This is a genomic window from Calothrix sp. PCC 6303 (assembly GCF_000317435.1).
Classification (GTDB): Bacteria; Cyanobacteriota; Cyanobacteriia; order Cyanobacteriales; family Nostocaceae; genus PCC-6303.
In genome coordinates this window covers 2,076,174-2,133,844 of the sequence record NC_019751.1, presented here as the reverse complement: position 1 = coordinate 2,133,844, position 57,671 = coordinate 2,076,174, and the positions used below count along the sequence as shown (strand labels likewise).

Here is a 57,671-nt window from a genome sequence, read left to right as displayed (position 1 = left end):
CACCAATTCTAGACCTACGAGTTAGCCGTCAACAATGGCGCAACCGACCCGATCCTCAAGTCTGGGCAATCTATTATCGCAGTGCGCGATCGCTACTTTTCTTCAACCAAGAACCACCAACTCAAAAATAAACTCTCTCAACACTTTCGCTTTTTCCCCTTCCACTATCGCGGTAATGGCTTAGAATAAAAAGGTTGTCAAAAATTGCGATATCCGCTAACATGGCTGTTCCAAAGAAGAAAACCTCAAAATCTAAACGTGACTCCCGTCGGGCTACCTGGAGACATAAAGCTCAAGTGCAAGCACAGAAAGCAATGGCATTAGGTAAGTCAATTTTAAGTGGACGTTCCAACTTCGTTTATCCAACTGCTGAAGAAGACGAAGAAGAAGAGTAAATATCTAGTCATAACCCGAAAGTCTCAGGTCAAAAGTCAAGAGTAAAAACGATACCCTTGACTACTGACTATTAATTACTGATTACTAATGGCTGTTAATTATGCTAGGAAAATTTTTTCAGAAACCTGGTGTAGAAGATAGTGAAAGAGTCCCCCCAGGTCAACATCTAACTAAAGGTTTCCCTGTTTTAACCTATGGTGCTGCCCCACAAGTTAGTATAGACACCTGGGAATTCAAAGTATCAGGTTTAGCAACAGCCAAAACCTTTACTTGGGATGACATGATGGCATTACCTCAGCATGAATTTACTGCTGATTTCCACTGTGTGACTCGCTGGTCTAAACTTGATGTTAAATGGACAGGGATCAAAATTAGCGACTTGATGAAACTCATCGAAGTCGATCCCAAAGCCACCCATATTATGGAACATTGTTATGGTGGCTATACAACTAATCTCCCCCTAGTTGATTTTCTTAAAGAAGAAAACTTTTTAGCCTTCAAACTATTTAACGAACCATTACCCCCTGAACATGGTGGTCCCATGAGATCCATCATTCCTCACCTGTACGCTTGGAAAAGTGCCAAGTGGATTAATGGTTTGGAGTTTTTGGAGCGCGAAGAACTGGGTTTTTGGGAACGAAATGGTTATCATACCCGTGGGGAACCATGGGCAGAAGAGCGATACAGTTAATTACAAGACACTTCAGTAATAGTAACCAGATTTATCAACAAAACTATCCATTATTACTGCTATTACTGTTCATGAAAAAACTTCTAATCCGTTCTTGCTAACCAGGGACGGATTTATAGTAGACATTTAGAACAACAAATTGCAGCAGTAAGACCTGTAACCCCGTAGAATTCTATATTTTATTGATCTAACATTGTAGGTATAGTTTGCTTCAAAGCACGGATATCGGAAAAATTAATAGATTGAAATCTGGGAAGTATCATCGAAAACTTATATACCTCACACAAACTTTAGGAAAACATCACACTTTTACTGATGACGTTACCTAAAATACACGGATATGCTAGTAGTGTCTTATCTCCTACTGGTATGCTAGGGGTATATTCCAACTTGACTTTAGATCAAGCTTAGAAGGTAGGTTTTTATGCCAAGAAAAAGCCGGGATAGATTTAGATTTCTACTTGTAGGAATAGCCTTATCCGTAGCATTATTGGTGGGTACAGGTTGGTCAAATCCAACTATAGCCACAAAGGTCGCGTTCAAACTACCTGAAGATAAAATTGTTAGTAACTCATGGGGAAATCCCCTACAAGATGCTTCTGTTTGTGGTTTAGCAGAACCCACGAGTGGAAATAAGTCAGTTAAAGCAATTATACCAGCCACAAATATCGGCTTAACGGTTACGCCTCGTCCGAGTATTTTTGTTTATATCCCTCAAACCAAGGCTGAGAAAGGATTTTTCAGTATTCAAGAGGAAGAATCGAATTATTATTATCAAACTAGTATTAGTCTACCAAAGCAATCAGGCGTGATGGAAGTGTCTCTTCCCGGTGAAGTGCCAGCTTTGGAGGTTGGTAAAAATTATAAATGGTCATTAGCAATGATTTGTAGTCAGTACTTAGAACCAGATAGTCCATTTGTGACTGGTTGGATTCGCAGAGTCGAGGCGAACAAAAATATACCCAATATTTCTGAATCCAAAATTGCCTTAGATAGGGCTAGTAAGTTAGCTGCTAATGGTGTTTGGTATGATACTCTCGCAAGTGTGGCGAAATTACGGCAGCTAAACCCACATAATCGAAATTTAGAAGTTTCTTGGCAACGGTTACTTGAGTCTGCACAACTGAATGCGATCGCTCAAGAGCCTTTAGTATACTAAAACAGATAGGGAAGGTTTAATAGAGACGACCCAACGGATCGTCTCTAAAATGGTCATAGACTAAATTGTTAACAATATTGGGAAATATCTTCACCACATTCGTCTGCTAGGTAGCACAATGCCTTAAAGCGTAAACCTACTACCTCATCGTAGAAAGGATTAAGTTTACACATGGGTGGAATGTGAAATAATTTCTTACCAAATAAATTGACATCTCTTTCAAAGGGACATTGGGAAGGAATGACTTGACATAGGCGATGAGCTATTATGCGATCGCGTACTTCAATCTGCTCAATCCATTGTCGGAATGGTTGCAAAATACCAATACTCTGCTTTGGAGAAAGCCCTTGTTGCTGAGAGATACTGGAACTGTTGGGTTCTTCTGTGTGTTCTGGCACCCAACTCGCAAAAAAAATCTTTTGTTTGGTATTGGAAAATACCTTCATGGTTCACTCCTCTAGAAAGTTGAGGCTGCGGAACAGTTTAATCAATGTCTACGATGTAACAAAAACATCTCCCGGAAGAAGTTTATTAGGAGTTTCGATACAGTTAAATCTCATGAAACCCACTGTAATCAAAACTATAATTTGCTACTACGTCCAGTTAACTGTAATTTATCGACAATCGGTAGTGCGGCACGACTTTCTTGTTCATAACTTGACGAAGTTAAATGCTTCGTGAAGTCATCTAGCTTTGGACGCATACAAATCTAACATCTAAATCGGTAATCTAACGAGATGAATCATCTCAGTAATTGATAAAACTTATAGAATACATAGTTTTTGCTTATATATAAACAAAAAAGGTATTTGGTAGATTAGAAGTCTTATCTCGTTATGTAGAAATCCTGTGTTAATAAGAATTCTGGTGATGGGAGTATAAATACTCAAGGAACAAGCTTTTGCAAGTTTTAATTAATTATTTCCGCACCCACTATACCAATTTGATTTAGACTGGCAATCTATCCCAAATTCTTACCGAGAATACCTTACATAAATAAATAATTTGTGATTTTTCACCAGATATTAATCAATTGCCTATTAATTATCACTTACCTGGGTTTAGCCATAGGTTATATACCCTCCTTGAGGATGAATCGTGCCACCATTGCTTTGGTGAGTTCTGGTTTTTTAATTGCTTTGGGTGCTGTCACCTTGGAAGAAGCATGGCAAGCTATTGATGCTACCACCATCCTATTTTTGTTGAGTATGATGATAGTCAATGCTAACTTAAGTTATGCAGGCTTTTTCCCGTGGATTTTATCAGTTTTACTGGGTTTAACGCGCACCCTGTTGGGAATTTTGATAGCTTTAACTTTGAGTAGCGGTATCCTTTCTGCCATTTTTATCAATGACACAGTTGCTTTAATTTTGACACCACTTACTCTCAACCTGACTCAAGCTTTAAACCTGAATCCCATCCCCTATTTATTAGCATTAGTAGCAGCAACCAATATTGCTTCAGTGGCTACTATTAGCGGCAATCCTCAAAATATTTTAATTGGTTCTTTCTCTGGAATTACCTATATTGAGTTTCTCAAATAATTGACACCGATTGCTGTAGCGGGTATGGCAATTCAGATTATTTTATTGTGTCTACTTTATCCAGAAGTGCATTCTTGCAAACCATGTACAGATGTTTCTATTTGTAGTCAACGTATTTATCAACCATTATTTAATAAAACCTTAACTATTACAATTGGTTTGTTAGTGGCTTTTGGCTTGGGTTTTCCTTTAGCTAATTTTGCCTTGGTGGCTGCTAGCTTATTATTAATTACTCGCAGGCTAAAGCCACAGCGGATATTTAGGAAAATTGATTGGAATTTATTGGTGATTTTTTCGAGGCTATTTATACTAACTAAAGTTATTCAAAAGCTAAATATATTACACTTTTATTACTGGGGAAATAAATACATCTGAGGGTTTAATTAGTGTAACTGCTGTTTTATCTAATTTAATTTCTAATGTTCCGGATGTGTTGTTATTAAAGCCGCTGATTGTCCATAGTGATAGTAAATCATGGTTGTTGCTGGCAGCAGCTTCAACTTTGTTTGCTTCTGTAGCTAATTTAATTGTTGCAGAGGCTGCAATTTATTTGGAGTATAAGTTGACTTTTTGGCAGCATTTGCGGTTTGGTTTGCCGTTAACTGTATTAACGTTGATTTTTGCTTATTTATGGATTCATTAATATGCTAGTGAACATCTTGGTTAGGATATACTATTTGTGCAAAAAGGAATAGGTAATAGGCAACAAAATATCAAGATAGGGGTTGGGGATGTGGAATTACAAACCTGAAATGATTGATTGAATGCGTTTAACGCTTTCGCTATCGTTACGTTGGGTATAAATCTGGATTGCTTGGTTAAAAGTTAGTTTAGCTTCGGTATTTTTCTTGAGTTTCAGTAATGAGTTACCCTTGATTTCATAAGCTTCAGCATGTTGAGAATTGCGTTGAATTGCTCGATCACAATCTTTGATGGCATCTTCAAACTTATTGCGTTTAAATCTACTTAAACCACGTTGATAGTATCCATCAATATAATTATTATCTAAATCAATAACTCGGTCGAAATCTCTGGTAGCATCTTTATATTCCCCTATAGCAATTCGAGAAACACCGCGATTAAAAAATGCTTCTGTAAAGCCTTCAGAATTATCAATAGCTAAATTGTAATCTTTCACTGCTGCTGAATAGTTTTTTAATCCAGCTTGAGCAAAACCTCTGATATTGTAAGCAGATGCTAACTTAGAATTAATCCCAATTGCTGTAGATGCTTGGGTAATTGCTGCTTGATATTGTGTTTGTAAGTTAAAAATATTGGCTTTGCCGCTATAAGCTTCGGCATAATTAGAATTTAGACTAATTGCTTTGTCAAAGTCAGTTAAAGCATTTGGATAATCTTGTTGTCTAGTGCGGGTAATTGCGCGATAGTTATAAGTGATAGCAGAATTAGGGTTAATTTCCAAAGCTTTGTTGTAGTCAGCTAAAGCACCTTGGTAATCATCCAGGTAGGTTTTTACTAATCCCCGCTTGGCATAAGCGTCTGTGTATCTGTTACTATTTTCTATGGCTTTATCATAGTATGCGATCGCATTCCGGTAACTCTTCCTATTTAACTGATAATCTCCCCACCGAGTATAATCTTCAGCTTCGGCTACAATCCCGCTGGGTAATGAGGTAAAATTCAGGTTTGCACCCCGTAAATCGGCATTCTGCAAACTTGCACCATCCAAGTTCACTCCGATTAAGTCCGCATTTCGGAAATTTACACCACTCAAGTTAGCATTTCGCAAATCAGCGCTTTCCAATTTAGCGTTACTTAAATCGCTATTTCGTAAATCAGCATAACTTAAATTAGCGTTTCTTAAGTCTGTACCCCGGAAATCAAAGCCAATTAAATTGGCATGACTTAAGTTAATTCTAGTTAAGTTTATACCTCTGAGGTTGACATTTCGCAAATCAATACCACTCAAATCAGCACCACTGAGATTTACTCCACTCAAGTTAACTCTATCAAGTCGAGTACCGCGCATTTTGGCATTACTGAAATTGACTCCATACAAATCTAATCCGCTAAAATCAGCATTAGCCAAATCAGCATTGCTAAAATTGGCATTTCTTAAATCAGCATTCCGAAAGTTAGCACTATTTAAGTTAGCACCGCTGAAATCTGTATTTCGTAAATTAGCTTGATAGAAATCAGCGCGACTCAAATCAGCACTATTTAACTTTGCATCCGACAAATCTGTATTCCTCAAATCGGAACGTTGCAAGTTAGCATTATATAAATCTGCCCGTTTTAAATTTTTCCGACTCAAATCGGCACCACTTAAATCACATCTGGGACATTTATTGGTATCAATTAACTGTTTCACATGTTCCGGTTTTTCTGCATTTACAGGAATTGCTTCCAATAAGGGAGTCAAAATACTGAGAATCAAAAATAATCTGGGAAATATTTGTTTTGGGGTAGCCAGTAATTTCATCTTGCGATCGCATACGTACTTGTGAATAGATGGGGGTGTTGGGAAGTACTACAGTTACGGATGGATTATCGGGTGTTTTTGTTCCAGATGCTTTGAAGCCTAAGGGGAACATGGAGCAAATATATCCTTTGAGAAGGCTTGCATGGGGAGGATTCCAGATCTAAGTTCCCCCTGCCTCTTCTTTTACATTCCACCAGAAAAGTTAAATTAGTTGATGGAGATAGGAGACAGCAAAGCAATATCAGTTCCCACAGCTACTACTTACGCAAGTAACTTATCCAGTCAGTAGTAATATTGGCGACTAATGAATCAAGTTTGCTAAAGTTGACTGATTAACGACACATGTCAGTAATATTCAGTAGTATTTTAGCAATAACCATGACTCTTAAAACACTTAGTTATCCGGCATCTCTAATCAAAAATCCTCTAAAAAGCCTTTTATCATCGGTACTTACAACCACTATCATCCTCACTGGGTTTACAAGTGTTGCAGCCAAACCAGGCAACCAAATATCCACTGCAAAAGCAACTGTATCCCCAGCAGCATCAAAATGGAAGCTATTTACTGCCCCCGATGGTGGTTTTACCGTTTTGATGCCGGGAAATCCCAAAGTGACTAGCCAAACCCAAAAAACATTCATGGGGGAAATAAATCTACAAGTTTTTGTGGCTCAACCTCCCAAACAAGAGGTTGCCTATGTGGTTGCTTTTAATGACTTTCCTGATAGTTACGGGAAGATGGCTAATCCTGATGAAGTGCTAAAAAATGCTCAAGCTATGGCATTAAAAACAACCCAAAGTAATCTCATCAGCGAACGTAGTATTCGTAGTTCTAATGGGCAGCCAGGAAGGGAAATTGAGTATATAAATCGTGGTGGCAAGATTACTAAAAGTAGAATGTATTTTGCCGAGGGACGGTTATATCAGGTAATGGTAATTACAACTAAAAGACAGCAGAAATACTTGGTTAAAAGTATTGCCGGATATTTAAATTCTTTTAACGTTGTCTTAAGAAAATAACAATTTTTCTAACTTTAAGTTAGTATTTTTATTATTCGAGAGAAATTTATGATGCCACGTCTCAATCAATTGTTTGTTGCTGCGGGTATTAGTTTGTTAGCGCTAACTGGATGCAATGGTGCTGAACAATCTCCTACAACATCCACCACCAGCGCTAGTCCTGTTTCTAATGCTGCCTCTACAGATGGCAAATCAAGTTATGGAAGTTTACTGGCAGTTGTTTCCAAAACAAAGACAGCTGTAGATGCTGGTGATTTCCCAACTGCTAAGAAAGAATTTGATGAATTTGAAGAATCTTGGAGCACAGTTGAAGACGGGATCAAAGCAAAGTCATCTAAAAGCTACGATTTAATTGAAGAAAATGCAGATGAGGTGAATGATCTTCTTAAAGAACCAAAACCAGTGAAGGCAAAACTTACGACAGCTTTACAGTCTTTGGAAAGCAATATTAAAGCTGCTCCTCAGCCTTAATATTTGTGTTTGATTGCAATTTGAGATCGGTAATCAAAAATTTCCAATAGACAGAAATGGAGACGCGATATCATAAAGGTAGGTACCTATAGTGATCGCATCTCCATTTAAAGTATGTAAATAGAAATTTTTAACTATTCCACACCAATTAAAGGTGCATTCAAAGAAGCTGCTGGTGTAACTTGATGTTCAGCTAATGCGGGTACTGAATCGCGCAACCTTGCTGTTAGTTGTAAGGTTGTGGAGTCATACATTTGGGTTAATAGCTTGGGATATAAACCAATGCCGATGATTGGAATCAATAAACAAGCAACAATGAAGATTTCACGCGGTTCAGCATCAACTAATTTTTGGTGAGATACTAATTCTGCGTTTTCTTCACCGTAGAAAATTTCTCGTAACATTGACAGTAAATAAATTGGAGTTAAAATGACTCCAACTGCCATGAGAAACACGGTAATGACTTTAAATGTTGGGCTGTAAGCATCGCTAGTAGAGAAGCCAACAAATATCATTAACTCTGCCACAAAACCGCTCATCCCTGGCAATGCTAGTGATGCCATTGAACAGGTGGTAAACATGGCGAAAATTTTACTCATCTTTTTACCGACACCACCCATTTCATCTAACATGAGGGTATGTGTTCGGTCGTAGGTTGCCCCCACTAAGAAGAATAAACTGGCACCAATTAAGCCGTGGGAAACCATTTGTAGCACTGCCCCACTCAAGCCTAATTCCGTAAACGAGGCAATACCAATGAGGACAAAGCCCATGTGGGAGATGGAAGAATAGGCAATTTTCCGCTTCAGGTTGCGCTGGGCAAATGATGTCAGGGCAGCGTAGATGATATTGACTACCCCCAACACCACCAGTACAGGCGCAAAATAAGCGTGGGCATCGGGCAGCATTTGGGCATTCATGCGAATTAGGGCATATCCACCCATTTTCAGCAAAATTCCCGCCAACAGCATGTGTACGGGCGCTGTAGCCTCACCGTGGGCATCAGGTAGCCAGGTATGGAGGGGGATAATTGGTAATTTGACGGCGTATGCAATGAGGAATGCCGCATACATCAGGAGTTGGAAGTTAAAAGCGTAATCCTTGAGGGCAAGCGATCGCATGTCGAATGTAACGGTATCGCCGTAGAAGCCCATTGTCAAGGCAGCTAGTAAGATAAACAGCGAACCACCTGCTGTATAAAGGATAAACTTGGTTGCTGCATATTGACGCTTTTTACCGCCCCAAATTGACAGCAAAATGTAGATGGGTACTAGTTCCAGTTCCCATACCAAGAAAAACAACAGCATGTCCTGAACTGCGAACACGGCAATTTGTCCGCCGTACATCACCAATATGAGAAAATAGAATAACTTTGGTTTCAGTGTAACGGGCCAAGCTGCCAGTATTGCCAGGGTGGTAATAAATCCTGTCAAAATTATTAGGGGCATGGATAAACCATCTGCCCCTACCGACCAATTTAAATCTAGTTGGGGTACCCAAGAGTAACTTTCAACTAGTTGTAAATCAGGGTTAGAAAAATCGTACCCAGTGTAAAATGCCCAAATAATGATTGCAAAGTCAACTAGCCCCACAACGAGGGAATACCAGCGAACTGTTTTACCATCTTTATCTGGGATGATGGGGAGTAGTAGCGCTGCTACTACTGGCAAAAGAATAATCGTCGTCAGCCACGGGAAATTAGCTGTATTCATCGGAGTATTTTAGTAACGAATAATGAAGTTCGGCTATCATCCACTAGCCTATTTAGTAGCAGTTTCTGGTAGATTTGGTCAGTTTTGTTATCTTGATTTAAGAAAAATTAAGAAACGTCAAGAGACTAAACTCAAGCAATGGGAATTTAGTTAATTATTGTTAATTATTTTGATGATTTGTAGATTCCCGACTTACTACAACAGTCGGGAATCTTCATAATCTGTAAAGTCTGCCACAGGCATCCGACCATGGCAAGCTTTACGTCAATCAACAAAAATTAGGTGACACCAAAGATAATTGTCAAACCTAAAACTGCGCCAAAGATGATTAGGGCATAGAATTGGGCGCGACCATTTTCCAGGTATTTGAGACCTTCACCACTAATGAGGGTAAAGAAACCTGTGAGGTTAACAGCACCATCAACAACCCGGAAATCCACTTCCAGAACTTGACGGGCAAGACGACGTAAGCCTAACACAAAGACTTTGTGATAGATATCATCGAAATACCATTTGTTCAAAGAGAGATTGTATAGTGGTTTGATTTGGGATGCGATCGCATTCGGGTCAATCTTCCGCATTAAATACATCAACGAAGCCAAAGTAATCCCAATTAAGGAAATACCCACCGAACTACCCGCCATCAAATAAAATTCGTTGGGGTTAAATTCAGCAGCTTTTTCGGCTATCTCCGCCAAAGATTCGCTAGGGGAATGGACAAATTCTTCAAAGTAATTGGCAAAGGGTGTTCCCAATAAACCAATTGCCATGGAAGGAATTGCCAAAACCGCCAAGGGGAAAGTCATTGTCCATGGCGATTCATGGGGTTCATCAGCATGATGTCCATGATCGTCATGTCCAGCAGCAGTTGCAGCCAATTCGCCATGTTTCATGGCACCGGGACCAAAATTCGGCGCTGGTGTTTCAGCTTCGATTAAGACGGTAGCAGCAGCTTGCAGCTTTTTAATGATTTTTTCATCTTTACCCCGGAATTTCCCTTCAAAAGTGGAGAAGTACATCCGGAACATATAAAAAGCGGTAATTCCAGCGGTGGTATAACCAACAAACCACAACAAAGGGTTAGCCGCAAACGCTGCACCGAGAATCTCATCTTTCGACCAGAAACCAGCAAAGGGAGGAATCCCTGAAATTGCCAAACAACCAATTAAAAAGGTAAAACCTGTAACTGGCATATATTTCCGCAATCCACCCATCAACCGCATATCTTGGGCTAGTGCTGGATTATGTCCCACAACCCCTTCCATGCCGTGAATCACAGAACCGGAACCCAAAAATAACATTGCCTTAAAATAAGCATGGGTCATCAGGTGGAAAAGTCCAGCACTATAGGCACCAACTCCCATTGCCATCACCATATAACCCAGTTGGGAAATGGTGGAATAAGCCAAACCTTTTTTAATATCGTTTTGGGTAATAGCAATTGTTGCTCCCAAAAAGGCTGTAAATGCTCCAGTGTAGGCAATTACATTCATTGCCGCTGGTACATTTTCAAATACCGGATACATCCGGGCAATCAAAAACACCCCAGCTGCCACCATTGTCGCAGCGTGAATCAATGCTGAAATTGGGGTTGGACCCTCCATCGCATCGGGTAGCCAGACATGCAAGGGGAATTGGGCAGATTTCGCAACAGGACCCAAGAAAACCAAAATGGCGAATAGAATGGCGAGAAAATTGCTGATAGAACCGTTTGCCACTAGTTCCGCCAATCTTTCTCCCATCACCCCAAATTCAAAGCTTCCTGTTGCCCAGAACAGCCCCAAAATGCCTAATAGTAAACCAAAGTCTCCTACACGGTTGGTGACAAAAGCTTTTTGACAGGCATCAGCAGCCGATTTGCGATCATACCAAAAGCCCACCAACAGGTAGGAACACATCCCTACCAATTCCCAAAATATATAAATTTGTACCAAATTTGGACTTATGACTAAGCCCAACATTGAGGATCCAAATAGACTGAGATAGGCATAGAATCTGACGTAACCAGGATCATGAGCCATGTAGCCGTCAGTATATATCATGACTAGGGTCGCCACAGTTGTCACAACCACCAGCATCATCGCTGTGAGGTGATCAATTGTATAGCCCATATTCAGATGAAAGCTACCTGCCGATGCCCATTCAAAGATCCGCGTGTAGGTTGCATGTCCTTGGATTTGGCTCCATAAAATTGCAATCGACAGCCCCATTGCTGCACTCATGAGCAAGATAATTAAGGCGGAATTGAGCTGCCGCAGGCGGTTAGTTGCCTGATTTAACGAGATTAATCCTAGCCCAACCAGCATTGCCCCAAGTAGCGGCAGCACCGGAATTAGCCAGGCATATTGATAGATTACTTCCATCACTGAACGCCTACTTCTAAGTTTTTTGATTGATTTGTCGGAACCGCTAACAATTGTGACACACACTTCCTAACATAAAATACCCCACCTGATACTAGTCAGGCGGGGTAATTAAGTTAAGCTTTAGATTTTAACACCAAGTCCTTGGTTAGATGTTCTGAATACCCTCTGGGTACACAGGACAGCTTGAAGATGGCTAACTGTGGGCTGAGTTGGTTCCTGTTGATTAGCATCCCTATCAGTATCTCGAAAATAGGTTGCTTAAATTTTGACCAAAAATAGATTGGGTACACTGAGAATTAGCCTCAGAACAAATCACTCTCCTTCTAAGTTAGCTCAGAATCAGCCCATCAAACGATAAATATCGTAGGGTTTGCTGAAAAAATCTGATGCGGGGAAATGGTTCGTCAGCTTCGTGCGTTGTTATTTTCTGACGCTAGCTGCCTCTGATGTAGTATAGCTTTTGGCAAATTTGGTATAGGAGTTTCTAATTTCTGCGAGGGCTGAATTTAAATCATCACGTCCGCGAAATCCTTCTAAACGTTGTTTAACTGCACCGTTCTCGATCAGAATTAAGGTTGGTAATGATTTTAGTCGGTAGGTGTTAGCCAGCTTAAAATTATCATCGGCATTGATTCTAACCAGCTTAACCTCTCCATCGCATTGAGCTTGAAACTGCAATAGCAACGGATGAATAATTCGGCACAAACCACACCAAGGTGCTTCAAAGTTGACCAAAACGGGAACAGGAGACTGTAAAACTTCTTGATTAAATGTTCTATCGTTAACCAACAACACCATGACGCCTCTGTATTTAATATGGTTTTTATATTATTAATTGAGCTATCTTCGGGGATGCGAATTTAGGGGTTATCTCATCTGAAAATGCTATGGACAGTTGATAATTAACTGTTCACAGAAATGATGGGAGATTTATCTAGAAGTTTTGAAAGTTACCTAGAAGATAAATGGTCAAGATAGAAAATAGAAATACGTCAATATTTCCACTCTGATTTGGCATTTGGTGTCAAGTTGCACCTTATTTATGAGAATCATTTGAAATCTTGACATTTGGAGATCACGATTTTAAAGCCGGGATGCTGTCAGCAGGAAGCTAGCTAATCTGGCTTTTGATGTTAATCGTTAATCATAAGATCAAGTTGCAAACTGAGTATCTGCACCCCCGAATGATTAGCTACACCAGTCTATATTACATCCATTTGGTAGCAATTGATAATAATGATCCCCTCTTTATTTCTTAAGTAAGCCATATAGTCAAGAATCGCTGTGTCAGGACTAAAATTGTATCCTACTAGTTGACGAAATTAGCAGAGGGTGCAGCCACCAAAACACCAGTACAAATATGGTGACTCCCAAATAAGCAGGACGAATAAATTCTTGCCATTTCAATGATTGGCGACCATCAATGACGGCGAGAAAGGGGATAATGCTAGTATGCTGTTTGACTTCGGTAAAAGCGTCACCATAGCGCTGATATAGCCGACGATCTCCATGCCATACTCCAAATGTATGGTGCAAAATCAATCCGAGGGAAGTAACTAAGGTGAAAGTTGTACCTAACCAAAGTGTATGGGCAATACACCAAATTACCTGTCCCACCATTTGAGGATGACGGGTAATGCGAATGATCCCAGTTGCATACAAATTAACTTGGGGCTTTTGAATGGCTGCAATTTCTAGTAGATTGAATGTGGCAGGATACAAAAATAAAAACGAAATTGCTGAAAATACCCAAACTAGGTTTTGGATTCCAGGTATACTTTGTGCTTGCCAAAGCTGCAAACCATCGTAGCGGTGGTTAAAAAAGTAGATAATTAAAATCGTAGCTAAAGGTAAGCTGACCAAGGCGAAAAAAACACGGTACAGTCTTGCACCAATTTTTTTTTCTGCCCAAGGACGTAAAGCTGCTCCCCCGCTATGAGCGATCGCAAAAATAATTTGTAACCCTAGCATGACAAAATGACTAGGAGTTAACCAAGTTGGCAGCATCATAGTAAAATACATATCCAAAAAATAATCTACCCAAAAATACGTGAAGTAAGAATCACGAAAACTCAATCCCAGTACAAAAAATATCACAAAGTCCACAAAAGGAGGCTTTACTCAAGATGTTGCTTTACTATCTACTCCCATTTCAGTTTCCAATATTAAATCACCTTTAGTTGAGTCTCAGTTGAAGATGCAATGCTTCCCACTGTGCCAAAATCAACTGACACAGATATTTCCATTGCAATACTGCTCCGTTCAGAGTTTGTAGGTTGAGCCTTATGTCTGACCTTCCTTTTACTTTAGATCAGTTACGCATCCTGAAAGCGATCGCCGCAGAAGGGAGTTTTAAGCGTGCTGCTGATAGTCTTTATGTGTCCCAACCTGCTGTGAGTTTGCAAGTGCAAAACTTAGAGCGACAGTTGGATGTTCCCTTGTTTGATCGTGGTGGACGACGTGCTCAATTAACTGAAGCTGGTCATTTATTGCTAAATTATGGCGAAAAAATTCTCAGTTTATGTCAAGAAACCTGTCGCGCTGTTGAGGATTTACAAAACCTCCAAGGAGGTACTTTAATTGTTGGTGCTTCCCAAACCACGGGTACCTATTTGTTACCCCGGATGATTGGGATGTTTCGCCAAAAATACCCGGATGTGGCTTGCCAACTACATGTCCACTCTACCCGTCGTACAGCCTGGAGTGTGGCAAATGGACAGGTGGATTTGGCAATTATTGGTGGTGAAATACCTGGTGAATTGTCGGAATCACTGGAAATCGTTCCCTATGCGGAGGACGAATTAGTACTGATTTTACCTACTAACCATCCCTTCGCCAAACTGGAAACGATTCAAAGAGAAGATTTATATAAACTCCAATTTATCTCCCTGGATTCCCAATCTACAATTCGCAAGGTAATTGATCAGGTATTAACCCGCTGTGACATTGATGCGAGACGTTTTCGAGTGGAAATGGAATTAAACTCCATTGAGGCAATTAAAAATGCTGTTCAATCGGGTTTAGGTGCCGCTTTTGTCTCCACTTCTGCTATTACCAAAGAGCTACAAATGGGATTTCTCCATAGTGCAGCTATTGAAGGGGTGGTGGTGAAACGGACTTTGTGGCTAATTTATAATCCTAACCGCTACCGCTCTAAAGCGGCTGAGGCTTTTAGTCGTGAGATTTTACCACAGTTTGCGACTCCTGGATGGAATCAAGATGTGTTAAAATCGGCACCTAGGGAACTAGTGGTAAACGGTTTAAATGCTGATATATCTGGTGCGGAAAAAGAATAATCAAAATTGTCTGTTGTCAACAGTCAACTTCTCGATATTGAAGAGGATGTGGGGATAATCTGGTAGAATCTTGGCGCTAGACGCAGCAGCATATCGCTGGGAAAATCTTCATAATTGAAGTCAGGGGGTTTCAATTTGTCTATTTTCCGCGACATCTGCTTTGTGTTTGGTCAAAACTCTTCGCGTCTGATGATTTCCACCATTGGCTTTTGACTTCGGACTAGTTTAACTAACATTATGGAAGTTTACTGCACTCGTCCCCAATGTCCCCGCCCACAAAATAATTTCCAGGATCTTGATGACAATACAACCCTGCGACATATTTCGCAAAAGTATTGTACCAGTTGTGGAATGCCGCTATTTTTGGCGGGGCGTTATATACCAACAAAATTACTGGGTAAAGGTGGATTTGGTGCAGCTTTTTTGGCACGCGATCGCTATACCCCAGGAATGAAGAAATGTGTTGTCAAACAATTTCAACCCGCAGTCACTTTATCACCAGATCAGTTGCAGTTAGCGCAAAATTTGTTTGAGCGAGAAGCTACTGTTTTAGAGGAAATTGGCGCTCAACATGACCAAATACCCGAATTATTCGCCTATTTTCCCGTTAGTGTCGAAAGTTCTCCACCAGGACACAAAGATCAGTTTTTTTACTTGGTTCAAGAATATATTGATGGGCAAAATCTGGAAGAAGAGTTTGCTCAAAATGGGAACTTCTCGGAGTCGGAAGCAGTAGAAGTATTGCGGGAAGTTCTCAAAGTACTGGAATTTGTTCACTTTAAGAATATTATCCACCGCGATATTAAGCCATCAAATATTATGCGCGATCGCACGGGAAAGTTATATCTCCTGGATTTTGGTGCTGTCAAACAAGTTACAAATTCCCCCAGTCTTTCTTCTACCCCCTCCACTGGGATTTATTCCCTAGGATTTGCCCCACCAGAACAAATGGCAGGTGGTCAGGTTTTTCCATCGACAGATTTGTATGCATTGGGTGTTACGATTATTACATTAATGTCAGGAAAACCAGCTAACGAACTATTTGACTCTGGTGACAATGAATTCAAATGGCGATCGCATGTCAAGATCAAGCCTCGTCTAGCCGATATTCTGGACAAAATGTTATTATCAGCAGCCAATCAACGCTTTCAGTCAGCGGCTGAAGTTTTGCGTGCGCTGGATAATTCTGCTACACCAACTGCACAATCATCACAATCCAAGATTCAGCCCTTTTCAACAGTGGAAATGTTGACAGGAGCGGCTTTTTGTGGATTTCAAGGTGGACTAATTGCCATTGTCCTTTTTAGCCTGCTGAAATCAGCCGTCCCAGCAGTTGTCATTGCCTCGCTGATCACAGTTGTGTTGGTAATTCTCCAAAGACAACGAATTGTTGATGGTTCAGACCTACTAATTATTCCGGGGATCACCTTCGGAATTATACTTTTTATCCCCCTACTGCATGGTTCTATTACAATTCCCACAGTTATTTTGGTTGCAGTTGCAGCCGCATTAGTCGCCATTGCCATTACATCACTATTTCGCCTGATATATAACTTGCTATCACAAATACTCTAATTTTCATTTCAGGAGTCAGAATTCGATTATGTCGCAGAAGAAAGAAACAACAATTCTGCTTTTAGCTTTATTGATTACTTTAGGTTTAATTGGTATTGGTTTTTGGATATTTAATTTGACTTCTGGTAAAAATTCAGAGGGAGGTTATGATCGTCAGCTTAGGAGAGGTGATATTGCCGCCAACACAGAAGTTCAAAAACCTCCAATAAGTTTCAATAAGAACAATAATAGAATTAGTTTTGGTGAGACTATTTTCACCCCTGGAGAGCCAGAAAACTCAAAAAAGAAAGGATTTCAAGCCCTCAAAGAGCAAAATTATGACCAAGCAATTACCGACTTATCAGCAGCAATCAAAGCCAAACCCAATGATCCCGAAACCTTGATTGCTTTGAATAATGCCAAAATCAAAGCAGGGGAAAATTATGGGATTGCAGTTGCAGTTCCCTTCTCCACAGAACCCAATGTTGCTTTGGAAGTGCTGCGGGGAGTAGCCCAGGCACAAAATGACATTAACGCCAAAGGTGGGATTAAAGGTACTTTGTTGAAAATAGCGATCGCTAACGACGATGATAACCCTCAGATTGCCAAAACTCTAGCTGCCGACCTAGCTAAAAACAAAGATATATTAGGAGTTGTAGGTCATTTTTCCAGCGATGTGACACTAGCCGCTGGAGAGATTTACAAATCTGAGCAATTGGTTGCTATATCCGCAGTTAGCACCTCAGTTGAGATTTCCAAGCAGAAAAATCCCTACGTTTTCCGCACCGTTCCCAGTGACTTTATCGCTGCTAGAGCATTAGCGAACCACATGGCAACAAAACTTCAGAAAAAAAATGTTGCCGTATTCTTCAATTCTGCCAGTAATTACAGTCAATCCCTAAAATCAGAATTTGTTTCCTCAGTATCCCTAGAAGGTGGACAGGTATCAGGGGAATTTGATTTTTCTCAACCAGATTTTAGTGCAGCTAAAAGCCTCGAACAAGCAGCAAGGCAAGGTGCAGAAGTAATTATGCTGGCTAGTAACGTTAGCACCCTTGATAAAGCTTTACAGGTTGTGCAGGTAAATCAGAAAAAACTACCTATCTTAGCCGGAGATGATATGTACTCCCTCAAAACCCTAGAAATAAGTAAGCAACAAGCCGAAGGTATGGTGGTAGCGATTCCTTGGCATATTGATGGGAATGCCAAATCCGAATTTCCTCAAGTATCTCGGCAATTATGGGGTGCTGATGTAAATTGGCGAACAGCTTTAGCATATGATGCTACCCGTGCTTTAATTGCAGCTTTAGAACTTGAACCCAGTCGCACCGGAATTCAAAAAAGCCTTTCTTCAACTGAATTTTCAACTACAGGTGCTTCTGGCACAATTAGGTTCCTGCCATCAGGGGATCGAAATGCTTCAGTACAACTAGTCAGGGTTGCACCGGGAACCCGTTCTGGTACTGGCTTTGATTTTATTCCTAACTGAAGATTAGACAAAAACAGGGAAATATTGGAAATTGTTATCTACCATCTCATGCTCTGACTAGATTTCAACAATTACGACTCTAAACCACCCATATCACTTATGACTAAAAAAAACGAAACTGTAATTCTAGTTTCATCTTTGGCGATGACATTAGCATTGGTGGGTGGTGTTTACTTTTGGGTTTCCCAAACTACTAGTGTTCCTAATATTTTGCACTCTGGCAACAAAACTGACAACCAAACTGATATTGAGAAGCCAAATCCAAGCGATTCCTCAACGTTCGCCAAAGTTAGCAATGTTCCCTCTGGCTTATTTCGCTATGGAGGTAGTACCACTTGGGCACCAATTCGGGCTGAAGTAGACTCAATTATCAAAGCTGTATACCCTCAGTTTGGATTAATCTATACCGCTCCTGTTACAGGTACTCCAGGAACAGATACCGGGATTAGAATGTTGATTGATAACCAATTAGTTTTTTCCCAAGCATCTCGTTCATTACAAGCAGAAGAATATCAACAGGCACAACAAAAAGGCTTTACTCTGAAAGAAATTCCAGTTGCAGTCGATGGAATAGCGGTTGCAGTTCATCCTAATTTAGATATACCTGGCTTAACACTTGCCCAACTTAGGGATATTTACACAGGTAAACTGACAAACTGGAATCAACTAGGTAGTAAGAAAAATCTGCCAATAGTTGCTTATTCTCGCAGCATTGAAGATGGGGGTACAGTGGAATTCTTCGTTAAAAACGTCTTGGGAAAGGAAAAATTGACTAAAAATATTCAATTTACCTCCGACACAACCGAAGCTTTACGAAATATTAGTAAAAAATCTGGCGGTATCTACTACGCTTCAGCGCCTGAGATCGTTGGGCAATGTGGGGTAAAACCTTTACCCGTAGGACGCAAACCGGATAAATTAATCCCGCCCTATCAAGAACCGTTTGTACCGTTAAGCGAATGCCCCAAAAAACGGAATCAAGTTAATATACAGGCTTTTCAAAGCCAAGAAAACCAATATCCAATCACTCGGCAGCTATTTGTCATCATTAAACAAAATGCTCAAACAGAGCAGCAGGCTGGAGAAGCCTATGCTAATTTGCTTCTTACCAATCAAGGACAAGAATTGATCACAAAAGCCGGATTTGTTCGGATTAAATAGTAGTTGAATTGCTCACATACTGACTGGGCTGAAGTGATTCCTCAATGTTCAACTCAGCCCATACCTTTAGGCAAACACCAGGGCTGCGTTGTCTTATTTACTCAGAACATTCATCCTCCCAGAAGAACATTCTAGTAAAAGCGACTAATGGAACATTGAGGTCATCCAGTTTTAGTTCACACTCAACATCAACAATCTGCTTGTGATAGCCAAGCAAGATGATTAAATTGAGCGACAATTTTGTTTGATTTAGTTTGTTGTTTGACCTTTTTGCTGGGACAGGAGTCAGGAATACGTTGATCCGGGCAAGATAAATCGATATTCGCTGACACCTGCTGCAAACTATTTTAGCCAGCTCGGTTAATTGAATCTGCTGGCAAGCAAATTAAATTATCACCTTGGGTCAAAATTAAACCACGTTGGCGTAGTTTACCCATCAAGCGAGTTACGGTGACGCGAGTCGAACCGATCGCACTACCAATTTGGGCATGGGTGAGGGGGAAGGGCAAACAATAGCCACGGATTACATCAGGATCAGTATCGCTCATAGCGGGTTCGCCATATTCCTCAATCAACAAGGTGAGGAATCCAAGTAACCTATCAATGGTGCGGCGTTGTCCCAGAGCGCTCAACCACAAAAGCTTGCGCTGGTGTTGGTATCTGAACGCGTCCATGACTTCACGGCGAAAATGGGGCCAGTTATCTAGGTCGTGCCAGTACATCCACAACACCGCAGTTTGATCAACGTGGGCGTAAGCTTGGAGTGTGAAAGGCGACTGAGCAACTATTTCAAATGGCTGTCCGGCACCCACAAATCCCAAGAAGGCTTCTTCTGGGGTTCTGTTTATGCGTCTAGATGTTAACTGACTGGCAGTTGCGCTGACTTGGGCTGTGCCCACCATCCGAATCGCACCTCTTTGCACGAGATAAAGCAATCCAGGACGGGCTGGAACGCGTTCATCTTTGCTGAAAGTACGACAACGATAGTGTTCTTGAGCCCAGTCAAGAATACGTTGCCAAGTTAAGAAAGGACGTGATGCCTCGGAAAAGGAGGATGGAGATTGCATAGGTAACAAAAAACGTTCGGCTGAAGACAAAGACGTCAAAAAAAGTGCAAGGAGTGTCTTTGTGTTGGCGGGTCAGGCTTAACACCTAACGATGCCAGCCATCTAAAAAAAAGGTAAGAACTAAAGCCTTACTCTTCTGTTATACATTCTACTGTACTATGAGATGTGATAGAAAATACCGAGTTTTACCAAAGTTTATGTAATTATTATTTTTCTCTGCCAAAGATAAAGTTATGTCGAAAGATAGATGACAGAAATACAGCATGTTTGGTAGTTTTGCCGCTGTTACTCAGAGATTAAATGCATAAAATGCTACTAGTGAGCAAATATACGGCGATTAAACGGTTAATACATGGTTATTTAGTAGCTACTTTGAGTATTTATACTAAAGATCAAAATTTGAGTTTTAGTGAAATAGAAGAGATTCCTTTGTACAAAACCAGAGAAAATTGTAAAGTTTTGTATATTTCCGGAGTTGCTCTGAAACTCTCAAAGGTCTTCAAGTGTGACATTTCCATTATTTGTAGTCAAATCGTTTCTCATTTTTCTGTAAACTACAGTGAAAACTATCAAGTGGGTGTTGTATCTCCAGGTTGGATCCATATCCGAGTGTCTGATGCGATCGCGTCCACCTGTTTACAAAGTATTATCGATACCGGGAGTGAACAAAAGAACTCCATCATCTCAATTCCTAATTTATCTGAGAAGTTATTTATTGCCCAATATGCCCATGCGCGTTGTTGCTCATTGTTACAGTTAGCTGTGCGTGAGGGATTTAAACAACCGCAGCAGATACCCTGGTTAGATGATAATCGAATGTGTTTGACACATCCAGCTTGCCAAAACCTGATTGGTGAATTAATCCAAGTTGTCGATCAATTAGTCTGTTGTAGTAATCTGGATTTGAGATATTACGAAAAATCTTGTGTTGCTTTATCTAAAGCTTTTGACAGTTTTTGGAGTCAATGTTCAATTTGGGGTGAGAGACAACAACCAAAATCAGCACAGTTAATTCAAGCCAAACTAGGATTAGTAATGGCAACCCAATTGATATTGAAATATCTGCTGGAAGAAAAACTAACTATTTATGCTCCCCAAGAGCTATAAATTAACAAACACTCAAATTCCTATAAACCGTTCCTGTGCATCCTTAAAAGCTTCTTGCATCACAGCTTGGATTTTCTCGGAATCAGGTTTTTTACCCCCCATTAAATCGCCGAAATAAACACAGGCAGTTTCACCTAGTGACCAAGTATAGGCTGCTGCCCAGTAGGAAGCTATCACACTACCAAAACCAGGTATAAATTTTACTAGTTCCCTGGCGATCGCTCTTGCTAGGAAACCCCCAGCGATGGTACTAACAATTCCCCCCGCTTGCGATCGCGTTAATGTTTGACCATATAATTTACCTAGGACTCCCACCATCGAAACCTGTAAAGCTGTCAGAACTGGCATTGTAGCCAGAGGTAGGGGTAAAGCAGCGGTACTGGCTGCCATAATTGAGAACGCTAAAATATAGCGTCGTCCGACATCTCGGTAAAGATTTCCAATTTCTTGTGTAGTAGTGTCATCTAACAGTTGATTGATCGCTTTAGCTTCAGCAGTAGGCAATAGATCAGCCAAGCGATCGCGTAATGCTTCTAAGCCATAAAATACAGGATCATAGCCATCTTCTTCCAAGGTAAAATCAATCAGGACAGATTGATCATAAAGTCCGGCAAAAGTCTCTTTAATTACGTCAAAAGCGCGATTTACCTCTGCAAAATCTGGTGGGTAACTGGGATGATTTTCGATACTTCCAGGGTAAACCTCGTGGCAGCAAGTTACAGCTAGTAAACAGGGAATTTCTGGGTATTTTTGCCGTAATTCCTGAGTAATTTTTCGTAAAGTATCAGTGGCAAAATCGTTAATTTTCACCGTCACAATTAACACCCTTGCCCGTCGGGTTTCCTGTTCTAAATCTGTGATTAATTCTTGAATAATGGAATTTGTGTCTTGATTAACATCTCCCAAGCCCACAGTATCTGTAAATACCAACAAAGGTAAATCATTAGCTGGGTATGTATAGCGCTCAGTATGTTGAGTGTGGGGACGATAACCTTGACCAATAATTTCAGCGGATGTACCCGTAATTCCCCTCACAATCGAGCTTTTTCCAGCTTGGGGCTTACCAATTAATAAGGCTTCGGTGGTTGGTAATTCGCTACGGACTTTCTCTAAAATCTCAGCAATTTTTCCATCGCTGACACTAAACCAGGCGACAATTTTATGTGCCAATTGTTCTACAGGTAAGAATTTGGTGGCATTTGCCGTGGTACTGTTCCAGAAACTAATAATGGAATTTTTTTTGCCTTCACTCACCAAGTCTTTATCTGGCTGAGAATCGTCCGATTTTTGTCCCATCGTCTCAAACCTGTAGATGTATCATTTCCAATCAAGATTTTAACCGAATTGGTGTAACTGCCTATCCATCTGTGGATGCAATCAGTTATCACAGTCTTAAATTCTCGAATTTGGCTCAGGTTTCCAGATGCTAGCTGTTTACTGATAACTGTCAACTGATTATTTCCCTTACCCAAATAATAAAAGTCGTCCCTACTGTTTTGCTAGATTTGATTGTGGAATTAAATGCAGGACTAAACACTTCCAAATTGCCCTGCATTTGCTCTAGAAGCTGCTTGGCAATGGCTAAACCTAATCCAGTCCCAGGAATCTGAGTTGCTGCCTGTACACCGCGATAGTGGCGTTCTCCAAGATGCTTTATATCTTGTTGGGGGATACCTGGACCATTATCACTAATAGCGATACCTTGAAAACCTGGTTTTTCTAATCCTGTTTGTACTAAGACTTTGCCCCCGTTAGGAGTATATTTTAAGCTGTTATCGAGGATGTTGCTGATAACTTCCCGTAATGACTTGTGGTTTATCCGCACTAGGGGTAATTTGAGGGGAAATTCTGTAATTAATTCTAAGTTTCGTTCCTGCGCGATCGCATACGCCGAATCAAGTAGCGGCTGCAATACTTCCATCAAATCACAGTCGGTTTCTATTTCATCAGAACCGGGTAACAAGAGTTTTGGCTTTAGAGGTTGTACCGATGCTTCCACCACAACCTCTGTTTGCGAGCGAAGTAAGGGGATTAAATCCTCACCCGTTAAATCAATTGCCTCATCAAATTTCTGCAACAATTCCTGTAAGCGATCGCTTTCTCTGACAATCGACGTTGCTACTTCCCGGTTTGCTTCACCCGCACGCAACCGCTTCAACAGCAATTTCCCAAAAGTTCGTAGAGCAGTTAGAGGATTGCGAAACTGGTGTAACAAATTATCTAACAAATCCAGCTGCTTTTCCTGGAAAATTTGTTGTTGGTGTAATTGCTGCTGTAACCAAGTCCGTTGTCGATCCAAAATACAAGCAATGGCTAAAGTTTGAGCAATCCTCTCAATTTCCCTTTGCTCTTGCTCATTCCAAGCTCTATCATCCCTTGCTGTCACCAACACACCCACAACTCTATCTTCGTTCAACAGAGGCAGAACAATTTGCTTTCCTATCGATAAATATTCTTCCTGTGACATTGGAGAACTTGTTTCTGGCACTAGGACTAAATCTTCACCCGAAGTCAACAAACGTTGATGTAAGTGTGGTAGCGCAAGTTTATTTTGGGCTGCAAATCTTAAGCCTTTGACACTAATATCAGCCGTTATCGTTCCAAGCTGAGGAAAGTCAGAAGATTTCAGTTTTCCTTGACTCGATTCTGGTGTTTCTGGATAAACTAGCACAGGAATTAGCTTTGCCTCATCTGCCTGTGTCTCCATCAGTTCCTGTGTCAAATAAACAATGCTCAAAGAAGCCCCTAGCCCTTGAGCTAGTAGCGCCATTTGCTCTCGACACAGAGCGACAAACTCCGAACTGGCAGATATTAACATTTTTTCACTTAGTTAAGCTGAAAATTACCGACCCAAAATCAAATCAGAAAAGAATTATTTTTGTTCCATTTTACAAATGTTAACCAAAACTTTTAAATTCTGCTTTCTTCCAAGGTATTATAGCTTTCACAGCTTTTGATCGATCTGGTTGAAAGGGTAATGGCAAATCTGTATCAAAAGTTTAAAAACAGTTGCTTTTTTTAACCAGAACTTTTATAATTACGACGGATTTTGTAGCTATAACTACAATCTACGGCTTGAAAGAGATAGCTTGAAAGGGGAGGATTTTGGCTTGGCAAGGAGACGCAAGCGGAAGAGTCGCCGTCGTCAGGAAGGGCGACGCATCCTGGAACATGTACCTCAGTACAGCATCGAAAGTGGTGAAGAGAAGCCAGTAACAGCAGCAAGAAAATTTATTCAATCCGAAGGAATTTTGCCACCTGCCTTGTTACTTGTCAAACGCAACGAACATACCACTGACCGCTACTTCTGGGCAGAGAAAGGACTTTTCGGTGCTCAGTATGTGGAGGAGAACCATTTCCTCTTTCCCAGTTTAAGAACCTTGGAGCCTCCTTCAGGGCAAGAATTATTGGCTTTAGCAGGTCGATAAATCTTCATTTAAGGTCATTTTGGGGTGTGGGTGAGCGCAACCCTTGAGAATTATTTACTGGCAAAAAAGCTACTTTTATTCAAAAATTTATTTTTTTTTAATTTTGCAGCCACTTTGCCAGTGAGGATATTTCAAAAACATCAAAAAAATCCACTCGTGAAAAGGTAATGCCGCTTTTCATGAGTAGATTGTTATGTATTGATATAAAAATCTCTGGCAGGGAGTTAATGAGTAACCAATAATGAGTTAGAAAACCCCCTCTATCTGGTGGTGGGGCAGTTCACAAGCCTAAGTTTTCAACGACAACCAAGAAAAAGTCTAAAAAAATTGGAATTCATCAGACCTTGCGGTATGCGCGAAACTCAGAGTCTGGAGATTCTGATAATGTCTAGCGCAATCTTTCGGGGGCAACAGCCTCCGAAGATGTTTTTTCATGAATTCGTATATTTTGTAGATATAATTAATGTCCAAATTGACATGCTTAGTTAGCTGGACTTACCCAAGGACAAGGTAAACACAGTCATTGCAACGTAAGGTAGAAGCAGAGAGGCTTCTCGCAGAGTAGCAATCTCAAACACCTGATTTCCCGTAACGAGTGCGTAAGTCCTAGTTTAGGTTTGGACTTGGTTAGCTTTGGCTAAGTTTTATAGAACGGTTTAAATCAGTGAACAATGAACAGCTATCAAGGCGTATGGTGGGGTATTTAAACCCAATGATAAACACATTACTCTTGACTGATAACTGATAACTGGTAACTGATAACAGATTAAATAGCCTTGAAGTGATTTGTGAAAATAATTTTATAGAAATAATCTCACCAATTATGGGGATAAACAAGAGTTTTCCCCTCGATTATTGTGGTGGTTCTAATCAAAAACTGCTGTAAGCTTCGACCAAGTAGCACAAGTAAGTCAGCAGTTCTGATGATTCAGATATTACTACTGGCATACTATACTACTCCCTGGCTTTAGTCTTTTAATGCCCTATGGCAACTGCTTGAACTTTAGCATAACACTTGAAAAACTCGCCCTAGAAGGCGATGCACTGAGCCTGTCGATGTGACAAGGCTTGTGTACCATTAATTTTGGTCAAGCTTCAAGCTTAATGAACTTTGCAATTGAGCTAACTCGTCTCGATGAGCAACAACAGTTATTCGGCTTAGGGGGTTGCTATTCTCCTCTTTGGTTGGTTTTACTAAGAGCGATACCTTCTCAAGCCTTCCAGCTTTTTTCCAGTAGAAAATACCACTTAATGGGGATAGAAGCACAATTGCAGCAAGGGCAATACTTAAATTGGGAAAAAGTTGTAAGACTACCAATGTGAGGCAAAGTAAGCCCGTAGCAGCTAACAGTGTTAGGAACACAGCTAGAAAAACGCTAGGTCGAACAAACCCTTCAAAGGTTACTTCGTTTCGCTGGGAGTCTACCGCTGCCACTCGATAACCCCGGTGTTGAAAATATTCCTTTAACCCAGACATGAAAGTGGCTTCATCTTGCTGTGATACCAGTTGTGCTGTTTCTATACGGTCTTTAGTAGAGGCGCGGATAAAGAATAGTAACCCTACCAACATCAATAGTGTCAGCAGCAACGTGGATGGCAGAATAGCAGTATCCATACTATTTTTTGTTTTTACTGGAGCAACTTGTTCACTACTAATTATTGGTTAAATTGTCCTCCAGTTCATATATCCTTGTCATAATTTATTCTCCGCTTGATATATCCCTGCCACAAAATAGCTAGCTCTTGAGAACGATCTTGCCATTCAGGAGTGACTTGGTACATTCGCCGAGGACGACCTCGCCCTTCGAGTTTTCTCCAATAACCAGTGATGGCTTTCTCGTCTTCAAGAAAGTTAATAGCACTGTAAAGCACTGTATCCGAGAGCCGATAGGTTGGATATTCGTTTTCTAGCTTTTGAATTAACTCAGTACCGTAAGATTCTCCTTGTAGTAAAACAGACAAGATATAGCAGACTGCTAACTCTTGACAGAGATAAGTTGGCGGAGGATTGTCAAAGAATTTATGTATATCCTCAAGTTTCATAGTTTGTGAATAGCTAAGAGAAATGCCCGATGGCTAGACTTGTGTTTCAAGTAGTCAGTATATAGTGTTACACCACTAAGTGTAAGTATATAACATTACTCAGGCAGAATTGCCAAACAGTAAATATTATACAAGCACCTACGCTGACGATTCGTAGATACAGGATGTTTTTCTCAAAGATGCTGAGTTTTACAGCTTTCTCCGAATTTGCATCTGGTGTGGTGAGGAGCAATTTGTAACAACAAGGGTTATTACATTGGTGTCCAGTGATGCCGTGAGAATTAGATCTGGTTAAGCATAAAATGCTGCCCAAGATATTTTAAAGGTAAAGTGTGATTTTTTTTGTAAAACTTAACAATCACTCTCTTTAACTGTGATTACCGAAGCAATTATTGAGTAAAAGATACCTACTTAGGGGGTTGCCAACAAAGCAATTATACGCATGGTGAAAAACGTAAATTTACTGTGACTATGAAAATGAGCAAGTATTAATTATTTTTGCGGAAGTCGTAATTATTTAATTTTCTCGATGATCAGAAAAACTCATAAAATATTCATTTGTGGCATTTATCGATTGCAACTTTCAGGACTTACGCAATCGTCAGGGAAAAACAAGGCTTTGAGCTTACTTTTCTGGGATTAGCAGAAGATTCGGACTTAGTTTATATCTGGATGAGATAATCGGTAGTGGTTGTATAATCCGGAATTTAGGATCATACAAAAAACTATATTTTGAGAGTGTCATATCTTACAAGGTTAATGATATCAAGTATATCTTGTATACGTTGTATATTTTAATTCAGGAGTTAATAATGGAGACTTTATTAGCCGCTGTTATGGCTTTTTCTCTAGCGATGGTGACATTTTGAGCTTTAGCTAGGGCGACACCCATACGTCGGTAAGGATGGGAACTAGGTTTGCCAAATAAACGAATATCAACGTCGGTTTCTGCTAGCGCTTCGGCAATACCACTAAAGCTAACTGAGTCGGATTTTGATGAGGCTAAGATTACCGCACTGGCAGATGGTGCAAATAGTTCAATTTTGGGAATTGGTAATCCTAAAACTGCCCGCAGATGCAATTCAAATTCGTTCAGGTTTTGGGAAATGAGTGTCACCATTCCTGTGTCGTGGGGACGGGGTGAAAGTTCGGAAAATATGACTTCATCTTTGGTAATAAAGAATTCTACGCCAAATATACCTGCACCGCCTAAAGCATCGGTGACTTTTTTGGCGATTTCTTGGGATGCAAGGATTTTTTCATCGCTGATAGCTGCGGGCTGCCAAGATTCTTGGTAGTCTCCGCGTTCTTGACGATGACCAATTGGGCTACAGTAGATTGTGGGAGCGTTCCATTGTTTAATGGTGAGAAGGGTAATCTCAATTTCAAAATTGATAAACTCCTCGACAATTACCCTTTGACTGTCACCTCTAGAATTAGCGATCGCATAATTCCAAGCAGCCTCTATTTCTCGTTGATTGGCTACCACCGACTGTCCTTTTCCAGAAGATGACATCACGGGTTTTACCACGTTAGGGAAGCCAATTTGCTCGCTAGCTGTGACTAATTCCTCCAAGGTAGCTGCGTAGCCATATTTAGCAGTTCTGACTCCTAGCTGTGTATGGGCTAGTTCTCGAATGCGATCGCGGTTCATTGTATAGTTGGTGGCGGCAGCAGTGGGAATCACAGTTATTCCCCTTTGCTCAAATTCTGCCAGTTTTTCGGTTCTAATTGCCTCGATCTCTGGGATAATATAATCAGGCTGATGCTTATTTACTACAGTTTCTAAGTCATCTGCACTCAGCATCGAAATTACTTCAAAAGCGTCAGCTACCTGCATTGCTGGAGCGTTTTCATAGCGATCAACTGCAATTACATAGTTACCATAGCGTTGTGCCGCAATCACAAATTCTTTACCGAGTTCGCCTGCACCCAGTAACATTAGCTTTTTCGGTAAATTCATTTTTTATTACTCCCTAATTCACCTAGATATCATCTGCCAAATTGTCAAAGATTCCGCCACTGTTTTGTAAATCTTTACGTTGGACATCGCTTAAACCACTGGTGTTGGTGAAATTGCATCCCTTAACTAAAGCGCCTTGCCAAATTGTTTCATTTAATGTGGCTCCAGATAAATTAGTATTTTGTAAATTTGCGTTAGTCAAATTAGCAAAAATCAAATCGGCATTCACCAAGCTGGTATTCTCTAAGTTAGCTCCTGTTAAGTTACCACGAATAAAATTAGCTTCATCTAAAACTAAGTTAGATAAATCAGCATCCACTAAATTGGGAAATTTGACAAATTGGGGATTTTGTAAATATCGCATCACACAAACTATATTTGTTTGATTACATGACATTTTTGTCAGAAAAGTATAGCGAGCTATGCCGTATTTTTTTAATATTTCTAATCGTTTTAATTGGTTTTGTTCCAGAAAATTAATTGCTGTTTGATGTAAGATTTGAGTCGAATTATTATACATAGTAATACCAGTTTTAAAAGACAATGCGACAGATAGATATTTGTAGAGACCTAGCAGTGCTAAGTCTCTACAGTTGAGGATGTTACAATCATTATTTGAATTGATATAATTATTGATATGCCAAAATTATTCGGAATCAGAAATTGATCTAAAAAATATGTTTTAGAGATTTAGTTTTAGGAGAATAGAGGATTAATATTTTGTTGAGAAAGTGTAAATTGTAGATAGTCTTATTTTCTGGTATAAAAATGCTAACCTAAAGCAAAATTGTTTAGTATTTTGGGTGTGAAGATATTTTCACAAATGCTTTAAATCTTCGATAAAACAAGCCAATAAGTTATAATTATCAACCTCCAAAGCTACCCAAGAGTTTGATTGAGATTTCGGAAAATGTCGGTGATCCAAAAAAGTTTGACCTTTGGTTAATTTTCCATTTAGCTCAATTTCTACATTTCCTCTTTGTAACAATAAAGTTTCAGGGTAAAAAAGATAGGCAATTGTTGCAGCATCATGAATTAAGAATCCATTTTTGCCTTCAGTTTGACGATAAACAAGTGATGTTTTTGTCATGAATTCTGTCAAAGCCATCACAAATTTAGATATTGAATGATTTTGTTGTTCTTTAGTTAGTTCTACAGCCATTTCTGGAGTAAAAATTAACTTATTGGTGATGTCCAATGGCAAAACAACTATATCGGTACGACTTTGGAAAACAATTTCCGCAGCTTCGGGATTAAAGCCAATATTAAATTCAGCATTCGCTGTCACATTTCCGGGGACTTGAAATGCACCCCCCATGATGATGATTTCTTTAGCTAATTTGAGGATACCAGGGCATTTTTCCTCAGCAGCAGCCAAGTTTGTCAAAGGCGCGATCGCTATTATGGTAATCTGCCCAGGGGAAGCGGAAAGTTGCTCAATAATCACCTCATCTGCTGCCGGTGCAATCTCAAAATTGTGCTGTGATTTCGGTAAGGTTCCCGATAAACCTCCCATACCATCGTTTCCGTGGATATAGGCAGCATCACCTATTTCTAATTGTTGACAAATTACCCCTTTTCCCAAGGGAATCGATGATTCTAAACCCAGTAATCCCATAACTTGACTCGCACAAGCAAAGGTTACTTCTGCTTCCACATTACCTTGGGCTGTAGTGATTGCGACTATTTCCGCTAAGTTTTGCCTAACTAGGCTTTGTAGCCATAGTAAAGCAAAAATATCATCCCCACCTGGATCTGTATCAAGGATAATTTTGGGTTTTTTGTTCATTGCTTGATTAGGTGGGGTATATGGAAGACGGGAAAACTATTCCCTTTTTTTGATGAATTTAATGATAATGCAAATTATCTAACAAAGTTTGTAACGTTTGATATCCCCATTTCAGTGACATCAAACCGCAAATACCCGCTAATAGCAAACAGCCGCCAATACCCTGAATTAAAGTTAACTCATATCCAAAGTAATAAGTTGTACTCCAATATATAGCAGCAATAACTAAGCCAATTATTGCCCCGGCGCTAAAGCGTTTTATGGATGACATAATTTTGTATACCTCTAAATAAAAAATATATAACTTAAGCTACGTTGACTTTTAAACCCATCTGTTTGTCTTGATTGGGTTCTACTGGAAATTGGTACCCTGCTTCCTTTTGATTAACTCCAATTCTCGACTTGCATAAAGTTTAAATATGCTCACATCCCAATTATACAAAATTTTGTAAAGATACAGATGTCTCATGAAAGTTTTGGAAGGATTTCTGGCAGTAATTGTCCTGGAATCTTTGAGAGAGCGAGATTTTGTCCTTGAATTCCCATTTCATTATGGAAAGCACGGATGACTTTAATAATATTTGTCACTGTATTTTGATAGGCTTCGGGTTGTCGAATCATTCCATTCAAAGCTTGAATGTGGTTATCTAAAGCCGCTTCGATGTTTTCGCGGCGCTCATTTTTATCACCATCATAATGGACATCGTGAACAAGTTGATACTGAGCTAATCCCAGGTTGTTGTGGGTGGCAAAAATATCAAAACTCAAAGCCATTCCTGTGAAAGCGTGGGCTAAATCAAGGGCTTCTTTATAAGCAGCAATGCAAAGTTGGAGATATTTAGGACGTTCTTCTTTGGGAATTTGGGGTTGGTTTGCTAAGTGCCAATAAGCCGTTGCTAGGTTGTTTTGGGTTGCAGAACGAGCTACGGGTAAATTATTTACTGTGCGGTACTTTAGGGCTTCGCTGTAGGCATAAATAGCAGCATTGAGATGTTCCATTGGCTGTTCATACTGTGCCAAATTCCAGTAAGCAGTACCAATATTATTTTGAATCATTCCATATTTGAGGGCTTCCTGCTGCGGGTTGTAGTATATCAACGCTTGGTTGTAAGATGCGATCGCTTGTTTCAAATGAACCACTGGTTGACTATATTGACCTAAATGCCAGTACGCTGTCCCTAGATTATTCTGGAATGCTGCGTATTTCAGCGGTTCATCAATGGAACGATACTTTAATGCCTCATTATAAGCAGAAACAGCAGCTTCCCAATTCTCCGCAGGGTTAGCGAATTTTGCTAAATCACCATAAGCTGTTCCCAAATTATTTTGGATTCGCACATAAATATCTGTGTGTGTTTCCGGAGAAATTAGGTTTAATGCCAAATGATAAAACTCAATTCCTTGCTGAATATATGACTGTCCTTCCTCAGAATTTGACGGTGTTCGATATAACATCCAATACAGCGTACCCAAATCATTTAAAATGTCTGGAACACGAGGAGATGTTTCATCATGATTTACTGACTCTTGATAGGCAATAATTGCCACCATCAGGTTTTCTAAAGTCGAATCTCCCCGCTCAATTCTCTGTCGGTATAGATTACCAAGTAGTTGATAACCTAATGCTATTTCTTCATCCGGTGCTTGACGTACATGTAGCGCTTCGATTTCCGCTAAAATCTTGTGTGGAGAATTAGTCTCATGATCATTGGCAGTAGTTGTATTAGTTGTTGCCACCACTAATTCGATTAACTCTTTAACAATATGTGATGTTGGTGCTGGTATTGCTTCAAGGGTGACAACCCCAGAAGATTTTTCTTCGTGGGCTAATTCTACCGCCAGTAATTCAGACTTTAAATGAGCAGGTTCTGGTTTTTTGGGTTGGTGTCGCGTGACTTCTTTCTCTTTTGGAAATTCAAAATCATCATTGGCAAGATTGGCAAGCGCATGATCTAGAATTGATTTCTCAAAGTTTTCTAAATCTAAATCTTGTTGACGAGATAAATCTTCTGGAATAGTCTTTTCTGGAGCGATGGGAGTTGGTTCCCCAGCAAAAACAAACATGCCTGTACGATAACGCCAAAATTGGGGTGCTGATTGCTGAATTGCTGACAACCAAGGGCGTGGAACCCATAATAATAAACTTGATTCTAAAAATCGATTCGATTCTAGGGTTGATGCATATTGCTCAATCAACCGCAAGTAATTTAAAAATAATCTTTGTGTAGCTACAGGTTGACGAGTTAACTGCTCAATTCCCACCAATTGAAATGCCGGAAGGGGTAAAGTCCTACCCGGTGTATCCTGAGTTTCCCCCACAATTGGCGGTGGATAATTCATTAACCACTGATTCATCTGGGCAATCGGGTTAGGATCATTGAGATTTAGGCGGAGCGTCACCAACTTGGGATAAGCTTGTGTACTTGCTTCACGCCAACTCGCGGGTTGATTTAATACCTGTCCAACCGGATAAGCTAAGGTTGAATGTAAACGAGCCGCAATCTTATTTCTGAAGTTTAAATCATCGCATACAGCCACAAATATTTGTCGCCGCAATCCGAGGCTCAAAGCGGTTTTGAGACGGAGATATACTTGTTTGTTCCAAGTAGAATTTTCGGGGTGTATAGTTTCATTCACGCTCATGGCTGCAAGCAGGGGACAGGAGAAAACAGGGTTAATAAGTAGCAGGTAAGATAGTTTTTATTTAAACAATTTTATTTTCTTGAAGGTGAGTTGAATAAATAACCACAAGGGCTTCTTATTAAGATCTCTTTCCATCAAGACTAGCAGTGATAGCAAGAAAATTTTGATCAAGTTATCAGATTCGCATCTGTGGAGATCTTTTTCTTCCCCGCATAAGTACGCAGTCGTGGTAAATATTTTTGTCTACCTACTTATGACAATTACTTTCATCCAATTACATCTTTGTTCAGGATAATTTTCTATATACATCCAGTAGTGAGCAAGAAATATCACCTAGTTGTATAGTATTATTACTTATAAGATTTAACCACCAAAAAAAATAGGCTCCAATAAAATGAGGAGCCGTGAAAAGAATGAAGACTAATTTTTTTAAAAAATGTTTATTTTTAACCAATGCTCGATACAGCATAGGCAATAGCAATTAAAGCACCCACTAAGACAGAAGTACCAACACTCATGAACATCAAGTTACGCTTTTGTTCTACAGTGCGAGCTTCTGAGTGATAAACCTTTGGTTCGCGGGCAAAGTTGTTTAATAAACCGTTTTCTTCATTGATATAAGGCATAGTTTATTTTCTCTTGAAAACTCTTTTGCTAAATGTTACATATGTGGTGTGTGTACTCTTACAATTGGATATAAATCGTTACATCTTTTTGAAGTTTCCTAAAAAATGTAAAGTTATTTGACAGTTTGCTAGGGAGGATTCATTTACTTAAATCACCTGTCAATGGTAGCTAGTCATTGAAAGCGATCGCTTACTCAGTTCAAGCAAGGAAAAACCGTAGATGCTTCTAGCTTATGACAACGCTGAGTCAAAAATCTGTTGGGCAGTCAAATTCAAATTGGGAAACAACAGTGATTTAATCGGGCTATTTCCCCGATAGGGAGTCATCTGATATTCACCTTCAATTAATTCGCACACAAAAATAGTTGGTTGTTTGGGGTTGCCGATGAATTTTCGCCCACCAAAAGCTTCAAAATCCAAGATCCAATATTCAGGAATGCCAGCTTTCTCATAGTCGGCAAACTTATGATAATAATCATCTTGCCAATTAGTGCTAACAACTTCAATCACTAAGGGCATTGATTCAGCTTGACATAAAATTGGTCTATTACCCCATAGCGGTTCATTTTTAACATTGCTGTAATCTTGAATTAAGATATCAGGATTGTATAATGAATCATTTTCTGGAGTTTTAATAAAGGCTCTATTTGGCATTCGATATTGAGAACCTATTTGTGATAAGAGAGTAGCAAAAAATACAGTTAAAAATCCAATCACGGCTTCATGCTTTCCGCTTGGTGAAGGCATTTCAAAGATTATTCCTTTGTGTAGTTCATAATGGTTAATGGAATTTTCAGGATACCATTCAATGAATTCATCGATAGTGTAGAGTTGGATTTCGGGGAGACTTTGAGTCATCTGGATAATTCTCAAAAATATGAACTCTTAGCAAGGATTAAATTCTGACTCGATTGATATTGATATTTATATATACATCAATATCATAAGGCACGCCTACCAGAAGGTAGCTTTCGGTGCGATACCGGTATCGCGGGGAGCATCCCACTTTTGCATCTCATTGCGTTCGCTCTTAGCGTTCGCTCTTAGCGTGCGCGATAGCGCTTACGCAACGAAGTGGAGCGCGGCAATCCCATTGACTCGTTAATATTGAAGATTGCGGGATTGCTTCGTCGTTCCTCCTCGCAATGACAATATTATTCTTTTTATGCGAAATAAAAACTGGGATGCTCCCGTATCGCGCTTCTTCCGTTAGCTGGGTGTAGGCAGACTAAAAATATCAATTGGAGATTTCCGAAACCCGGTTTTTTCATCACTCAGTATGATGATTTTTGATTGGACGACGAAAACCGGGTTTCCCTCGAAGACGAGAAGTCGTGAACAACCTGAGTTTTCGGTGAGATGAGACTATGAGGTTGCTGCGGATTGATTTGTCTGCACAGGAAACCAGGTTTCTTTGGGTTTTTAGTGTTCGATGGTTTGTTTACCAAGATGGTGAAACCTGGTTTCTAGAAAAAGCAATTATCTCAAAAAAAATTACCGCCGTTAGGCGGAGGGAAGGGAAAAGGAAAGAAGTGTAAAGGGCAAAAGAGAAAGAGGGTAAAGGGTAAGGAAGTCCTCACGCAGAGAATACTAAACGAAAACCGTAGGAGTCGTAACGATTATCGCGCGTAATGCTGACGCGAAAGGCACTACGACAGTATGCTGGGAAGTAGAACCAGGAACCACCACGCAGCAGCTTTCGATTATCATTACCAGTTAAGCAAGCACTTCCATCAGTCGGCGCACCATTATAATTATTATTCCAATCATCTTGGCACCATTCCCACACATTCCCATGCACATCATACAAACCAAAAGCATTCGGTGGAAATTTCCCTACCTCTGTTGTTTTTACTCCGCCATAATTGGCTAAATCAGTGGTGATTGTCTCACCAAAACAAAATGGTGTTGTTGTTCCTGCACGACAGGCATATTCCCACTCTGCCTCATTGGGTAATCTATAATTTCGTCCTGTTTTCTGGCTGATTTTTTTGCAAAATTCCACAGCATCATCCCAAGAAACTCTTTCAACAGGTCGATTTTCACCTTTAAAGCTGGCAGGATTATTTCCCATAATCGCTTGATACTGTGCTTGGGTAACGGCAAACTTACCCATAAAAAAGGGTTGAATAGTAACTTTGTGTTGAGGACTTTCATCACTTTTGTGTCCTTGCTCATTATCTGGAGAACCCATGAGAAAAGTACCTCCAGGAATTGCTACCATTTCTAAACCCACTCCATTCCCCAAATCTTCTCTAAAAAATTCTGCACGTTTTTTGGTGTAGCTGATATCGCAAGTCTTTCCCCAACCCATAAACCCGGATTTTCTGACATTGGTTATGGTTGCAACTTCAAACTCGAATTGCTGGGTTTGAATTTGGTTGTTTGCTGGTGTTTGCTGCTGTTGTCGTTTTCTCGCTTCTGCTTGCTGTTTCTGCTGTTGGACTATTTCTTGCTGACGCTGTAACTCTGCTTGCTGTCTTTGACGTTCAGCTATTTCCTGTTGCTGATGTCCTCCCTGATGGGGAACCAATACCCGTTGTTCAATCGCTCGAATATCGTCATCCCGCAATCCTAAATATTGTCGATAATCTTGCAAATCCCTTTCTACTGCTGCACTAAAGGGATATTGCAGCTTGACTGCTTCCACCAAAGCTTGCTCATACTCCTGTAATTTGCGTTGGTAATCTCGATAGGGTTGCAAAACTTGCGCTTGAATTTCCCTTGCTTCATCCTCCAATAAACCCAACTCCACCCGCTTCGATTCCAGTATTCTCAACGCAAATACCGAAAATGTACCTTGTCCCTGTTGAGCGCGAATTACAGCTTCTTGAGTATATTCTTGCTTGGCAACATCAAAGGTAACTGTGGGGGCAATTGGTGTGACTGGGGTAACTATTGAACTAAGTGCTTCTAACGCAGTAATTGCTGAGGAGTAACGCAGGCTAAAATGACGACGAACCATCTTAGAAATCACTTCAGCCAAATTATCGCTGATTTGTGGGGCTTCCTGTCGCCAAATTATTTCCCCTGTTTGCGGGTCTTCTGGTAAATCAAAGGGTAAAATTCCAGTTAGTGCCTGGATTACTGTCATCCCCACTGCATACACATCGCTACCCAAGCAGGGTTTACCGTTTTTTTGCTCGTTTGGCATATAACCACCAGTACCAATCACAACACTGGAAGCTATTTCTCCCTGAGTATTTAACATGAGGGTTCCCAGTTCTTTGACTGCACCAAAGTCAATTAGGAAAATTCTTCCACCTGGACGTTGCCGCATCAAATTTTGGGGTTTGATGTCGCGGTGAATTACTCCTTGTTGATGCACAAAAGACAAAACACCCAAGACATCTTCTAAAAGTTTGCTGACATAACCTTCACTGAGTTTTTTCCCAAAGGTGATTTCTTTACTTAAATCTTGCCCTTCGATAAATTCTTGAACGATATACAGGTTGTCCTGTTCGGTGAAATGTGCCAGTAATTGGGGAATTTGGGGATGTTTTCCCAATCGTTCTAAAATAGCAGCTTCTTTTTCAAAAAATTCAATTACACGGGGATGAGTTTGGTTGGGACGTAATTGTTTGACAACACACAATGGTTTACTCGGTTGGAGGTTATCTTGTGCAAGGAATGCAACAGCAAACCCACCTCCACCCAATACTTTGATGATTTCGTAGCGTCCTGCAAGTATATCCACGAGTTTCGCCGCAAACCGTATGTACTGATTTTGAGTATATTTGTTGTCTATGGTTTCGCGCAAGGATTGGGACGAAATTTTAAATTTAAATATAGAACCCCACCCTAACCCTCCCCGCTAGCGAGGCTAGGGTGTACACACAAGTTTTTTAGAGTTGCCTAGCAAACTTTTTGATCCCCCAACCCCCTTAAAAAGGGGGCAAATGTCTCTCAAAGTCCCCCTTTTCAAGGGGGATTTAGGGGGATCTACGACGATTTTGATTTTGAACAGAGATGTGTGTACACCGTAGGCTAGCGAGGAGGGAACAAGAGATAATCCAGTTCCCCCTCCCCGCAAGCGGGGTAGGGGGTTAGGGGGTGGGGTTCATCTTCAACCAATCAAATATTTGTTCTACCGTCAATACTAATTCAATCCCATTTAGTACAGGCAAAATATCCTGATCTTTAAGTAATTCTGGCTCCTGTTTTGGTTGAAAAATCAGAATTGAACGGTCATCTGGATCTATTAACCATCCCAATTTACAACCATACTTCAAACAGTGCAAAATATTCCCTGTAACTCGGTTGGAACTTTGTTCTGGTGAAAGTATTTCTATAGTCCAATCTGGAGCTACCAATATATCATCTATTGGTTCTCCATTTGCATCAAAGCTGATATTTTCCCAGTTGAGAATTGCCACATCTGGGACTATTGAACGTCCTCCACAAGTACAGCGTAATTCGGGAAAAGCATAAGCAATAGAATTACTCTCAACAACTCCATTAATGGTTGTCACTAACTTACCTTGGAGTCGAGAATGACGAGCTTTTGGCATTGGCTTCTGAGTTATTTCGCCATTAAAATATTCCCTAGCTGGTTTAGTTTCCGGTAGTTTGAGAAATTCCTCTAATGTTGTTTTAACGGGTTTGGCAACAGTCATATATTTTTCTATTGCTCGTCTCTACGTTATTTTAAACGGAATAATCAGCGTGATTTGATATCAGCGATCGCACCTCGCGTCATTGCCGCTATTGCCTGTTCGGTTGCTTTAGGTAAATGGTAATATTTACCTCCCGATGTTTTGGCTAATTCCTTAGCAAAACCTGTGGAAACGAACTTACTTTCGGTGTCAATTACCAAAAGCTGCATTCCCATAGCCCTAATTCTGGCAGCAATATCCAATAACTCAGCTTTAATATCGGGTTTATTATCAGGATCTTGGGGTTCACCGAGGGAACGTGATAGCGGAATGTTACCACGTCCATCAGTAATTGCCACAATTACCACCTGCCCGATATCGCCACTCATTTGGGCGTTTACTCCCACCCGCACAGCCTGGGTTAATCCATGCGCTAAAGGTGAACCACCTCCACAGGGCAACCTTTCCAAGCGGTTCTTTGCCATGGCAATGGAACGGGTGGGAGGTAACAAAACCTCTGCTTGTTCACCACGAAAGGGAATTAAAGATACTTGGTCACGGTTTTGATATGCTTCAGTTAGTAATTGCATCACCGCACCTTTCGCTGATTGCATCCGATTTAATGCCATGGAACCAGATGCATCCACCAGAAATATAATTAACGCGCCAGCTTTGCGAACCAACCGTTTTGCCCGCATATCCCCCGGTTCCACCACTACTTTGCGATTTGGCTGTCGTTCTTTCCGTGATTTTTGATAAGGTGCAGCAGCCCGTAGGGTGGCATCCACAGCGATGCGTTTGACTTTGCCCTTGGGTAACATCGGCTTGATGTAGCGCCCCCGATCCTCTGACAAAATGATACTGCGGCTACCTGATTTCCCTTGACGTTGGGACATCTGAGCAAAATACAACACACTGGGGTCGAGAATTACCCCTTCTGGGTCAAAAATAAACTCTTCGGGAATCCCAGGTGGTTCTTGTTCTGGTTCGTCTTGATCTTCATTTTCCTCCTGTTCCTCTTCTTCCTGTTCCTGCTCACTTTCATCTTCAGGTTCTTCCTGATTCTGTGGTGGTGGGGGAGGGGGTGGTGGTGATTCCTCTGGAGGTGTCTGAATTACCGTTGCCCTCGGTACAATTACTAATTCCACGGCACGCTTCAAATCTTCGGGGGTAACTTGGTTCCGTCCTTCCAAAGCCGCCGCAGCTTTGGCGACACGCACTGCAAAAAGCTCGGCGCGGTGTCCCTGCACCTGTCCCCGCAATGCTTCATCAACTAAATATGCTATTTGTTCGTGGCTGATTTTGACTTCTTTGAGCCATTCTCGCGCCAAAATAATTTGAGTTTTGAGTGCGTCAATATCTTCGTCGTACTGTTCCAAAAAGTCTTGGGGGGAACGGGAGTAGGAAATTGCTTGTTCCACAGCTTCAACGCGCTGATCTACACCCATGACACCATCTGCGGAGAGAGTAATGGCGATTCTGTCAAGTAGGTGTTCCCGTAATCCCCCTTCTTCGGGGTTGTAGGTGGCAATAAATAAGGCTTTGCAGGGGTGTTGGAAGCTGATTCCTTCCCGTTCAATTTGGTTGCGTCCTTCGGAGAGTACGCTTAATAACTGGTTGCTAATTTGGTCATCCAGGAGGTTGATTTCATCCACATACAACACACCTCGATTTGCCGCAGCCAGTAACCCAGGTTGGAATACTGTGTCACCTTCTTTGACTGATTTTTCCACATCAACCGAACCTAATAACCGATCCTCGGTGACACCTAGAGGAATCTGAATAAAAGGTGCGGGAATAATTTCTGTATTTCCTTCTACATTGGGGGTATCTTCTAAAAGCAAATCATCCCAATCTTCTGGGTGATTAGGGTCACAATTACTAATGGAACCCTTCATCACTTCGATGGGGGGTAGAAGGGCATGAATAGCGCGTGCCATCACAGATTTTGCCGTACCGCGACGACCTGCGATCGCAACTCCTCCCAAACCCGGATCTACGGCTGCGAGTAATAAGGCTATTTTAATCGCTTCCTGACCGACTACGGCAGCCAAAGGGAAAGCTGTAATACTTGGAGCAGTGGACGCAGGCATGGTTAGATATGTATATTGCTTATCCTATGGTTTTCAGCATAGCAATTTATGGCGCTGTTGGTTCATACTTTAACCAGAAATCAGTTTTTCAATATCTGGTAATTCCACTTCTCCCGCTAAAGTTTCGCTACTAATCACAAAAAATGGGGTTCCAGAAACCCCTAATTTCATTGCCAGGGAAATATCCTTTTGAATTGCTGCATCAGCAATTAATCTATCGCTTTTGAATTTCTCTAAGTCTAAATTCAGTTTTTTAGCAATATCTAGATATAAATCTTCACCCAACTTTTTCTGATTGCTAAAAAGAGCATCTTCATATTCCCAAAACTTACCTTGTTGCTGTGCTGCCCAAGCTGCTTGCGCTGCTGGCATTGCTTGGGGGTGGCTATTAACTAAGGGAAAGTGTTTATATACTAATGTAAATTTATCAGGATACTTTGCCAGTAAGCCTTTTAGTGTTTTATGGGCTTCAGCACAAAAAGGACATTGAAAATCCGAAAATTCAACCAATATAGTTTTGGCGACAGTATTTTTAGTGGCAGCAGATCCATCAATAGCTATTTGAGGATTAGTTTTCAAATCTTGCAAAAATGCCTGTCGTGTTCCTTGAAGCGCTGATTGCTGTTTCTGTTGATATGCTTGCACAGATTCAATAATTGCTTCTGGATGTTCACGAATTATTTGTAATACTTGTTCTTCTAGACGGGAACTAGTCGCTGCTTCGACAGATGGAGTCCAAATCATCACAGCAAGGCAGATTAGTAGTAGTAGTGAAATGCGTAGTCGTTGCCAAAGTTGCATAAATTTCTCATTCGATCATAGCTAAGAGTAATTAGTTTACCGAAAAAGATTAGGTAACAAATAGGTAGCCCCAGTATATAACAGGTAAAAGGCAAAACCGAAAAACAAGGTATTCAAAACTGTGGCTACATAGCCGAGGCACATCAATATACCGTCAGATTCGATAGTTGCAACCGCCAAGAGTAACATTCCCACAGCAGGAATAGGATTGGTAGCAGGAGGATATGGCGACATTAGTAATATTGCCAACCAAGTCAGACATATCCCATTAAACCGCCAAGTTAATGGATTTTCGGCAACCTTCTGAAAACGCGGACGGGAGATTTTTTCTAAGACTTTGGTGACACGTTGTAAATTTTTCAACAGTGTTTGAGCAAACCAATTAGGGAATTTAAGGCTGGCAATTTTTTTCGGCAGCCACGGTGTACGTCTCCCCAAAGCCATCTGTCCTGACATCAACAAGCAAGCTACACCAAGAGGAGTGCTTAATCCCGGTGGTGTGGGTATCAAAAATGGTAACACCAACAATGCAATCACTAAGCTAAAGCCTCGTTCTGAAGTTTCTGAAATCACGTCACCCAGAGTCAGAGGTTTTTCAGCCAAGTGTTGCAATAATGACTTTATATCTTTAGAAAATCTTAGGGTCATAATGATTCAGGTAATGGGTCTTGATCACATAATTCATCAAACTTTACTGTAATCCAGACCCATAGTTTTGTGTTTGCATATTTTTACAGTCCCTAAGCCCTAATATACTCAGGATGCTGCTGTGTAAACTGGAGACATTTGTGGGAAATTTAGTATCTGAGCATTTTCTGTGGTGACGAATACATCCTCAACTTCGGTTTGTGCCTGTTCTAAACAAGCAATGAATTTTGTCGCCAAGGTTGGTACATTTGCTTCATCCAACATCCCTAAATGTGTACCTGTAACTGGATGAATTTCTACTCCACCTTGGGCTAAATCTTTCCAACCACGTTCTGGGACATATTTACACCATCTCAACACTTCTTTGGTGGTGAATAAAGTGATATTACCTGAGTATGGCTGTGGCGCATAGTCTGACATGGTTGCTTTTTTCAAAGCTTCAATTAACACCATGTTGTGGGGGTTTTCATCTTCAGAAAAACTCTGTTCATTCCACAAATCAAATTTACTACTAGTTTTTCCTGTTAAGGCTGATTGAATCCAATCTACTTTAGCCTGGAAATAATGCCATTTATCCTTTAAGGGCATTTGGACTAAAGTACGCATATATGAATATAAGGTACGTGAGAAACAAGGACTTTGGATAAATAGCTGGGGATTATAGGTATCGAACATCGCCAGTAAATCTATTTTCTCACCTTGAAGTGTCAACTGTTGAGCCATTTCATAGGCAATTGTCCCACCACTGGAAAAGCCAGCAAATAAATATGGTCCGTGGGGTTGAATTTTGCGAATCTCTTGGATATAGTGACATGCCATATCTTCAACTCTGGTGTGGGGTGCTTGTTTGCCGTCTAATCCCTGTGCTTGGAGTCCATAAATAGGCTGTTGGGAACTAAGATGACGAATCAGGGTTTGATAACCAATAATGTTACCACCAAGGGCATGGATGAAGAATAGGGGTTTTTTCTTATTGTCACCTGATCTAATTTTCACCAAAGAAGACCAAGAAGCTTGTTCTGTTTGATTAAGAAGTGTAGCTAACTGCTGAATTGTTGGAGCTTGGAAAAGGGTAGCGAGGGGAAGCTTTTGAGCAAATTTCTTTTCAACTTGAGCAAATAACTTCACTGCCAGGATTGAATGTCCTCCCAAGTCAAAGAAGTTATCTGTAATACCAATTGGTTGTACTCCCAAAACCTGTTCCCAAATTTCGGTTAATTCAACTTCAACAGAATTGCTGGGGGAAACAAATTCTCGATCTAAATCTGTTCTAACTTGATCTGGGATGGGTAAAGCACGACGATCAACTTTACCGTTTGCAGTTAAGGGAATTGAATCGATGGCAACAAATGCCGAGGGTACCATATATTCTGGTAATTTCTCTTGGAGAAAGCGCCGCAATTCATTAATTACCGATGCTTGAGTAACTACTACATATGCTACTAATCGTTTGTTTCCGGGTTCATCCTCCCTTGCCATAACAACAGCATCCTGAACGGCTTCATGTTGGAGAAGCACACTTTCAATTTCTCCTAGTTCGATGCGGAAACCTCGAATTTTTACTTGATGATCAATTCTACCGAGAAATTCTATATTGCCATCTGGAAAATACCGAGCTAAATCACCAGTTTTATACAGTTTGGCTGGATTTCCCTCTTTATTGGGGATGAAGGGGTTGGGAATAAACTTCTGAGCAGTTAGTTCTTGTTGATTGAGATAGCCAGAAGCTAAACATTCACCACCAATGTATAACTCTCCAGTAACACCAATTGGGCAAGGATTGAGGAAGGAATCCAGGATGTAATATTTGGCATTTTGGATGGGTTTTCCGTAGGGAATACTAACCCAGTGAGGTTCTATATCTTTAATCGGATAGTAGTTAGACCAGATTGTCGCTTCTGTTGCTCCCCCTAAGCTGATTACTTCCACACCTGGGAAAGTAGCTTTGAGTTGCTCTGGTAATGGTACAGGTATCCAGTCACCACTCATGAATACTAATCGTAGTCTGGGGTTCGCTCTTTTCGCTGAGACTGTGGGGAATAGGGAAGCGAGTTGTTGTAATGCTGGTGGGGCTGAATCCCAAAATGTAATGGGTTCATGGCAAACTATATTTAATAATCTTTCAGGATCACGAGCATCTTCTTTAGATACAACTCGGATGGAACCACCTGCTGCTAAGAGTCCGAAGATATCGTAAACAGATAAGTCAAAACATAGAGATGTAATAAACAGAACTCTGTCAGTTGAGGAGACATGGAAGGTTTTGTTTACCCATTCAATTAAATTAATTGCTGGTTGATGACGAACAACTACTCCTTTGGGTGTTCCTGTGGAACCAGATGTAAAGATGACGTAGGCAACATCATCGGCAGTATTTACTAATTCAGGATTTGTGGATGAAAAGAACTCTAATTCACTATAATTCCAGACTTTTTGCTGTCCATATGATGCCGCAACTGATTTATCTAGACAGATCAGGTTTTGCAGAGATGGAAGTTGTGGTTCTAGTTCATGAATATTTGGTAATAGATGAGTTTGGGTAACTAGACAGTTAATTTCTAAGGAAGAAAGCAGGAGTTGAATTCTCGCTTGGGGAAAACTTGGTTCTAAAGGAACGTATGCACCACCAGCTTTAAGGATTCCTAAAACTGCGGGAATCATTTCTAGTGAACGTTCTAAATATACTCCAACTAATACCCCTGGTTTGACTCCCAGATGTTTGAGGTGATGGGCTAGTTGATTGGCTTTGGTATTTAATTGTTTGTAGGTGAGTTGCTCATTTCCAAACACAACAGCAATAGCATCTGGAGTCTTAGTTACTTGTTTCTCGAATAATTGATGCATACATAGATGCTGTTGATAGTCGGTTTCTGTGTGATTCCACTCAATCAACATCTGATACCGTTCATCTGTGGTTAACAATGGCAATTCACCCAAGCATTGCCAAGGATTTTCTGCCATGCTGGATAACAGAGTTTCCAAATGTCCTAACATCCGAGAAACTTTGGCATCATCAAAGCGACATCGATCATATTTCAGTTTGAGTAGAAGTTCGGAACCACCAAAACCCAATAATGTGAGGGGAAAATTGGTTTGTTCTTCTAGTCGTGCTTCGAGATTTTTTAATCTTGTACTGTGGGAATGGAAGGCTGAATTTAGTTCCTGATTCTCAAACATCACCAAACTATCAAATAATGATGTTCCTCCAGGAACCTCACTCCAACCCTGAATTTTCACTAGGGGAGTATGTTCATAATCCCGCAAAGTGACCCATTGCGATCGCATGTCTTTCAACCAGGGGATTAATGGTTGCTCGGCTGGGGCATTCACCCTAACTGGTAAAGTATTAATTAGTAGTCCAACTATATTATCTGCACCTGCTACCGATGAACGACGACAGGCTCTAGTGGCACCAAAAGCAACATCTGTTTCACCACTATAACGGCTTAATAGTAAAGCCCAAGCACCCTGTACTAGGGTATTGATAGTAATTTGATTTTCTTTGGCTACAGACTCCAACATGGAAGTGACGCTTTGGGGTAAGCGAATTTCTTGCTGTCCAAAACCGCTGTCTTTGCGAGGATTTGAGTCTATTAAAAGCGGGGTTGGGACACTAAAACCTTTGAGAAATTGTCGCCAATAACCTTCAGATTTAGACCAATCCTGCTGCTGTAACCACCGCATATGCTCTTGATAGGGACAAGGATTTGGCAATTGTATGTCATGTCCTTGACAAAAAGCATCATAAAATGTAAAGACTTCATCAAGAATTATTGGTAAAGAGCGACCATCTAAAATGATGTGGTGAAAAGTCCAAACAAACTGGTAAACAGAATCACTAATTTGAAACAGTGCTAGACGCATCAATGGTGCTATATCAAGCTCAAATCCATTTATGCGATCGCGTTGCAGGTAAGATTCTAGTTGTATCGATTGTTCTGCTGCTGATAAATCCCGTAAATCTTGATGTTGAAAGGGAATAGTAACTTGTTTATGTACTTGTTGCAGCGGTTCACTACCATTTGCCCAGTCAAAACTAGTTCTCAAAACTGCATGTCTTTGCACAACTCGATTCCATGCTGCTTGAAACGCCGAAATATCTAGTTTCTCACTGACTGTACAAACCATCTGCTCAATATCTACACCTGAATTTTGAGCATATAAGCTGTTAAACAGCATACCCTGCTGCATGGGTGAAAGTTGGTAGGAATCCTCGATGTATTTTTCTGTCATTGGCTTAAATTTGTAGATAAATTGGTACAGAAAAATAGTTTGATTTGCTGAGTCAAACTAAATTACGGAATTTATAAATATTTGCAGTCGTGTATCTAAAAAACTAAATAAACACTAAGTAAAGACTTATAGACTCTTGTGAAATTTTCAAGTGCTGCGTTAAATCCCAATGGATTTATAGGCTTAACAGTCACTTCTATCTTCGGCATGAGTCACAAATATTCTTAGGTCTTCAACTTAAAGTTATCTTCATCGGTTCTCAAAATAATCGATAAACAAACTGTATCAGCTAGGTGAAAATATTTTATACAGGAATAATAAAGATGACAGCTTTTTTGATAAAGATAAATCAAAGAAAATGTGTAATTATGGGCTTGACAAAAATTGCAAATTATGATTTATGTTGTTGTGTTAGAAATAAATTAAGTGTAAAAAATAATTATTTTCTTCAAATGCATTACTAGCTTAAGTTTGGGTAATATCCCAAAGTATATAGCTGGGAATAAACCATTCTCAGATCACATCTTACGTAGTAATATTACTGAGTCAGTATATCTTGGTAATGCTGTTAGTATCAATATAAAAATCTGTTAATAAAGTTTTTTGTCAGGCTCTACCTCAATTGAAGGCTCTAATTTAAGAAGTTGCATAACTGATTTGGGTGCGACTTGTTTGGTAATACCATAATGTTCGTGCTGCGATCGCATTGAGATCGCTTGTTTGATCCGTAATCTCTGATCGCGTGATTTTTCTGATTGAATTAATTGAATACGATATAAAATGTAACCTCATCAATCTTCTTTCCCTTTTTTCCTTGGTATTATGACGCAGGATGAGTTGTTGGAACTGATAGATCGCGCCGTGGCTGAGGGTTGGCGAGAATTAGACTTGTCAGGGCAAGAGTTGACTGAGTTACCTGGGGAAATTGGTAAGTTGCAGCAGCTTGAGTCTTTGATTTTGGGAAAGAAACTTGAAGGTTATGAACGAGTAGGAAGCCGCATTCTTGAAAAGGTTTCAGGCAACAATTTAAAAACGCTTCCTCTGGAACTATTGGGTTTGCCTAATTTGCGTAAGTTGGATATTAGTGGCAATCCTTTAGAGAGCATTCCCGATGTGGTAACGCAAATACTACATTTAGAAGAACTTATCTTAATTCGAGTAGAGCTAACTGAAATACCAGAAGCAATTGCTAATTTAAGCAATCTGACGCAACTTTACTTTAATAGCAACCATATAAGCAAGATACCAGAGTTGATCGCAAAATTAAGCAATCTGAGGGAGCTTCACGTCAGTAGCAACAAAATAACCGAGATTCCAGAAGCAATCGCAAAATTAAGCAATCTGAGGGAGCTTCACGTCAGTAGCAACCAAATAACCGAGATTCCAGAGGCAATCGCTAATTTAAGCAATCTGAGGGAGCTTCACGTCAGTAGCAACCAAATAACCGAGATTCCAGAGGCAATCGCTAAATTAATCAATCTGAGGGAGCTTCAAGTCAGCAGCAACAAAATAACCGAGATTCCAGAAGTAATCGCTAAATTAACCAATCTGAGGAAGCTTTACCTTCGTAACAACCAAATAACCGAGATTCCAGAAGTAATCGCTAAATTAACCAATCTGACGCAGCTTGACCTCAGTTACAACCAAATAACCAAGATTTCAGAGGCGCTCGCTAAATTAATCAATCTGACGCAGATTATCCTCCATAACAACAAAATAACCGAGATTCCAGATGCGCTCGCTAAATTAATCAATCTGACGCAGCTTGACCTCAGTTACAACCAAATAACCAAGATTCCAGAGGCGCTCGCTAAATTAACCAATCTGACGCAGCTTATCCTCTATAGCAACCAAATAACTGAGATTCCAGAGGTGATTGCTAAATTAACCAATCTGACGCAGCTTGACCTCAGTTACAACCAAATAACCAAGATTCCAGAGGCGCTCGCTAAATTAACCAATCTGACGCAGCTTATCCTCTATAGCAACCGAATAAGCGAGATTCCAGAGGCGCTCGCTAAATTAATCAATCTGACGCAGATTATCCTCAGTTACAACCGAATAAGCGAGATTCCAGAGGCGCTCGCTAAATTAACCAATCTGACGCAGCTTGACCTCAGTTACAACCAAATAACCAAGATTCCAGAGGCGCTCGCTAAATTAATCAATCTGACGCAGATTATCCTTCATAGCAACAAAATAACCGAGATTCCAGAGGCGCTCGCTAAATTAACCAATCTGAGGCAGCTTTACCTCAGTTACAACCGAATAACAGAGATTCCAGAGGCGCTCGCTAAATTAACCAATCTGACGCAACTTAACCTCAGTGACAACCAAATAATCAAGATTCCAAAGGCGCTCGCTAAATTAAGCAATCTGACGCAGCTTGACCTCAATCGCAACAAAATAACCGAGATTCCAGAGGCGCTCGCTAAATTAACTAACCTGACGCAGCTTTACCTCCGTAACAACCGAATAACAGAGATTCCAGAGGCGCTCGCTAAATTAACTAATCTGACGCAGCTTGACCTGGGTACCAACTACAACATAAGCGAGATTCCAGAGGCGATCACTAAATTAACTAATCTGACGCAGCTTAACCTCACTAGCAGTCAAATAACCGAGATTCCAGAAGTAATCGCTAAATTAACCAATCTGACGCAGCTTAACCTCACTAGCAACCAAATAGCCGAGATTCCAGAGGCAATCGCTAAATTAACCAATCTGACGCAGCTTATCCTCACTAGCAACCAAATAACCGAGATTCCAGAGGCAATCGCTAAATTAACTAATCTGACGCAGCTTAACCTCACTAGCAACCAAATAACCAAGATTCCAGAGGCAATCGCTAAATTAACCAATCTGACGCAGCTTATCCTCAGTTACAACCAAATAACCGAGATTCCAGAGGCAATCGCTAAATTAACCAATCTGACGCAGCTTATCCTCACTAGCAACCAAATAACCGAGATTCCAGATGCGATCACTAAATTAACCAATCTGACGCAGCTTGACCTCAGTTACAACCGAATAAGCGAGATTCCTTTAGAAATTCTTGATTCAAAAGATCCGAAAGAGATTTTGAATTACTTGAGGCAAATTAGCACAAGTGAAACTCGACCATTACACGAAGCCAAACTCTTGCTCGTCGGACAAGGCAGCGTCGGTAAAACATCCCTCATCGAGCGACTAATCCACGATAAATACGATAAAAATCAACACCAAACCGACGGACTCAAGGTACAAACTTGGAATGTGTCGGTTAAAAACCAAGACATCCGCCTCAATGTTTGGGACTTTGGCGGACAGGAAATTTATCATGCTACCCATCAGTTTTTTCTAACCAAGCGTAGTCTCTATCTCCTCGTTTGTAATTGCCGCACCAGCGAAGAAGAAAACCGCATCGAATATTGGCTGAAACTAATCGAAAGCTTTGGCGGACAGTCTCCTGTGATTATCGTTGGTAACAAAAAAGACGAACAACCCCTCGACATCAACCGCAAAGCATTACGGGAAAAATATCCTAACATCGACCCACGTATTATCGAAACCTCCTGCCAAGACAATATCGGCATTAATGAACTCCGCGACGCTATTTTGGATCAAGTCGGCAACCTCAAAGAAGTCTACGATCTTTTACCCCTCTCATGGTTTGAGGTTAAAAAACAACTCGAATCCATGACTGAAGACTTCATTACCTACAATCGCTATATCGGTATCTGCCACGAAAACAAGATTCCTGAAGAACAAAACCAAGATCAACTTATTGACCTGCTGCATAGACTTGGCTTAGTTCTCAACTACCGTGATCATCCCATCCTCAAAAATCTCAACGTCCTCAAACCCAACTGGGTGACAGAAGGAATTTACGCGCTCCTGAGCGATGAAAACCTTAAAACTAAAACCAAAGGTATTTTCACCGATGAGGATCTCAGTCGCATCCTCAATAAAGAGCGATACCCCACCCAGCGTCATGACGATCTGATCAATCTGATGAAAAAATTTGAGCTTTGCTTTCAACTAGAATGTTACCCACCAAAATTTTTAATTGCGGGACTTCTGCCCAAAGATCAACCAGACGCAACAAAACTAGAAGGGGAAACCCTGGAATTCCAATATCATTACAAAGTTCTCCCCGAAAGCATCATTTCTCGCTTTATCGTCAATACCCACGAAAAAATCCATAATCAAATCTATTGGCGCAGTGGTGTAATGCTGCAATATCAAGAAAATAACGAAATCTACAACATCGCTCGCATCAAAGCCGATCCCGAAGACAAAAGAATCTTCATCACCATTAGCGGACGCAAAGAAACCCGTCGCTTATTTCTCGGTATCCTCCGCGATGTCTTCCACAAAATCCACAACACTCTCCCCAATCTCGAAATCACCGAATGGGTTCCCGTCCCCAACCATCCCAATCACCCACCCCTCGACTACCAAGAACTTTTGGGACTTGAATCAATGGGCGTTCTTGAATATCCAATTGGTAAACTCAAAATAAACATCAATATCCGTCAACTTTTAGATGGCTATGAATCACGAGAATCGCGTCAGAAAATACAAAAAGGCGATCCAGAAAGCGATCGGTTTAGAATCAATATTTACAATCAAAATAACAATAACAACCATCAAGGAGAATATAAACCCATGACAGAAATCACAAACAATAATCAAGGTGCAAATATCGCCAACTTTGCCAACGAAGTCAAAGACAACGCCAGTCAGCAAGCCTCTAATTTCACCCAAACAAGTGGCGCAAGCGTAGCAGAACTAATGCAACTAATCGGCAACCTGCGCCAAACTGCTAACCAATTTCCAGCAGAAACCCGCGACGACATGATCATTGAGATTGATGATGTAGAAGTAGAAATTAAAAAACCAGAAAAAGAACGCAATATACCCAAACTTAAAAAACGTCTAGCAGGTTTACTAACTGCTGCTACTGTAGTCGCTACCCCAATCGCAGAAATGGCAGGCTTTACAAACACTGTTCTGGAAATAGGTCAGAAAGTAGGCATAGAACTAAAGCTTCCCTCTGGTAAATAGCCTACGGTGTACACACAAATATCGAATTCCCTAGATTTTCTCTAATCCCACGCCCGCTTGTGATACACCATAGATCTTCGGTGAGGGAGTATTTTTTCCCTTGCCCCCTGCTTCTTCTATCTGGGAAAGTTATAATTTGTCAGTGTCAGTGAAACTTCAGAGCAATCACAGGTAATCTATGTTTATCAGCGAGTTAGCACCAATATTTCAAAAATTTACCCAACACCCAGCTTCATTTATGGGTGGTTTCGTCTCAGGTGTACTACGCCTAAATCTGGCTGATGATCCTGTTAAAAGCTGGTTAAATAAGCAAAGCAACCCCACTAGCTACAATGCTTACAGCAGTGAAACCAATAATGGGAAGGCAAATGGACCACAGTCAATTTCCATTGATTAGGGGAAACACGAAAATATCCCTCAATTCTTAGTAGGGTGCTCGATAGGATGGGGTAATTAGAGTATTTTGCCAGTATATCGGGTATATCCCTCCCCAGCCCTACTAGTCTGTCAAGATAAAAATGACGGTTGTAGAGACGTAGCACTGCTACGTCTCTACGGGATTGTGGATGTGTATATAACCGTCAAAATAAAATTGACAGACTACTACTTTGGTAAGGGGAGGGTTCCGAATAGGGTAGGTGGGGTAATTACAACTAATACTTAGATAGAAATCTATAAAATTATTTAATCTTTGTAAAACATCATACTTTGAAAAATAGCTCAATCAGTTATGATGTGAGCGTATGAGAAGGTTCATCAGAGTTAAGGTTGCATTGTTCAGTGGTGTAAACCAGATGGTTTATCGCTGCCATACAATTTAATCTTTACATTGTGAAGTCCAAGCAGATTATTTGTTTTGACCTGTGATTGAACTTTTCGCGCTTTTTTGAAAATTACCGCGATTTACATGACTATTTACGTTGGAAACCTTTCTTACCGCGCTACTGAAGCAGATTTGAGAGCGGTATTTGCTGACTACGGTGAAGTTAAGCGAGTTGTGCTACCAACTGACCGAGAATCTGGTCGGTTGCGTGGTTTTGCTTTTGTTGATATGAATGAAGACGCTCAGGAAGATTCAGCGATCGCTGAATTGGATGGAGCCGAATGGATGGGTCGTCAATTACGGGTAAACAAAGCAAAACCACGAGAAGACGATCGCCGAGGTAACTGGAGCAAAAAACCAGACTCCTACTAACTAGTAAAAGCAAAAAATACTAAATTACTTTCTCACACGCACAACCTCAACTGTTGTAATTAATACCCAGGAATTTCTACTTTGAGCCATTAGCCATTAGCTAAAAGCTAACGGCTAACTTTAAGATACTTCACCAACAATGGCTAAAAACTAGTTTTTTAAACACACAACAGGTTTTGAGAAACTCTAAATCCAACTTAGATTTCAGACTTAAGCGATAAATCTACACTTCGCTCAATCCCATAAAACTACGCTTCGTTACAGATTAATTTCTTTATTTTATCTAAAATCACATTCGACTTCTGAAATTACCTTTCTAAGATAGAGGCAGCAACCTAAATCTATCAGCAACCACAACATCAGCAACTAGGAAGGACTTTCATACATGACCATAGATTTACCAATCGACTCAGCAGACGCAGGACTAGACCGGGACTGTACCACCCTGTCCCGCCACGTCTTCCAACAATTACAGAGTTTTTCCCCAGATGCACAGGATTTGAGCGCAATTATGAACCGAATTGCGCTAGCAGGTAAACTCGTCGCTAGAAGAATGAGCCGTGCAGGGTTAATGGAAGGTGTACTAGGATTTACAGGAGAGGTCAACGTCCAAGGCGAAACCGTCAAAAAAATGGACGTTTATGCCAATGATGTATTTATCTCCGTATTCAAGCAAAGCGGCTTAGTTTGCCGTCTTGCTTCTGAAGAAATGGAAGACCCCTATTACATCCCAGAAAACTGCCCCATTGGTCGCTACACGCTGCTTTATGACCCCATTGATGGTTCGTCGAACACTGATACCAACCTGAGTTTGGGTTCTATTTTTGCGATTCGCCAACAACAAGGGGAAGATAAAGACCACAAAGCGACTGATTTATTAACAGCAGGTAGAGGACAAATCGCTGCTGGATATATCCTCTATGGTCCCAGCACCATGCTTGTTTACACAATTGGTAATGGTGTCCATTCCTTCACCTTAGATCCCAGCTTAGGAGAGTTTATTCTCACAGAGGAAAATATGCAGATCCCCAATCACGGGTCAGTATATAGCGTCAATGAGGGGAATTTCTGGCAGTGGGATGAATCTATTCGTGAGTACATTCGTTATGTACACAAAACCGAAGGCTACACCGCCCGCTATAGCGGCGCGATGGTGAGCGATATTCACCGGGTCTTAATTCAAGGTGGTGTTTTTCTTTACCCTGGTACATTGCAAAAACCCGAAGGAAAACTACGTTTGTTGTATGAATCAGCACCCTTAGCTTACATAATTGAGCAGGCGGGGGGACGAGCTACCACAGGACATATTGATATCTTAGACGTGGTGCCCACGAAACTTCATGAACGTACACCACTAATTATTGGTAGTAAACAAGATGTTGCTAAGGTTGAGTCTTTTATTCAAAACGGCTACTAGTATGTGAAGCCAGGAGGAACCTAAGGAATAAAGCCTATAAGACAACCTTTTTGTCTATTTGCAATGGTTGGTTTATTTCCGCTGACCTGTACTAGTAAATGAAGGCATAATTTTCTGTTTCCTGTTGTCCGTACCCTGTACTGCCAAGTCGTGGGTATTGAGATCCTCGACTTCTTGAAGAAGCCGGGGATCTACACATGTTCCTTATCAGCAATAGTCAATCTTAATGATCTTATTAGATCCTTGGAGTAACAGAATAACTCTTTAGAAGGCAAAGTTAAGTTATTGTCGCCAATGTAAAACCTGTTGGTGATTAATCGATCGTTAAAGATTAGCGCTTAAGCTGGAAAAACTGGCACTCAGCATCTAAAATCACACAAATCAACAATCTAAAAATCCAAAATCGTTATGGTAAGTTTGCTCGAAAATCCCTTGCGGGTCGGTCTGCAACAACAGGGAATGCCCGAACCTCAAATCATCGTCATCTTCGGTGCTTCCGGAGATTTGACGTGGCGTAAACTTGTGCCATCACTGTACAAACTTCGCAAAGAACGGCGCATTCCCCCAGAAACTACAATAGTTGGTGTTGCTCGTCGTGATTGGAGTCACGAGTATTTCCGCGAACAAATGCGGAAAGGTATGGAGGAAGCCCATGGAGGTGTACATCCAGAGGAACTGTGGCAAGATTTTTCCCAGGGTTTATTTTATTGTTCTGGTAACACTGATAATCCTGAAGATTATCAAAAGTTGCGGAATCTTTTGACAGAATTGGATGAGAAACGGGGAACAAGGGGAAACCGAATGTTTTACCTTTCTCTCTCTCCATCGTTGTTCCCTGAAGCCATTAAGCAGTTAGGAACTGCGGGGATGTTGGATGATTCTGATAAACATCGCTTGGTAATTGAGAAGCCATTTGGTCGGGATTTGGCATCAGCCAAAAGTCTCAACCTAATTGTGCAGAAGTATTGCAAAGAAAATCAAGTTTACCGGATTGACCACTATTTAGGTAAAGATACCGTTCAAAACCTGTTGGTATTTAGGTTTGCGAACGCAATTTTTGAGCCTTTGTGGAATCGTCGGTTTGTGGATCACGTCCAAATTACCGTGGCGGAAACCGTCGGTGTTGAGGATCGAGCAGGTTATTATGAATCTTCTGGTGCATTGCGAGATATGTTGCAAAATCACCTCATGCAACTTTATTGTATGACCGCAATGGAAGCGCCCAATGTAATGGATGCTGAAAGTATCCGGACTGAAAAAGTTAAGGTGCTTCAAGCTACCCGATTGGCAGATGTAAATAATTTAGATTTATCGGCAATCCGTGGTCAATATAGTGCTGGGTGGATGAAGGGCAAAGCGGTGCCAGGTTATCGTGAAGAACCTGGAGTGAATCCTGGATCAACTACACCCACTTTTGTGGCGATGAAATTTGTCATCGATAACTGGCGCTGGCAAGGTGTTCCTTTTTATCTAAGAACAGGTAAGCGGATGCCGAAAAAAGTCAGTGAAATTTCAATCCATTTTCGTGAAGTTCCCTCACGGATTTTCAAATCGGCGGCACAACAGGTCAATGCTAACGTGCTAACTATGCGAATTCAGCCTAATGAAGGGATTTCGCTGCGGTTTGAGGTGAAAATGCCGGGGGCAGATTTCCGCACCCGTTCGGTGGATATGGATTTTAGCTATGGTTCCTTTGGGATTGAAGCGACTTCTGATGCCTACGATCGCCTGTTTCTAGATTGTATGATGGGAGATCAGACCTTATTTACAAGGGGTGATGAAGTTGAAGCAGCATGGCAGGTTGTCACACCAGCTTTGAGCGTTTGGGATACACCTTCCGACCCAACGTTGGTTCCTCGCTATGAAGCAGGTACGTGGGAACCCGTAGAGGCAGAGTTATTAATTAACCGTGATGGTCGGCGCTGGCGCAGACTTTAAACAGTGAGCAGTTATCAGTTAACAGTTATCAGGTATAAAGAGAGATGCGTAGCTTGCTGCTTGCAGAAGCCACTATGTCGTAAGACGACATGCTACGCTACGTGTCTACCCCCAGGGTAATATCTCGTCTCTACATTCTTTTCAGCCTTGATTATGTTTCAAATGATCGGGTTTTAAGTTGTTAACTTTGATAACTGATGACTGATAACTGATTTGTGAAGCAGACTCAAATTTTACTACTATAAACAAATATGGTTTCTCAAGCTCCAACTATTTTCTCATTGCAAACGCCCAAGGATATCTCGCTGACGGAAATTGAAGCGGAATTGGGTCAAATTTGGCAAAGTTATGGTATTTCGGGTGAAGATGGGACTTTGCCCGCTGCAACCCGTGCTACGACTTTTTCACTGGTGATTTATGAACCAGAGGAAACTCAGCAACTTTTGGCGGTTTTAGGTTTTTATAAAGGTCCAATTGATGGTATTTTGGGACCTCAAACTGATGCAGCTTTGCGAGATGCTCAAAAAGCATATGGTTTGCCAGAAACTGGAACTACAACACCCGATACTTTGACGGTGCTACGGGGAGAGGCTGCTAAGGGTCGAGCCAGTGGTAAGTTAAATACTACAAATTCTTATGGTTCGGATGCTAAAAGCCCCCGGATTGCCGATGAAATTGCTTTGCGTAATCCTTGTCGGATTGTGACTTTGTTGCCGACGGTGGAAGATGATCAAGGTGTCAAAGCTCAGGTTGCGGCTTATTGCCCAATTCAGAAGCAATCTTCTAGTACGCTGATTTGTTGTGAATATATCACTTTGAGCGGGAATGCGATCGCATTAGAACGCATCGGAGGGATGATTCCCGCTTTATTAATTGGTGGATTGCCTAAGTTCCTTTGGTGGAAGGCAACTCCAGATCCCAATAATCCTTTGTTTAAGCGGTTGGCTGGGGTTTGCAATAATGTAATTGTGGATTCTTGTAATTTCAACAATCCAGAAGGTGATTTACTCAGCTTGCAAGAATTGGTGGAAGTTGGTGTTCCTTTGGCTGATTTAAACTGGCGAAGATTGTCAGGATGGCAAGAATTATCTGCTGAGGCTTATGATGCACCACAACGTCGTGCGGCTTTGGGTGAAATCGATCGCATAAATATTGATTACGAAAAGGGTAGCCCAGTCCAAGCTATGTATTATTTGGGTTGGTTAGCTAGCCGCTTGGATTGGAATCCAACTTCTTACAGCTTTGAGAAGGGAGATTATGACATTGCTAAGATTAGTTTTGTGAATAAAGAACAACGTCAAATTGAGGTTGAGTTAGCTGGGGTTCCCGTAGGTGATGTGGGGGATATTCCTGGTGATTTGATCGCTTTACGTTTGAGTTCTACCAATCCTAATGCAAATTGTGGAACATTGATTTGTTCGGAAACTGGCGGTTGTATGCGGATGGAAACTCAAGGTGGTGCCCAATCTACTGGTTTATTCCAACAAGTTAGTTCACTGTCTGAACAGAAGGCAGAGGCTTTGTTGAGTCAGCAGGTACAACGCTGGGGACATGAAGCTTTGTTTGAAGCAAGTTTAGCTGTGGTGGCACAAATTCTCAAGATGGCACAAAAAGCTTAAGTTTGGTTTCAATCGCCGAATTATTAGATAGTTCGGCGATTTTTTGTAATCAAATTTATTATTTATTAATATTTGTTTCCTGAGCCTTACCCGGTATTTTTGAGTTGGCAGACTG

At 40.7% G+C, this 57,671-nt stretch carries 43 protein-coding genes and 1 pseudogene (1 of these 44 only partly in view); 19 read left to right on the top strand and 25 right to left on the bottom strand.

The features are described 5' to 3' along the window. The 4 genes from CAL6303_RS08675 to CAL6303_RS08660 all read left to right on the top strand — a co-directional run. Window positions 1-131 carry the 3' portion of a hypothetical protein gene (locus tag CAL6303_RS08675; RefSeq protein WP_015197469.1) on the top strand. Its footprint begins 283 nt before the window's first position, so the window shows 131 of its 414 coding nt (coding positions 284-414); the start codon falls outside the window, past its left edge; the stop codon is at window positions 129-131. Window positions 132-221: 90 nt separating this feature from the next. Beyond that, window positions 222-395: a 50S ribosomal protein L32 gene (rpmF, locus tag CAL6303_RS08670; protein ID WP_015197468.1), complete on the top strand. Its 174-nt coding sequence runs from the start codon at window positions 222-224 to the stop codon at window positions 393-395. Window positions 396-496: 101 nt separating this feature from the next. Then, window positions 497-1,087 carry a sulfite oxidase-like oxidoreductase gene (locus CAL6303_RS08665; RefSeq protein WP_015197467.1) on the top strand — a complete coding sequence of 197 codons (591 nt, stop codon included), beginning with the start codon at window positions 497-499 and terminating at the stop codon, window positions 1,085-1,087. A gap of 424 nt (window positions 1,088-1,511) precedes the next feature. Then, window positions 1,512-2,246, top strand: coding sequence for a DUF928 domain-containing protein (locus CAL6303_RS08660; RefSeq protein ID WP_015197466.1), 735 nt, complete (start codon window positions 1,512-1,514; stop codon window positions 2,244-2,246). A gap of 68 nt (window positions 2,247-2,314) precedes the next feature. Here the strand turns inward: CAL6303_RS08660 and CAL6303_RS08655 are convergent, their stop codons facing one another. Together CAL6303_RS08655 and CAL6303_RS31415 are read right to left on the bottom strand one after the other, a co-directional pair. After that, window positions 2,315-2,692 carry a Mo-dependent nitrogenase C-terminal domain-containing protein gene (locus tag CAL6303_RS08655; RefSeq protein ID WP_015197465.1) on the bottom strand — a complete coding sequence of 126 codons (378 nt, stop codon included), beginning with the start codon at window positions 2,690-2,692 and terminating at the stop codon, window positions 2,315-2,317. Window positions 2,693-2,826: 134 nt separating this feature from the next. Then, a complete protein-coding gene (locus CAL6303_RS31415; RefSeq protein WP_015197464.1) occupies window positions 2,827-2,949 on the bottom strand; it encodes a hypothetical protein in 123 nt (40 codons plus the stop codon). A 304-nt stretch (window positions 2,950-3,253) separates the two neighbouring features. On the opposite strand from CAL6303_RS31415, the pseudogene CAL6303_RS08650 reads away from it, so the two are divergent. Beyond that, window positions 3,254-4,433: pseudogene (locus tag CAL6303_RS08650) on the top strand (anion transporter). Window positions 4,434-4,529: 96 nt separating this feature from the next. Here CAL6303_RS08650 and CAL6303_RS08645 read toward each other — a convergent pair. Beyond that, complete coding sequence (locus CAL6303_RS08645; protein ID WP_015197463.1) at window positions 4,530-6,233, bottom strand: pentapeptide repeat-containing protein; 1,704 nt, start codon at window positions 6,231-6,233, stop codon at window positions 4,530-4,532. Between the two features lie 378 nt (window positions 6,234-6,611). On the opposite strand from CAL6303_RS08645, the gene CAL6303_RS08640 reads away from it, so the two are divergent. Beyond that, the gene (locus CAL6303_RS08640) at window positions 6,612-7,253 is read left to right on the top strand and encodes a hypothetical protein (protein WP_051036781.1); all 642 of its coding nucleotides are present in this window, start codon (window positions 6,612-6,614) and stop codon (window positions 7,251-7,253) included. 48 nt (window positions 7,254-7,301) lie between these two features. Continuing rightward, window positions 7,302-7,724, top strand: a complete 423-nt coding sequence (locus tag CAL6303_RS08635) for a hypothetical protein (protein ID WP_015197461.1) — start codon at window positions 7,302-7,304, stop codon at window positions 7,722-7,724. A gap of 134 nt (window positions 7,725-7,858) precedes the next feature. Here CAL6303_RS08635 and CAL6303_RS08630 read toward each other — a convergent pair whose 3' ends face one another. The 4 genes from CAL6303_RS08630 to CAL6303_RS08615 all read right to left on the bottom strand — a co-directional run bounded on the left by CAL6303_RS08630 (window position 7,859) and on the right by CAL6303_RS08615 (window position 13,812). Further along, window positions 7,859-9,436 (bottom strand): NAD(P)H-quinone oxidoreductase subunit 4, encoded by a 1,578-nt coding sequence (locus CAL6303_RS08630; protein WP_015197460.1) that lies wholly within the window; start codon window positions 9,434-9,436, stop codon window positions 7,859-7,861. Between the two features lie 278 nt (window positions 9,437-9,714). Further along, window positions 9,715-11,799 carry an NAD(P)H-quinone oxidoreductase subunit 5 gene (locus CAL6303_RS08625; protein WP_015197459.1) on the bottom strand — a complete coding sequence of 695 codons (2,085 nt, stop codon included), beginning with the start codon at window positions 11,797-11,799 and terminating at the stop codon, window positions 9,715-9,717. Between the two features lie 423 nt (window positions 11,800-12,222). Continuing rightward, window positions 12,223-12,600: a thioredoxin family protein gene (locus CAL6303_RS08620; protein WP_015197458.1), complete on the bottom strand. Its 378-nt coding sequence runs from the start codon at window positions 12,598-12,600 to the stop codon at window positions 12,223-12,225. 495 nt (window positions 12,601-13,095) lie between these two features. Continuing rightward, window positions 13,096-13,812 carry an NnrU family protein gene (locus CAL6303_RS08615; RefSeq protein WP_015197457.1) on the bottom strand — a complete coding sequence of 239 codons (717 nt, stop codon included), beginning with the start codon at window positions 13,810-13,812 and terminating at the stop codon, window positions 13,096-13,098. A gap of 275 nt (window positions 13,813-14,087) precedes the next feature. Between CAL6303_RS08615 and CAL6303_RS08610 the strand changes: the two genes are divergently transcribed. The 4 genes from CAL6303_RS08610 (at window position 14,088) to CAL6303_RS08595 (ending at window position 19,302) form a co-directional block, all read left to right on the top strand. Next, a complete protein-coding gene (locus CAL6303_RS08610; protein WP_015197456.1) occupies window positions 14,088-15,098 on the top strand; it encodes a LysR family transcriptional regulator in 1,011 nt (336 codons plus the stop codon). Between the two features lie 237 nt (window positions 15,099-15,335). After that, window positions 15,336-16,673 (top strand): serine/threonine-protein kinase, encoded by a 1,338-nt coding sequence (locus CAL6303_RS08605; protein WP_015197455.1) that lies wholly within the window; start codon window positions 15,336-15,338, stop codon window positions 16,671-16,673. A 28-nt stretch (window positions 16,674-16,701) separates the two neighbouring features. Beyond that, window positions 16,702-18,141 carry an ABC transporter substrate-binding protein gene (locus CAL6303_RS08600; protein ID WP_015197454.1) on the top strand — a complete coding sequence of 480 codons (1,440 nt, stop codon included), beginning with the start codon at window positions 16,702-16,704 and terminating at the stop codon, window positions 18,139-18,141. Between the two features lie 99 nt (window positions 18,142-18,240). Then, entirely contained in the window at window positions 18,241-19,302 is a 1,062-nt protein-coding gene (locus CAL6303_RS08595; RefSeq protein WP_015197453.1) for a PstS family phosphate ABC transporter substrate-binding protein, read from the top strand. Window positions 19,303-19,649: 347 nt separating this feature from the next. Here the strand turns inward: CAL6303_RS08595 and CAL6303_RS08590 are convergent, their stop codons facing one another. Next, the gene (locus CAL6303_RS08590) at window positions 19,650-20,369 is read right to left on the bottom strand and encodes a Crp/Fnr family transcriptional regulator (protein WP_015197452.1); all 720 of its coding nucleotides are present in this window, start codon (window positions 20,367-20,369) and stop codon (window positions 19,650-19,652) included. A 309-nt stretch (window positions 20,370-20,678) separates the two neighbouring features. On the opposite strand from CAL6303_RS08590, the gene CAL6303_RS08585 reads away from it, so the two are divergent. After that, window positions 20,679-21,476: a DALR anticodon-binding domain-containing protein gene (locus CAL6303_RS08585; protein ID WP_041740362.1), complete on the top strand. Its 798-nt coding sequence runs from the start codon at window positions 20,679-20,681 to the stop codon at window positions 21,474-21,476. Between the two features lie 12 nt (window positions 21,477-21,488). Here the strand turns inward: CAL6303_RS08585 and CAL6303_RS08580 are convergent, their stop codons facing one another. After that, window positions 21,489-22,772 (bottom strand): GTPase family protein, encoded by a 1,284-nt coding sequence (locus CAL6303_RS08580; RefSeq protein ID WP_015197450.1) that lies wholly within the window; start codon window positions 22,770-22,772, stop codon window positions 21,489-21,491. A gap of 151 nt (window positions 22,773-22,923) precedes the next feature. After that, the gene (locus CAL6303_RS08575; protein ID WP_015197449.1) at window positions 22,924-24,294 is read right to left on the bottom strand and encodes an ATP-binding protein; all 1,371 of its coding nucleotides are present in this window, start codon (window positions 24,292-24,294) and stop codon (window positions 22,924-22,926) included. A gap of 292 nt (window positions 24,295-24,586) precedes the next feature. Here CAL6303_RS08575 and CAL6303_RS08570 point away from each other — a divergent pair, with 292 nt between their 5' ends. Beyond that, window positions 24,587-24,904, top strand: coding sequence for a DUF3155 domain-containing protein (locus tag CAL6303_RS08570; RefSeq protein ID WP_015197448.1), 318 nt, complete (start codon window positions 24,587-24,589; stop codon window positions 24,902-24,904). A 1,078-nt stretch (window positions 24,905-25,982) separates the two neighbouring features. Here CAL6303_RS08570 and CAL6303_RS08565 read toward each other — a convergent pair. From CAL6303_RS08565 to CAL6303_RS08495, 15 genes are all read right to left on the bottom strand, one after another. Then, window positions 25,983-26,519: a cofactor assembly of complex C subunit B gene (locus CAL6303_RS08565; RefSeq protein WP_015197447.1), complete on the bottom strand. Its 537-nt coding sequence runs from the start codon at window positions 26,517-26,519 to the stop codon at window positions 25,983-25,985. 65 nt (window positions 26,520-26,584) lie between these two features. Beyond that, complete coding sequence (locus CAL6303_RS08560) at window positions 26,585-26,947, bottom strand: PadR family transcriptional regulator (RefSeq protein WP_015197446.1); 363 nt, start codon at window positions 26,945-26,947, stop codon at window positions 26,585-26,587. Between the two features lie 799 nt (window positions 26,948-27,746). Further along, entirely contained in the window at window positions 27,747-28,910 is a 1,164-nt protein-coding gene (gene purT / locus CAL6303_RS08555) for a formate-dependent phosphoribosylglycinamide formyltransferase (RefSeq protein WP_015197445.1), read from the bottom strand. Window positions 28,911-28,932: 22 nt separating this feature from the next. Further along, on the bottom strand, window positions 28,933-29,430 hold the full coding sequence (locus CAL6303_RS08550; protein ID WP_015197444.1) for a pentapeptide repeat-containing protein: 498 nt from the start codon (window positions 29,428-29,430) through the stop codon (window positions 28,933-28,935). Window positions 29,431-29,727: 297 nt separating this feature from the next. Then, entirely contained in the window at window positions 29,728-30,699 is a 972-nt protein-coding gene (locus CAL6303_RS08545; protein ID WP_015197443.1) for a nucleoside hydrolase, read from the bottom strand. A gap of 58 nt (window positions 30,700-30,757) precedes the next feature. Then, on the bottom strand, window positions 30,758-30,970 hold the full coding sequence (locus tag CAL6303_RS08540; RefSeq protein ID WP_015197442.1) for a hypothetical protein: 213 nt from the start codon (window positions 30,968-30,970) through the stop codon (window positions 30,758-30,760). A 194-nt stretch (window positions 30,971-31,164) separates the two neighbouring features. Beyond that, window positions 31,165-33,342 carry a tetratricopeptide repeat protein gene (locus CAL6303_RS08535; RefSeq protein WP_015197441.1) on the bottom strand — a complete coding sequence of 726 codons (2,178 nt, stop codon included), beginning with the start codon at window positions 33,340-33,342 and terminating at the stop codon, window positions 31,165-31,167. Window positions 33,343-33,788: 446 nt separating this feature from the next. Then, the gene (psb34, locus tag CAL6303_RS08530; protein WP_015197440.1) at window positions 33,789-33,968 is read right to left on the bottom strand and encodes a photosystem II assembly protein Psb34; all 180 of its coding nucleotides are present in this window, start codon (window positions 33,966-33,968) and stop codon (window positions 33,789-33,791) included. Window positions 33,969-34,199: 231 nt separating this feature from the next. Beyond that, the gene (locus tag CAL6303_RS08525) at window positions 34,200-34,826 is read right to left on the bottom strand and encodes a Uma2 family endonuclease (RefSeq protein ID WP_015197439.1); all 627 of its coding nucleotides are present in this window, start codon (window positions 34,824-34,826) and stop codon (window positions 34,200-34,202) included. A 718-nt stretch (window positions 34,827-35,544) separates the two neighbouring features. After that, window positions 35,545-37,665, bottom strand: a complete 2,121-nt coding sequence (locus CAL6303_RS08520) for a bifunctional serine/threonine-protein kinase/formylglycine-generating enzyme family protein (protein ID WP_015197438.1) — start codon at window positions 37,663-37,665, stop codon at window positions 35,545-35,547. Between the two features lie 349 nt (window positions 37,666-38,014). After that, a complete protein-coding gene (locus CAL6303_RS08515) occupies window positions 38,015-38,584 on the bottom strand; it encodes a Uma2 family endonuclease (protein WP_015197437.1) in 570 nt (189 codons plus the stop codon). A 44-nt stretch (window positions 38,585-38,628) separates the two neighbouring features. Beyond that, the gene (bchD, locus tag CAL6303_RS08510) at window positions 38,629-40,656 is read right to left on the bottom strand and encodes a magnesium chelatase ATPase subunit D (RefSeq protein WP_015197436.1); all 2,028 of its coding nucleotides are present in this window, start codon (window positions 40,654-40,656) and stop codon (window positions 38,629-38,631) included. Window positions 40,657-40,725: 69 nt separating this feature from the next. Further along, the gene (locus CAL6303_RS08505) at window positions 40,726-41,457 is read right to left on the bottom strand and encodes a DsbA family protein (protein ID WP_015197435.1); all 732 of its coding nucleotides are present in this window, start codon (window positions 41,455-41,457) and stop codon (window positions 40,726-40,728) included. Between the two features lie 36 nt (window positions 41,458-41,493). Beyond that, window positions 41,494-42,105, bottom strand: coding sequence for an exopolysaccharide biosynthesis protein (locus CAL6303_RS08500; RefSeq protein WP_015197434.1), 612 nt, complete (start codon window positions 42,103-42,105; stop codon window positions 41,494-41,496). Window positions 42,106-42,213: 108 nt separating this feature from the next. Beyond that, on the bottom strand, window positions 42,214-46,338 hold the full coding sequence (locus CAL6303_RS08495; protein ID WP_015197433.1) for an amino acid adenylation domain-containing protein: 4,125 nt from the start codon (window positions 46,336-46,338) through the stop codon (window positions 42,214-42,216). An 822-nt stretch (window positions 46,339-47,160) separates the two neighbouring features. Here CAL6303_RS08495 and CAL6303_RS08490 point away from each other — a divergent pair. The 6 genes from CAL6303_RS08490 to opcA all read left to right on the top strand — a co-directional run bounded on the left by CAL6303_RS08490 (window position 47,161) and on the right by opcA (window position 57,556). Continuing rightward, window positions 47,161-51,387 carry a leucine-rich repeat domain-containing protein gene (locus CAL6303_RS08490; RefSeq protein WP_015197432.1) on the top strand — a complete coding sequence of 1,409 codons (4,227 nt, stop codon included), beginning with the start codon at window positions 47,161-47,163 and terminating at the stop codon, window positions 51,385-51,387. Window positions 51,388-51,565: 178 nt separating this feature from the next. Beyond that, window positions 51,566-51,784: a hypothetical protein gene (locus tag CAL6303_RS08485; RefSeq protein WP_015197431.1), complete on the top strand. Its 219-nt coding sequence runs from the start codon at window positions 51,566-51,568 to the stop codon at window positions 51,782-51,784. 510 nt (window positions 51,785-52,294) lie between these two features. Continuing rightward, entirely contained in the window at window positions 52,295-52,582 is a 288-nt protein-coding gene (locus CAL6303_RS08480; RefSeq protein ID WP_015197430.1) for an RNA recognition motif domain-containing protein, read from the top strand. A 385-nt stretch (window positions 52,583-52,967) separates the two neighbouring features. Beyond that, the gene (fbp, locus tag CAL6303_RS08475; protein WP_015197429.1) at window positions 52,968-53,999 is read left to right on the top strand and encodes a class 1 fructose-bisphosphatase; all 1,032 of its coding nucleotides are present in this window, start codon (window positions 52,968-52,970) and stop codon (window positions 53,997-53,999) included. Window positions 54,000-54,407: 408 nt separating this feature from the next. Continuing rightward, window positions 54,408-55,937: a glucose-6-phosphate dehydrogenase gene (zwf, locus tag CAL6303_RS08470; RefSeq protein WP_015197428.1), complete on the top strand. Its 1,530-nt coding sequence runs from the start codon at window positions 54,408-54,410 to the stop codon at window positions 55,935-55,937. 251 nt (window positions 55,938-56,188) lie between these two features. Then, window positions 56,189-57,556 carry a glucose-6-phosphate dehydrogenase assembly protein OpcA gene (gene opcA, locus CAL6303_RS08465; RefSeq protein WP_015197427.1) on the top strand — a complete coding sequence of 456 codons (1,368 nt, stop codon included), beginning with the start codon at window positions 56,189-56,191 and terminating at the stop codon, window positions 57,554-57,556. Window positions 57,557-57,671 lie beyond the last annotated feature (115 nt).

Excerpts from the sequence above, each read along its gene's own strand:
- rpmF (WP_015197468.1), top strand. The coding sequence starts at position 222 with ATGGCTGTTCCAAAGAAGAAAACCTCAAAATCTAAACGTGACTCCCGT.
- CAL6303_RS08665 (WP_015197467.1), top strand. The coding sequence starts at position 497 with ATGCTAGGAAAATTTTTTCAGAAACCTGGTGTAGAAGATAGTGAAAGA.
- CAL6303_RS08660 (WP_015197466.1), top strand. The coding sequence starts at position 1,512 with ATGCCAAGAAAAAGCCGGGATAGATTTAGATTTCTACTTGTAGGAATA.
- CAL6303_RS08655 (WP_015197465.1), bottom strand. The coding sequence starts at position 2,692 with ATGAAGGTATTTTCCAATACCAAACAAAAGATTTTTTTTGCGAGTTGG.
- CAL6303_RS31415 (WP_015197464.1), bottom strand. The coding sequence starts at position 2,949 with ATGCGTCCAAAGCTAGATGACTTCACGAAGCATTTAACTTCGTCAAGT.
- CAL6303_RS08645 (WP_015197463.1), bottom strand. The coding sequence starts at position 6,233 with ATGAAATTACTGGCTACCCCAAAACAAATATTTCCCAGATTATTTTTG.
- CAL6303_RS08640 (WP_051036781.1), top strand. The coding sequence starts at position 6,612 with ATGACTCTTAAAACACTTAGTTATCCGGCATCTCTAATCAAAAATCCT.
- CAL6303_RS08635 (WP_015197461.1), top strand. The coding sequence starts at position 7,302 with ATGATGCCACGTCTCAATCAATTGTTTGTTGCTGCGGGTATTAGTTTG.
- CAL6303_RS08630 (WP_015197460.1), bottom strand. The coding sequence starts at position 9,436 with ATGAATACAGCTAATTTCCCGTGGCTGACGACGATTATTCTTTTGCCA.
- CAL6303_RS08625 (WP_015197459.1), bottom strand. The coding sequence starts at position 11,799 with ATGGAAGTAATCTATCAATATGCCTGGCTAATTCCGGTGCTGCCGCTA.
- CAL6303_RS08620 (WP_015197458.1), bottom strand. The coding sequence starts at position 12,600 with ATGGTGTTGTTGGTTAACGATAGAACATTTAATCAAGAAGTTTTACAG.
- CAL6303_RS08615 (WP_015197457.1), bottom strand. The coding sequence starts at position 13,812 with ATGATGCTGCCAACTTGGTTAACTCCTAGTCATTTTGTCATGCTAGGG.
- CAL6303_RS08610 (WP_015197456.1), top strand. The coding sequence starts at position 14,088 with ATGTCTGACCTTCCTTTTACTTTAGATCAGTTACGCATCCTGAAAGCG.
- CAL6303_RS08605 (WP_015197455.1), top strand. The coding sequence starts at position 15,336 with ATGGAAGTTTACTGCACTCGTCCCCAATGTCCCCGCCCACAAAATAAT.
- CAL6303_RS08600 (WP_015197454.1), top strand. The coding sequence starts at position 16,702 with ATGTCGCAGAAGAAAGAAACAACAATTCTGCTTTTAGCTTTATTGATT.
- CAL6303_RS08595 (WP_015197453.1), top strand. The coding sequence starts at position 18,241 with ATGACTAAAAAAAACGAAACTGTAATTCTAGTTTCATCTTTGGCGATG.
- CAL6303_RS08590 (WP_015197452.1), bottom strand. The coding sequence starts at position 20,369 with ATGCAATCTCCATCCTCCTTTTCCGAGGCATCACGTCCTTTCTTAACT.
- CAL6303_RS08585 (WP_041740362.1), top strand. The coding sequence starts at position 20,679 with ATGCTACTAGTGAGCAAATATACGGCGATTAAACGGTTAATACATGGT.
- CAL6303_RS08580 (WP_015197450.1), bottom strand. The coding sequence starts at position 22,772 with ATGGGACAAAAATCGGACGATTCTCAGCCAGATAAAGACTTGGTGAGT.
- CAL6303_RS08575 (WP_015197449.1), bottom strand. The coding sequence starts at position 24,294 with ATGTTAATATCTGCCAGTTCGGAGTTTGTCGCTCTGTGTCGAGAGCAA.
- CAL6303_RS08565 (WP_015197447.1), bottom strand. The coding sequence starts at position 26,519 with ATGGATACTGCTATTCTGCCATCCACGTTGCTGCTGACACTATTGATG.
- CAL6303_RS08560 (WP_015197446.1), bottom strand. The coding sequence starts at position 26,947 with ATGAAACTTGAGGATATACATAAATTCTTTGACAATCCTCCGCCAACT.
- purT (WP_015197445.1), bottom strand. The coding sequence starts at position 28,910 with ATGAATTTACCGAAAAAGCTAATGTTACTGGGTGCAGGCGAACTCGGT.
- CAL6303_RS08550 (WP_015197444.1), bottom strand. The coding sequence starts at position 29,430 with ATGTATAATAATTCGACTCAAATCTTACATCAAACAGCAATTAATTTT.
- CAL6303_RS08545 (WP_015197443.1), bottom strand. The coding sequence starts at position 30,699 with ATGAACAAAAAACCCAAAATTATCCTTGATACAGATCCAGGTGGGGAT.
- CAL6303_RS08540 (WP_015197442.1), bottom strand. The coding sequence starts at position 30,970 with ATGTCATCCATAAAACGCTTTAGCGCCGGGGCAATAATTGGCTTAGTT.
- CAL6303_RS08535 (WP_015197441.1), bottom strand. The coding sequence starts at position 33,342 with ATGAGCGTGAATGAAACTATACACCCCGAAAATTCTACTTGGAACAAA.
- psb34 (WP_015197440.1), bottom strand. The coding sequence starts at position 33,968 with ATGCCTTATATCAATGAAGAAAACGGTTTATTAAACAACTTTGCCCGC.
- CAL6303_RS08525 (WP_015197439.1), bottom strand. The coding sequence starts at position 34,826 with ATGACTCAAAGTCTCCCCGAAATCCAACTCTACACTATCGATGAATTC.
- CAL6303_RS08515 (WP_015197437.1), bottom strand. The coding sequence starts at position 38,584 with ATGACTGTTGCCAAACCCGTTAAAACAACATTAGAGGAATTTCTCAAA.
- bchD (WP_015197436.1), bottom strand. The coding sequence starts at position 40,656 with ATGCCTGCGTCCACTGCTCCAAGTATTACAGCTTTCCCTTTGGCTGCC.
- CAL6303_RS08505 (WP_015197435.1), bottom strand. The coding sequence starts at position 41,457 with ATGCAACTTTGGCAACGACTACGCATTTCACTACTACTACTAATCTGC.
- CAL6303_RS08500 (WP_015197434.1), bottom strand. The coding sequence starts at position 42,105 with ATGACCCTAAGATTTTCTAAAGATATAAAGTCATTATTGCAACACTTG.
- CAL6303_RS08495 (WP_015197433.1), bottom strand. The coding sequence starts at position 46,338 with ATGACAGAAAAATACATCGAGGATTCCTACCAACTTTCACCCATGCAG.
- CAL6303_RS08490 (WP_015197432.1), top strand. The coding sequence starts at position 47,161 with ATGACGCAGGATGAGTTGTTGGAACTGATAGATCGCGCCGTGGCTGAG.
- CAL6303_RS08485 (WP_015197431.1), top strand. The coding sequence starts at position 51,566 with ATGTTTATCAGCGAGTTAGCACCAATATTTCAAAAATTTACCCAACAC.
- CAL6303_RS08480 (WP_015197430.1), top strand. The coding sequence starts at position 52,295 with ATGACTATTTACGTTGGAAACCTTTCTTACCGCGCTACTGAAGCAGAT.
- fbp (WP_015197429.1), top strand. The coding sequence starts at position 52,968 with ATGACCATAGATTTACCAATCGACTCAGCAGACGCAGGACTAGACCGG.
- zwf (WP_015197428.1), top strand. The coding sequence starts at position 54,408 with ATGGTAAGTTTGCTCGAAAATCCCTTGCGGGTCGGTCTGCAACAACAG.
- opcA (WP_015197427.1), top strand. The coding sequence starts at position 56,189 with ATGGTTTCTCAAGCTCCAACTATTTTCTCATTGCAAACGCCCAAGGAT.